We start from the raw sequence: 55,990 nt of genomic DNA on the forward strand, positions 1-55,990 counted from the left end.
TGACCAACGGCAACAGCAGCGCCCGCCCGCAGATCCGCTCCTGTACCTCGGGTTGACATCGCCGAGGTTGAGTCGTGGGGGGGGGGGGGGGGGGGGGGCGCCCCCCCCCCGCGCGCTCAGTATCGCGGGATCTCGTGCATGGGATCTCCTGGAGGGCGGCGGTCAGCGGACCGGCAGGGTGGCCAGTGCCAGGTTGGGGTCGACACCTGTGGTGTACGCGGCGCTGAGCACGTAGACGGTCCGGCCGCGCACGGCCACCGAGGTCGGGTTCTGCAACCCGTCGGCGGCGGTCATCAGCGTTCGGGAACGGCCGGCCTCGTCGATGCTCACCACCGTGTTCGGGCCGTTCAGTGTGGCGATGACCTGTCGGTCACCGGCGCCGACGAACGCGAAGTCGTCGATGCCGACCAGGCCGGTCGCCGCCACCCGCACCGGCCCGGGTCGGCCGTGCCGAAGCGGAATGCGCAGCAGCGTGCCGTGGTCGAGGTTTGTCGCCCAGACCGCGTCGGCGCGTACCTTGATGCCGTTGGCGCCGAGAAACCCGGCCGCGGCGAGCTCGGGTGCCGAGGACCAGACCTCGGCGCGGCCGCCGTCCAGGGGAACTGTCGAGATCGTGCCGAGCACGGAGTCCGTGACGTAGAACCTCTTCGCCTCCGCGTCGAACGCCAGGCCGTTGGGCAGCCCGTCGGCCGGCAGGGCCGCGACGCGGTGCGGCGCCCGGCCGGGGCGTAGCCGGTACAGACCCGTGGTGGCGGCATCGCCGCTCGCGTAGAGGAAGTAGAGGGTGCCGTCAGTCAGGCGGACGATGCCCGTGGTCAGCGCGAACGCGAGCACCGGCGTGTCGACGCCCTCATCGGCGGGGGCCGGCAGGGTCGCCAGGATCCGCGTCCCGCCGGACGGGGTGACCGCGGCGACCTGTCGGGCCGCCGCGAAGGTGACGTAGGCGGTGCCGTCCGGGCCGACCGCGACGTTCTCCGGCAGCTGCCCCTTCGCCAGGTCGAAGTGGACCGCGATCCGCGAGGGCACCGGCGCGGCCGACGCTCGGGGCTGCCCGACGGTACGGGCCGGTGCGGTCGCGGCCGGTGCGGCGCTCGACGGTACGACAGTCAGGACGCCGATCGCCGCTGCTGCGACAGCGACTACGAGGGTCATCGTTCTCTTGCGCATGTCTGTCCTTACTCACGTGTCGTCGATGGGCTGGAAGAGGGCGCGACGGGTCCGGCGCTCCTCGCGGAGCACCTCATGTCGAGCCGATGGGGACGGTGCTACTCGTGCCTGGCGAGGGGTTGGGGAGCACCGGCACGGGTGGTGATCGCGCCGTGCACGAGCAATGTCATCGCGGCGTGCGATGCCGAGCCGGGTTCGGTGGTGGCGACGACGACGGTCTGGCCGTCCTCGGTACGCAGGGTCTGCTGTGTCACGTCCATCGCGCCGACCAGCGGATGACGCATCCGGTAGACCGTGCCACCGCCGGCCTTCACCCGGTGGTCGGCCCACATGGTGGCGAACTCCGGACTCCGCACCGTCAGCTCACCGACCAGCGCGGCCATCAGCGGGTCGTCCGGGTGTCGCCCGGAGGCCATCCGCAGTGTCGCCACCACCGCGCGGGCCTTGGTGGGCCAGTCCGCGTACAGGTCGCGGGTGTGCGCGTCCAGAAACACCAGCCGTGCCATGTTCGGGTACTGGTTCGGCCGGTCCGGGATCTCCGGAGTCAGGTGGCCGGCGAACAGGGCATGACCGGCGGTGTTCCAGGCCAGCACGTCCGCGCGGCGGCCGAGCACCAGCACGGGTACGTCACCAAGCGCCTCGATGAGTTGGCGTACCGCCGGGCTCACCCGCTCCGGGGACGGGCGGCGGACGGCGGGCCGACGGCGGGTCCCGGCCGCCAACTCGCCCAGATGGCGACGCTCCGCGTCGTTGAGCCGCAGCGCCCGGGCAAGCGCGTCGAGCACCTCGGGTGAGGCGTTCACGGCCTGCCCCTGCTCCAACCGCGAGTAGTACGAAACGCTCACCCCGGCCAGCAGGGCCAACTCCTCCCGGCGCAGCCCTCGAACCCGGCGCCGCTCACCGTACGTCGCCACGCCGGTGTCCTCCGGCCGCAGCTGGGAGCGCCGGGCCTGGAGGAAATCGCCGAGCTGTCCTCTCGCGTTCATGACTCGAAGTATTGCGAGCCCGGCCCGCCGCAACCACTCCCTGCCAGGGGTAGGCACCGCCCGGCGTCAGCGGGCGGCGGCGCTGCCCGTGACGGCGCCGACGCGAAGGCCGTGGTCGATGAAGTTGATCAGCCAGGTGAAGCTCTCGTCGACCGACGCGTCGATCTGGAACCCACCGGCCGCCTCCAGGGTCGCGAAGCCGTGCAGGACGCTGCGCAGCGTTCGCATGGCGTGGATCTCCTGGCCGGGTTCCAGCCCGTACCCGCTCAGCATGGCTGCCCAGGAGGCGAGCACCCGGTCGCTGGCCGGGATGAACGGGTCGTCGGGGCCGGTCGGGCGGGCGGCGTTGGCGGCCGCGTACCGGCCGGGGTGCTCCCGCACGTAGGTCCGCATCGCCTGGGCGCCGGCGGCGAGGGCATCGCTGCCGGACCGGCCCTGGATGGCGTCCCGGATGGCATCGCCGGCCTCGGTCATCGCCAGGGTCGCGATCCGGTGCGCCAGGTCGGCCTGACCGGTGACGTGCTTGTAGAGCGAGGGGGTCTTGATCCCGAGCCGGTCGGCGAGCAGGCCCATGCTGAGGTTGTCGAAGCCGACCTCGTCGACCAGCGCGGCTGCGGCTTCGGTGACCGACGTCGGGGTGAGCCGGGCCTTAGGCATTTGTCAGCGTCCGGGCGAGGAACGGCAGGGCCAGGGCGACAACCTCGTCGGGCGTCTGGACGTGCGGGTAGTGGCCCGCGCCCTCGATGACAGCCAGTTCGCCGAGCCCTCGCGGCAGGTCGGCGATGATGCGTTCGCCCTCGGCCCGCGGGTCGGCCCAGTCGGGGTCGGCGCTGCCCTGGATCACCAGGACCGGGCGGGTGACGTTGGGCAGTTGCCGACCGGCGTCGCCCGGGCTGGTCTTGGCCATCGCCTGCAGGACCTTCATCCGGCCGGGCTCACTCATCTTGGCCTCGATGCGCGCCAGTTCGCTGTGCCAGTCGGCGGGCTTGGTGGGGACCGCCACGTCGAGGTACTTGCGCCAGTTCGCCAGGCTGCCCCGCACGAGCACCTGCGCCAGTTGGAGGTAGCCGGCCCGGAAGCGCTTCACCCGCAGCAACCCGCCAAGGTCGAAGGACTGTGTTCGGGTGAACGGCGCCAGCTCGATGACGCCGGTGATCAGCTCGGGCGCGGTGGCGGCCGCGATCGTCGCGGCACCGCCGCTGATCGACTGGCCGATGATCACGGCCGGACCGCCGAGGTGGCGTACGACGGCGACGAGGTCGCCCGCGATGTCGGTGCGGCTGTAGCCGTCCCATCCGAGGCTGGAGTCGCCGCAGCCGCGGATGTCGACGTTGGCGACCCGGTATCCGGCCGCGACCAGGGCCGGAGCGACGAAGCGGTAGGAGTGCCGGCTGTCGCCCATGCCGTGCGCCAGGACGACAAGCGGCCCCTGCCCGGTGACCTCGTAGGCGATGGTGTTGCCGGCGATGCCCAGGTTTTCGATCATGACGTCCTCCACTGAAGCTAACGTGATTAGCTAAAGGCTAACGTGATTAGCTGGAATGGGCAAGCGCCGGTCCCCTCGGCAAGGCCCGGCGACCGTATGGTTCCGCGATGGAAACGGACACGGTGCGACAGGCTTACACGTCCGTCGCGAAGCTCTACATCGAGTTGTTCGGCACGAGCCAGCAGGTGGACACCGACGACCTCGCCCTCATCAGACGACACCTGGGCAGCCGGTCCGGCCGGGTGCTCGATCTGGGGTGCGGGCCTGGCCACCTCACCGGCTACCTTCACGAACTGGGCGTCGACGCCATGGGGGTCGACCTGGTCCCCGAGTTCATCGCGCACGCGCGGGCGTCCCACCCGGGCGTCGAGTTCCGCCTCGGTTCGATGGAACACCTCGACGTCGCCGAGGAATCCATCGACGGCATCCTGGCCTGGTACTCGTTGATCCATCTTCCGCCGCCGGAACTCGACGGCACGCTCGAGGAGTTTCGGCGGGTGCTGGTCCCGGCCGGGCGGCTGGTCCTGGGCGTCTTCGATGCCGAGGAGGTCGGCGCGTTCGACCACAAGGTCCTGACCGCCTACCGCTGGCCGGCCGACGAGATCTCCGAACGTCTCGTGAGGGCCGGTTTCCGGGAGGTCGAACGCCTGCGGCGGCCCGGCACCGACGAGCATCGACCGCTCGCCGCCATCGCGGCGATCGCGGCGTGAGAACGCCGAGGGCCGGCCTCCCGCGATGGGAGGCCGGCCCTCGGCCAGCTGAAGACCCGCGTCGACGCGGGCTTCCGGTACGGCGGGCAGCGCGCTCAGGCGCTGAGCTTCCCGGCGATCTTGACGACCCGCTCGGCCATGTGGTCGAGAGCGGCGAACTGGGCGTCGCCCAGCGGGGCGTCGTTGCCTCCACCGGTGACGTGCGAGACGCCGTACGGGTTGCCGTCGGCGAACTTCAGCGGGTCGGTGTAGCCCGGGGCGACGACCAGACCGCCGAAGTGGTGGACGGTGTTGTAGAGCGCGAGAAGTGTCGACTCCTGGCCGCCGTGGGCGGTCATGGACGCGGTGAAGCCGGCGTACACCTTGTCGGCGAGCAGCCCCTGCGCCCACTGCGGGCCGAGCGTGTCGATGAACTGCTTGAGCTGGCTGGCGACGTTGCCGTACCGGGTGGGCGTGCCGAACAGCACCGCGTCCGCCCAGACGACGTCGTCGGCGGTCGCCTTCGGCTCGTTCTTGGTGGCGTCGAAGTGCTGGCTCCAGGCGGCGTTGGAGGCGATGGCCTCTGCCGGGGCGAGCTCCGGAACCTGACGCAGCCGCACCTCGGCGCCGGCCTTCTCGCCAGCCTCGGCGAGGCGCTTGGCCATGGCGTGCAGGGTCCCGGTGGACGAGTAGTAGATGACGGAGAGCTTGGTCATCGGAGGCATCCTTCCCAAAGTAGTTGCCGCTGATAAATTTGCGGCCGCAACAATCTCGACAGTAGCAGCCACCTCGCGACACCCCCAACACCCTGACCATGCCCACCTGCGTGACGGAGCACACCAGGCGACGGGCGCGGGGCTGCGGCCGTCCAGCCGATGAGGCGGGGTGGTTCCGGCCCCTACGATGAGGCGATGGACGCCGCGGGGGCGCCGCCAGCGATGCGGTACCAACTACTCGGACCGGTCGAGGTGTGGTCGGCCTGCGGGGAACGACTGGCCCTCGGCACGCCGATGCAGATGCGCCTCCTGGCCGTCCTGATGGCCCAGCCCGGCACCGGGTGGTCCATCGACCAACTCGTCGACGAGCTGTGGCAGGGGCGCCCACCGAAGACCGCAGCCGGCAACGTGAAGACCTATGTCTGGGCGCTACGCCGGGCGATGCGCTCCCCCGGCCTCCCCGACCCCGCCATCCTCGCCGGGCCCACCGGCTACCACCTCGCCCTCGACGGGCAGACGATGGACAGCGTCACCTTCGACGACCTGACCCAGCGGGGGTATTCCGCGCTGCGGCAGGGCCATTGGTCAACCGCCCAGCAGTCGTTCGAGGCCGCGTTGGCACTCTGGCGTGGAGAGCCGTTCGCTGGGCTCCCCGGCTGGGGCGTGTTGCTCTCCGTCCGAGCGCGGCTCCAGGAACAGCGCTCCAGCCTGGTGGAAGAGGTCGCCGACCTCCAGCTGCGCGCCGGACGGCATCACGAGCTGATCGAAGCGCTGAGGAACCAGGTCGACGCCGATCCGCTGCGCGAGCGCCCATGGGGGCAACTGATGGTGGCCCTGGCGCGGACCGGCCGGCGCGCCGACGCGCTGGCGACGTACCGGCAGCTCCGCCATCTTCTCGCCGAGGAGGTGGGAGTCGAGCCCGGCCCTGATCTCCAACACCTGCACACCCGCATCCTGCGGGCGGAACGGGAGCTGTTGACAGCCGACCCCCGGCCGGCGGAAAAATGCCCGCCGCAGGTCGTCCCCCGGCAGCTGCCGGCCCCACCGACGTTGTTCACCGGCCGGGCCGGGGAGCTGGCCCGGCTCACCACGCTGCTGCTCGGTGACCCCGACTCGGCCGGCACCGTCGTCATCACCGGCACCGGCGGCGTCGGAAAGAGTTGGCTGGCGTCGCGCTGGGCGCACGACAACCTGCACCACTTTCCCGACGGGCAGCTCCACGTCGACCTGGGTGGATTCGGCACCGCGACGCAGGAGGCGTCGCCCTCGTCCGTCGTCGTACGCTCGCTCCTGCCCGCCCTGGGTGTGAAACCCCTGGAGATCCCCGCCGAGCCGGCGGCCCAGTTCGCCCTGTACCGCAGCCTGACCGCGGATCGACGGCTGCTCGTGCTGCTCGACAACGCCCGCGACGCGGAGCAGGTGCGGCCGCTGCTCCCGGGGTCGACCCGCTGCGGTGTGCTCGTGACGAGTCGCCACACCCTGCCCGGCCTGGTCGCCGCCGACGGCGCCCAGCCCCTCGCGCTGGACCTGCCCACCGACGACGAAGCGCGGCAGTTGCTCGTGCGCCGACTGGGTGCGCAGCGGGCCGCCGCCCAACCGGCAGCGGTGGACGAGCTGATCAGACGTACCGCGCGGTTGCCCCTGGCCCTGTCCATCGTGGCCGCGCGAGCCGCCGCCCGACCCACGTTTCCGCTCCAGGTGATCGCCGACGACCTGGCGGTGAGTCGGGGCGGGCTGGCCGCCCTGGCCACCGACGACGCCGCCACCGACGTGCGGACCGTGCTCTCCTGGTCGTACCGGCTGCTCGGTGCGGACGCGGCCCGGCTGTTCCGGCAACTCAGCCTGCACCCCGCCGCGGACGTCAGCGCGGCGGCTGCGGCCAGCCTCGCCGGGGCACCGCCGCACCTGATCCGGCCGGCCCTCGACGAGTTGACCCGGGCGAACCTGCTGGCCGAGTCGTCCCCCAACCGCTTCCGCTGTCACGATCTGCTGCGCGCCTACGGGGAGGAACTGACCTACGCGCTCGACCGTCCGGCCGACCGTGACGCCGCCCGCGGGCGCGTGCTCGACCACTATCTGCGTCTCGCCCGTGCCGCGGCGAGGCTTGTCGACTCCGGCTGGCAGCCGCTCGATCCGCCGCCCCTGCCCGCCGACACGTCACCGTCGGCGTTCGCCGACCACCGGGCCGCGCTGGCCTGGTTCACCATCGAACAGCCGGTGCTGCTGGCCGCCGTGGACGAAGCGGTCGCACACCGCTTCGACGCCCACGCCGGGCACCTCGCCCAGGCCCTCACTCCCCTGCTCAGCCGGCTCTCGCAGTGGCACGACCTGGCCGCCGTACAGGCCATCGCGGTCACGGTCGCGCACCGCCGCGGTGATCCCCGGGCCGAGGCGCTGGCCCACCGGGACCTCGCGCTGGCCCACATCCAGCACCGCCGGTTCGGTGCCGCCCACCATCACCTTCGGCGCGCGATGACCCGGTACGACCAGGCCGGCGACCGCCCGGGGCAGGCCAGCGCCCATCTGCACCTCGCCTGGCTGTCCGACATCGAGGGCGACGTCGAGGCGGCACTGCCACACGCCAGCGAGGCGCTCGCGCTGGCCACCAGTACCGGCGACCGGCTCGGCGAGGCGGCGGCCCTCAACGCGCTCGGCTGGAGCCACGCCCGCCTGGACGAGTACGCCGGCGCCATCGCCTACTGCGAGCAGGCGCTCGCGCTCTACGAGAAGGCCGAGGACCGGATCGGCGCGGCCCACACCTGGGACAGCCTCGGATTCGCCTATCACCACCTCGGGAAACACCCGACCGCGGCGGACTGCTACCGGCGCGCGCTCACGCTCTATTCCGACGTCCAGGACCAGTGCGGGAAAGCGGACACACTCGTCCACCTCGGCGACACCCATCAGGCGGTGGGCGACCACGACACCTCGGTCGACCTGTGGCGGCAGGCGCTGGCCATCCTCGACCGGATCGGTCATCCACAGGCCGTGGTGCTGTCCGAGCGGCTGGCCGCGTACCGATGAGATCCCTGCGCCGGCCGCCCCCGGCCCGGCGTGGATCCGACGTGGACCGGGCGTCGGCAGGCTGGACGAATGTTGACCACGAAGAGAACCACCTTCTGGCATCCCCGCGAGCGTGGCCGTCGACGCCCACGGCTCCTCGGCGGCCTCTCGGCCGCCGTCGCGGTCCTCGTCGCTCTGTCGCTCAACGCCCCACCGTCGCTCGCGGGCACCACGCCGGCCGAGGCGGGCGGCACCGGGCCGGTCACCGCACTCACCGCTGGCGGTTGGAACGGTCGGATCGACTGGCGGGCGTGCCCGGAACGCCCCGACGATCCGGGCACCCGGTGCGGAACCCTGCGCCTGCCGGTCGACTGGGCCCGTCCGGGTGGGGAAACCTTCCAACTGGCCCTGGCCCGACGCACCGCCACCGACCCGGCCGCCCGCATCGGTGTCCTGGTCTTCAACCCCGGCGGTCCCGGCCTGTCCGGGGTGGACGTGGCGCTGACGGCCGACAGCCAGCTCGGGCCGGACGTGCTGCGCCGCTTCGACATCGTCGGCTTCGATCCCCGGGGCACGGTCCGTAGCGCACCGGTGCGCTGCTCATCGGCGCTGCTGGGCCAGCACCCCTCCCTGGCACCCGCCAACGCGGCAGAGTTCGAGCGACTCCGCACCTACAACCGCCAGTTGCGGGACGACTGCCGCGCTCAGAGTGGCCCGCTGTTCGACCACCTCGACAGTGTGAGCGTCGCGCGTGACACGGACGCCATCCGGGCCGCGCTCGGTGAGCGGCAGCTGAGCTTCTATCAGTGGTCCTACGGCACACTTATCGGGCAGTCCTACGCCGAGCTGTTCCCCGACCGCGTCCGCGCACTGGTCATGGACAGCGTGATGGACCACAGCCAGGGGGTCAGGGAATACTTCCGCGGCGGCGCGGCCAGTAACGAGGCGCTGTTCCGCGAGTTCGTGACCTGGTGCGAACGAAGCCCCGGCTGCGCGCTGCACGGACGCGACGTGCCGGCGCTCTACGACCGACTGATGCGCCGTGCCGACGCCGGCACGCTCGTCGACGCGGCCACCGGCACCAGGCTGACCTGGTTCGAGCTTGGGTTCGCGACAGTCGTCAACTTCTTCGACGCGACCTGGGCCGACCTCGCGAACATGCTGCTCGCGCTGGAGCGGGGTGAGCCGGCCGCACTCGCGTCGCCGATGGTGCCGGTCAGCGACGAGGACCTGACCGAGTACGCGCTACCGGCGTTCTGCCAGGACTGGTCGCTGCCGGTAGACGGGTTCGCCGAGTGGAACCAGTATCTCGAACTGTCCCGCGCCGCGGCACCGCACCTGCGGGCCTCCCCGTTGGCCGTCCGCTTCGCCGCGATCTGCCTCGGCTGGACGGCGAACAACCCACAACATCGGCTGCGGGTCCAAACGAACGCGCCGCTGCTGGTGCTCAACGGGCGGTACGACCCTGCCACCCCGTACGAGGGGGCCCAGCGGGTGGTGCGCCAGCTCGGCAGCCGGGGCCACCTCGTCACCTACGAGGGGTCGGGCCACGCCAGCTACCCACGGTCCGAGTGCACCCGTCGTCAGGTGGAGCGGTACCTCATCACCAGAACCACACCACCGGTCGGCGCGAGCTGCCCGGCCGCCCCGGTCTGACGGGTCGACTTCGTCACGATGACGCCCCAGCTCACCAAGGTAGTGACCGGCCGACGACGTGTCGGTCCGGTCTCCTACCCCGGTGGCTGGGGCGTCGCCGCCGCGACAACGTCGGGTCAGGAGCCGTCGGCCGGCTGCTGTCCGGCCAGAACGGCCACTCTTCGAATGACCGACACCGTCCGTCGTCGCTGGGAAAACCCGCAGGCCGCGGGTGGCGCACCCATCGAGGCGATCGCCGGTCCCGGTTCCGGACACCCCTTGACATCGAAAGCTGTGGCCAGCCACACTCCCGATGCTAATTCGATTTAGCGGCCATCGAAGCCCTCAACTCCCCGCACCGGACCAGACCCGCGACGAGCTACCACCACTAAGGAGTCTTCGCGCATGAGGGAAACGACCGGAAGACGCAGGCTCCGGCTTGCGATCTCGATCCTCGCGTTCACGGCGCTCGGTGCGGGGGTCGTCGTCCCCGCGCCGGCTGTCGCCGCCGGCAGGCCCCCGATCGTGCAGGGCGCGACCGTCAAGGCGGACCGCCACTCACCGACCGGATACACAGTCACGTTCACCTACCGCAATCCGCACGCCACCCAGGTCCGCCTTGCCGGGGACCTGACCCTGCTCGACGTCGGCACCGGCACCACGCGCTATCAGCCGGAAGAGTGGCAGCCGGGGCGCTACCACGCCGGCGGCACCGAGTTCCTGCGGGACATGACCAGGGACCCGAAGGGAAACTGGTCGGTCTCACTCCCACTCCACGCCGGGGGTCTCAGCTACTGGTACCGCGTCTGGGACCCGACCCAGGGCTGGGAGAACAAGCGCATCTGGGATCCCGCCTCGACGAACCCTCGGCCGCCGGGCGAGTCGTCGTTCCGGGTCAGGAACAACGACGTGCTCGACGCCGTGTCCGTGCCGTACGCCAAGAAGCAGAACGACCCGGTGCTGAAGGCGCGTGCGGACTACGAGGTGCCGGTGGCCGACCGCGCGAAGCGGGGAACCGTCAGGTACGTCCCGTACACCACGATCCTGGGCGACAGCGGCCACTACCTCGGCGTCTACCTGCCGGCCAACTACGACGCCAACCGCGCGGAGCCGTACAAGGTCGCCTATCTGGCCCACGGCATCTTCGGCGACGAGACCGACTTCATGATCCCCGCGAACGTCCCGAACATCCTGGACAACATGACGGCCAAGGGCGAGATCGAGCCCACGGTGGTCGTCACCATGGGCAACCACTTCACGGGCACCAGCCTCGGCTTCGCCTCCTACAACCAGACCAACGCGGCCAACAACCTGGTCCAGACGATCCTTCCTCTCATCGAGCGCAGTTACAACGTCTCGACCGAGCGCTCCGGGCGCGCCTACGCCGGCTTCTCGTACGGCGGCATGACCGGCGGTGTCGTCATCAAGAACTACCCGACCACGTTCGCGTACTACGGGCACTTCTCCGGCAACCCGTCCCTCACCACCCAGGACTACGACACCATCGCGCACGCGGTCGGCGACGAGCAGCTCTCCGTCTTCCTCGGCAACGGCGTCTTCGAGGGCAACCTCAACGCCCAGAACGCTATCGCGGACAACTTCCGGGCCCGGGGGTACGCGGCCGCGACGACCCAGGTCCCCGGCGCGCACGACGGGATGACTGCGGGTCAGCTCTTCACGATCTTCGCCCGGGACCACCTGTGGTCGGGGGTCGACTCCGTGTCGGTGACGCCCGCGACGGTGAACCTGACGAAGGGCTGGAACTGGACCAGGCAGTTCAGCGCGGAGGTGACGACCAATGAGGGTGTGAGCCCGGCGGTGACGTGGTCGGTCCAGGGCGAGACCTCTGCGGGCACCACCATCTCCGCCGACGGTCTGCTCTCGGTCGACGCCGCGGAGACCGCGCCGTCGCTCACCGTCGTGGCGACGTCAGTGGTCGATTCGACCAAGTCACGCTCAGCCCTGGTCACCCTGACGCCCCCGGGCACGGCACGGGTCGAGGTGAAGGCGAAGGCGACTCCTGCCTCGGTCGTCCGCGGTGGCACGTTCACGCTGGCCGTCGACGTGCGGGCGCAGTCTGCGCACCGGGAGGCGCCGCAGGTGACCGGCGAGGTCGCCGTCACCTTCGGGGGCGCCACCCAGGTGGTTCCGCTCCGCGGCGGCGCTGCCGTCGTCAAGCTGCCGACCGACGGGCTGTCCGCAGGGGTTCACCCGGTGCGCGTCGCCTACTCCGGTGACCCGGTCCACGCCCCCACCTCAGCGGCCCACCAGCAACTGCGGATCCGGTAGCCGGCCGGCAGGTGGGCCGGCGACCTGTCGTCGTCGGCCCACCGTCGTCCGCCGCCCGCCCGGACCGTCAGCTCACGCCCCGAACCGCCTCGATGATCGTTTCGGCGACCTCGCCCGGCTGGGCCACCACAGTCGTGTGCGAGCCGCCGGCCACCTCGCGCTGGCCCCTCGGGTTGGCGCGCTCGGCCATGAACCGGTGGGCGGCGACCGGGATGTTCTTGTCCGCGTCGCCGAAGACGAACCAGCTGGGCAGCGATCGCCAGGCGGGGTCGCCGGTGAGCTTGTCGGCCAGTCCCTGTTCGGTGATCGGCCGCTGGGTCCGGGCCATCAGCGCGGCCACGTCGTCCGAGGAGTCCGCGCAGAACTGGGCGTGGTACTGGTCCTGGCCGATCGCCACCTCGTTCCCACCTGTCGACACCGGGTACTGCACAAGCGTGTCGGCGAGGGTGCTGCCGGGGAACTTCGCGGACAACGTCAGCGCCGACTCATCGGTGTCCGGGGCGAAGGCGTTGACGTACACGAGGGCCCGTACCGAGGTGTCGCCGGCCGCGGCCTGGGTGATCACCATGCCGCCGTACGAGTGGCCGACGAGGACGACCGGCCCGCCGATCCCGCGGACGACATCCCGCACGTACGCGGCGTCGCCTGCGACGCTCCGCAGCGGGTTCGCGACGGCCACCAGGTCGTACGCGCCGCTCAGCCGCTCGAGCACACCGTTCCAGCTCGCCGACTCGGCGAACGCGCCGTGCACGAGCACGATGGTGGGCTGTGGATCAGGCATGACAGGTGCCCCCTCACTCCGTGAAGCTGTTCACCGCCGGTCGCACCGGTACGCCTGGATACCCGTTACGAGAGTGCGAAACGTCCCGCCCGACGAGCAGGAGGCTGCGATGGCTACGACGACGCTGGCTGAGGTGATGGCCGAACTGGCCGAGCTGGAGGACCCGAAGGCACGGGAGGTGAACGCCAGACACGGTGACGATCATGGTGTGCATCTCGGCGCGCTTCGGGCGCTCGCGAAGCGGCTGAAGACGCAGCAGGATCTCGCGCGCCAGCTCTGGGCGACGGGCGATGCCTCGGCGCGGCTGCTGGCGATCCTGATCTGCCGTCCGAGGGTGTTCGAGCGGGACGAGTTGGACGTCATGATGCGCGAGGCGCGCACCCCCAAGGTGCACGACTGGTTCGTGAGCTACGTGGTGAAGAAGAGCCCGGACTCCGAAGAGCTGCGGCTGGCCTGGTTCGCCGACCCGGATCCGGTGGTCGCGAGTGCCGGCTGGGCGCTGACCACCGAACGCGTGACGAAGAAGCCTGAGAGTCTCGACCTCCCGGGGCTGCTCAAGGTGATCGAGACCGACATGAAGGACGCGCCGGATCGCTTGCAGTGGGCGATGAACCACTGCCTGGCGCAGATCGGCATCGAGCACGCCGAGCACCGCGAACGGGCGATCGACATCGGCGAACGCCTCGAGGTGCTCAAGGACTACCCCACCTCCCCCGGCTGCACGTCTCCGTTCGCGCCCACCTGGATCAGCGAAATGGTGCGCCGAGCGGGATAGGCAGCGGGGTTCTCGGTCCGTCCCGTTCGGCGGGGTCGACGCCGTCTGCCGCGCGCCCCTATAGTGAGTTCCATTATGGGACTTAGTACGTTCTGGCGGTGGTGGGTCGCCGGCACGACCAGCCAACTCGGCTCGGCGGTCGGCGCGCTGGCCCTACCGATGACCGCGCTGACCGTGCTCCACGCGTCGGCCTTCGAGATGGGTCTGATCACGGCGGCGAGCTATCTGGCGTACCTTCTGATCAGCCTGCCGGCGGGGGTGATCGTGCAGCGTCTGCCGCTGCGCGGCATGCAGGTCACCCTGGATCTGGTCCGGGCCCTCGTCATCGCGTCGGTCCCGCTGGCCTGGTGGTTCGACATGCTGACGGTGGCCCAGCTGATCGCGGTCGCCCTGGTGGTGAGCTTCGCCACCGTGCTGTTCGACGTGGCGAACCAGACCTTCCTGCCGGAGATCGTGCCGGCCGCGCAGTTGCAGGCGCGCAACAGCCTCACCTCCGGCACGCATGCCGCCACCGCGCTGGGCGGGCCCTCCCTGGGTGGTTTCGCGGTGCAGTTGCTGGGTGCGGTGCCGACGCTGTTCGTGGACGCCGTCAGCTACCTGCTCTCCGCCACGCTGCTGCGCACCCTGCCGGCCCGGCGGGTGCAGCGAACGGCCGAACGACCACCGATGGTCACGATGATCCGTGAGGGCTGGCACTTCGTGCTCCGGCACCCGATCATCGGACCGGCCATGTGGGACGCCACCGCGACGAACTTCGTCAACGGCGGCATGCTCGCCCTGTTCCAGTTCTACCTGGTGCGCGAGCTGCACGCACCGCCGCTCATGGTCGGGCTGTTGATCGCCGCCGACGGCCTCGGCGCGCTCATCGGCGCGGCGTTGACGACCCGCTTCACCGATCGGTTCGGCACCGCGCGCGGCCTGATCATCGCGGCCTTCGTCGGTGTGGCCGGTGCGCTCATCATCCCGCTGGGCACCGGCACCGCCGCGTTCCTGCTCTTCGCCGTCGGGAACCTCATCTTCGCGAGCTCCACTGTGGTGCTCAGCGTGACCACCCGCACGTACCGGATGCTCGCCAGCCCACCGGAGCTGCTGTCCCGGGTGATCGCCACGGTCAAGTTCGTCTCCTGGGGCGCCATCCCGGTCGGCGGCCTGCTCGCCGGGATCCTGGCCGGGCCACTCGGTGCCCGCACCACCCTGCTGATCTTCGGGGCGCTCACCGTGCTGTCCCCGATCATCTACCTGTCGACGCCGATCCGCCGGATGCGTGACCTGCCGCTCGACGCCCCGCCGACGCCCGCCGCGGCACGCGTGTAAACCGGCCAGGTGAACCTTCGGTCGGTCCACATCGCTCAATGGAGATATCGACAGAAGGTGTAGCCCGCGGTTTCCGGGGGCAACAAGTCGCACATGGAGGAAACCGCAGGATGCGAGGGGCATCTGCTTGGCCAGCGGCACCGAACCGCTGAGCCGGCCCGGGTATGCCTGGCGACACCGCTGCCGGCGGCCTCCGTCTGATGCGGCTGAGGCACAGCCTTCCCCCGGTGGCGTTCGGCGCGGTGGCGCTCGGCGCGGCCCTGGGTGCCAACCCCGCCCACGCCGACACGCCGTCGCCGCCGCGTCTCCCGCTGGTGGAGGTCGCCACCTCGCCGGAGGCCATCAAAGTCTCGGTGGCCGACGTGGTCGAGGTGCAGCTGACCGTCCCCCTGCCCCTGCCGACCGCGGTCGTCTCCCTGCCCGTGCCCCTGCCGTCGGCCGTTCCGCTGCCGACACCGTCGACCGAGCCCCCCACCGCCCGGCCAAGTCGGCCGGCCGGAACCCCGTCGTCGCCGCCGCAGGCCACACGGGCACCATCCGCCTCGGCATCCCCGGAGGCACGGGTCGCCTCGCAGCCATCGCCAGCACCGTCGACGCGCGTGTCGGCGACGGTGACCCGAAGCGACGCCCACGTCAGGTCCAATGGCCGGGCGTCGGAGCAGGCGCGGGCGACGAGGACCGCCGTCACCGGACAGCGACCCAACCCGCCGGCCCGTCCCGCGCCGGGGCCACCGGCGTTCGTGCTGGCGCTGGCGTCCGCACCGACAGGCGTCGGCGTCGGCGGCGCTGATCCACAGGCGTCGACAGCCGAAGCTTCGCCGCCTCCCTCGCCGCTGCGGCCAGGGCTCACCGTCACCGCCGTCGACAGGCGCGCGACGAGCCGTCCCGTCGAGCGAGGTCCTCCCCCGCCCCGACAACTCCTGATCACTCACTCGCGTCCACGACGTTGATCAGGAGAGATTCATGGAAATCGCGGTTGTCTGGATCCCCGCCCACATCGAGCCGTCGGAGCCCGCCGTCGCGAGGTGCCTCAGTCACCTTCGCGAACACTCCTACCGATTCGCAGGAATCATGCGGGCCCCTTGGGAGACCGTCGAGCAGACGATGATCGACGGGGAGGTGGATGTCGTCGTCATCGCCGACTTCGCCCACCTCCCGCCGGATCGGTCCCCCCGGATCGAGCTGGCCAGTTCCCCCGACGGCGACGCGGACGAGGACCGCATGGTTCCGGACACACAGCTCGACTGACACCACGAAGCGCCCCGTCCGCACCGGAGGGGGCGCTTCGTCGAGCTGGTCGCACTCGGGCAGCCGGCAGATCACCCGGCCGAAGGCTGCCGTGGTGGATCAGGCCGCGACGGCCGCCCGGACGTCGTCGTCGGCGGCGCGCAACCGGGCTGCGGCCTCTTCGGCGGTGCAGTTCGCCAACAGCAGCACGATGGCCGTCTTGGCGTGCCCGTGCGCCGCCGCGAGCGCCCGCGCAGCCGTGTCGAGGTCGGTGTCGGCCGCGTTGGCGACGATCCGACGGGCCCGGTCGACGAGCTTCTCGTTTGTGGCGTTCATGTCCACCATCAGGTTGCCGTAGACCTTGCCGAGCCGGGCCATCGCGGCGGTGGAGAGCATGTTGCAGACCAGCTTCTCGGCGGTGCCGGCCTTGAGCCGGGTGGAGCCGGTGAGCACCTCGGGGCCGGTGGGCACCTCGATGGCGACGTCGGCGTGCCGGCTGGTCACCGCGTCGGTGTTGCAGGCCACCGAGACGGTCGCCGCGCCGATCGCGCGGGCGTGATCCAACCCACCGACCACGTACGGGGTACGGCCGCTGGCGGCGAGCCCGACCACCGTGTCGTGGGCGGTCAGGCCGACCGCGTCCAGGTCGGCGACGGCGCGGGTCGGGTCGTCCTCCGCGCCCTCGACGGCGACGCCGAAGGCTCGTGCCCCGCCGGCGAGCAGACCGACGACCCGCTCGGGCGTCGTACCGAAGGTGGGTGGGATCTCGACGGCGTCGAGCATGCCGATCCGGCCGCTGGTGCCCGCGCCGAGGTAGATCAGCCGTCCGCCCTGGCGGAGCGACGCCACGATGACGTCGACGGCGGCGGCGATGTCCGGCACGGCCCGGCGGACGGCGGCGGCGACGGTCTGGTCCTCGTCGTTCATCGCGAGAAGCAACTCGGTGGGAGACATCCGGTCGAGGTCGCCGGTCTTGTCGTTGCGGGTCTCGGTGCCGAGGGTGCTGAGGTCCACGGGGTGCTCGTTCCTCTCGCTGGTGTGCAGTCGCCGGCCGGCGGGGAGGGGTCCTCCGGTCGCCCGGCGGCTCGCCGTCGAGCGGGTCCTCGCGACCCGCCGCCGCGGCCAGGCCGAGGGCGCAGCTGCGAACAGTCCCCGTATCAGCAGGCTGAAACCACAGCGTAACCAGCCCGGAGGGGCGGTGGCAAAAAGTTTCGAGTTAGGGTGGGTCAACGTCACTTATTGACAACCGCTGGTTGGGAGTGAGCCGTGCGTCAACTCGACCTCGTCGTGATCGTGCTGTACCTCGTGGTGATCGCCTACGTCGGACTACGCCTGTCCGGCAAACAGAAGTCCGCCAAGGACTACTTCGTGGGCGAGGGTCGACTGCCCTGGTGGACCGTCTCGTTCTCCGTGGTCGCCACCGAGACCAGCGTCCTGACCGTGATCAGTGTTCCCGGCGGCGCCTACAGCGGTCAGGGCTTCGGCAACGTCGAGCTGGCCCTGGGCTACGTCATCGGTCGGGTCGTCGTGGCCGCGTTGCTCATCCCGCTCTACAAGCGGGGCGGGTTCGTCAGCGCCTACCAGTACCTCGGTGAGCGGTTTGGCCTGAAACTTCAGGGCCTGGCGTCGGTCACGTTCGTCTTCACCCGCCTGCTCGCCGAGGGCGTACGGCTGTTCGCCTCGGCCATCCCCATCAAGCTTCTCCTCGACGAGTTCGGGCTTCAGGTCGGCTACCAGGCGATCATCATCGTCCTGACGCTCATCACGGTGGTCTACACCTACCTCGGTGGCATCAAGGCGGTCATCTGGACCGACGCCATCCAGATGGGGCTGTACCTGGGCGGGGCGATCCTGGCCATCGCGGTGCTCAGCCACGCCGTCGGCTTCGACGGCTACTCGCAGGCGCTGGACGCCGGCAAGTTCCAGCTCTTCGACACCAACTTCACGCTCACGCACGTGCTCACCAGCCCATTCGCCCTGCCGACCGCCATCATCGGCGGCGCGATCTTCGCGATGGCCAGCCACGGCTCGGACCAGCTGATCGTCCAGCGCATCCTGTCCACCCGCACCCTGCGCGAGGGACAGAAGGCGATGATCTCCTCGGGCATCTTCGTGGTGATCCAGTTCGCGGCGTTCTCCCTGGTCGGCGCGCTGCTGTGGTCGTACAACAAGGGTCAGACCTTCAAGGAACTCGGCCTGGCCAGTAGCGACAACCTCTACCCGAGCTTCATCCTGCACGCCCTGCCGGTGGGCATCTCGGGTCTGCTGGTGGCCGGCATCCTCGGCGCCGCGATGGGTTCGCTGTCCTCGGCGTTGAACTCGATGTCGAACTCCACAGTCGCCGACTTCATCCACAGCTTCTTCCGCAAGGTCCCGTCCGACGACGCGATGCTCCGGCTCGCCCGGGTGATGACCCTGGTCTGGGCGGTGTTGATGGCGATTTTCGCCTGCGCGTTCAGCTCCAGCACCGGAAACGTCTACCTGACCGGTTTGACAATCGCCGGCTACACCTACGGCGCGCTGCTCGGGGCCTTCCTGCTCGGCCGTCTCGTCAAGCGGGCCAACCAGGTCGACGCGGTGATCGCCTTCCTGGTCACCGTGGCGGTGATGACCTACATCGTCCGCTACGTCAAGATCGACGTGACGACGGCGGGGACCACCACCGCCACCGCCATCGCCGCGCAGTGGCTGGTCCCGATCGGCGTCCTGATCACGCTGGCCGTCGGCGCGGTGTCCAGCCGGTTCCACCCGGCCCCGGAGACGCCGTACGACCATGGACGTCGTAGCGACGAGGTCGACGACGCGGCGGCGCCCGCCGGCCGGGCCTGAAGGAGGACCTGATGCGCGTGATCGGCCTGATGTCCGGAACCTCCTACGACGGCATCGAAGCCGCCGCCGCCGAGTTCGACAGGAGCGGCGACACCCTGCGGATGCGACCGCTGGGGCGGCTCAGCCACCCGTACTCCGACGAGCTGCGCGCGCAGATCGCCGCCGCCCTGCCGCCCGCGCCGACCACCACCGAGGCGATCTGCGTGCTGGACACCGGCATCGGCCAGGCCTTCGCCGAGGCTGGCGTGCGGGCCCTCGCCCAGCTGTGCGACGGCGACGCCGACCTGGTCGTCTCGCACGGGCAGACCATGCACCACTGGGTCGAGGCTGGCACGGTGCGGGGCACTCTCCAGCTGGGTCAGCCCGCCTGGATCGCGGAGGCCACCGGCCTTCCGGTCGTGTCCGACCTGCGCAGCCGCGACGTCGCCGCCGGCGGCCAGGGCGCTCCCCTGGTCGCCCTCTTCGACGCACTGCTGCTGGCTGGCCTGCCCGGCGTCCCGGCCGCCCTGAACCTGGGCGGCATCGCCAACATCACAGTCGTCGCGCCCGAGGCGGACCCGCTCGCGTTCGACACCGGGCCGGCCAACGCGCTCCTCGACGCCGCCGCGCGCCACTTCAGCGGTGGCGCCGAGGAGTACGACCGGGACGGGCGCGGAGCGGCCGCCGGACAGGTGGACCCGGACCTGCTGCGGCGGCTGCTCGACGAGCCGTACTACCGGCTGCCCGGCCCGAAGAGCACCGGGAAGGAGCTGTTCCATCTGCCCTACCTGCTCGCCGCCCTCGCCGACGCACCCACGCCGGACCCGCAGGACGTGTTGGCCACGCTCACCCGGCTGACGGCGGTCACGGTGGCCGGGGCCTGCCGCGACCACGGTGTCACCCGGCTCGTCGTCTCCGGCGGCGGGGCACACAATCCGACGCTGATGCGCATGATCGCCGACGAGCTGCCCGGCGTCCACCTGTCGTCCAGCGACGACCTGGGTATCGCGTCGGACGCGAAGGAGGCGCTGGCCTTCGCGCTGCTGGGCTACCTGACCGTGCACGGGCTGCCGGGCACCCTGCGCTCGGGAACCGGCGCGCGGCACGCCTCCGTGCTCGGCAGCATCACCCCCGGTCGACAGCCGCTGCGGCTGCCCGCCCCGGTCAGCACCGCTCCTGCCCGGTTGCTGGTCGTCGCGTCCCCAGTGGCCGACTGATCACCCCTCCCAGGAGGATCCGCCCATGAGCACAGTCGTACCCACACCGACCGCGGCCGGCGCTCGCGCCCGCGAAGTCGCCGAGCTGCTGCGCTCACGCCTCGGTGATCCGAGCCGGGCCAGCGCCGAGCTACCCCGGAGACTGGCGGCGGCGCACGACGCCTCGCCGTACCTGTTCGAGCCACAGGCCGTGGTTCGCGCCGCCTCGGCGGCCGAGGTGGGGGCGCTGATGGCCGGCGCCCGGGAGGCCGGTGTGCCCCTGACGCTGCGCGGCGGCGGCACCAGCCTCGCCGGGCAGGCCGGCGGCGCGGGAGTGCTCGTCGACGTCCGCACCGACTGGCGGCACGCCGAGGTCCTCGACGACGGCCGCCGCATCCGGCTCCAACCGGGCCTGACGATCCGGCAGGCCAACGCTCGGCTGGCCCGCTACCGACGCCGGCTCGGCCCGGACCCGGCCAGCGAGGCCGCCTGCACGGTCGGTGGCATGGTGGCCAACAACTCCAGCGGGATGACCTGCGGCACCACCGACAACGCGTACCGCACCATGGAGTCGCTGCGCTTCGTACTCCCGTCCGGCACCGTCGTCGACTCCGGCGCCCGCGACGCCGACGACCGGCTGCGGGCCGACGAGCCCGAGCTGCACGCCGGGCTGCTGCGACTGCGCGACCGGGTGCGCTCGGCGCCGGGGTCGCGCGCCACCATCGAGCGGCTGTTCGCGATGAAGAACACCATGGGGTACGGGCTGAACTCGCTGCTCGACCACAGCACCCCGGTCGAGATGCTCGCCCACCTGATGATCGGCAGCGAGGGCACGCTCGGCTTCGTGGCCGAGGCCGTCTTCCGTACCGTCGAGATCCACGACCACGCCGCCACCGGCCTGCTGATCCTGCCCGGCCTCACCGACGCCACCGACGCGTTGCCGGCCCTGCTCGCCGCCGGCGCCCGCACCGCCGAACTGCTCGACGCGGCCGCGCTGCGGGTCAGCCAGCGTGACCCGGGTGCGAGCCCGGCCCTGCGCGGGCTCACCGTCATCGGCCACGCGGCGCTGCTCGTGGAGTTCGCCGAGGACAGCGCGGAGCGGCTGGCCGCCACCCTGGCCGACGCCCGGCCCGTGCTCGACCGGCTGCCGGCCGTCACCGGCACCGAGCTGACCCGCGACCCACGCGAACGGGCCAACCTCTGGCACCTGCGCAAGGGCCTCTACACCGCCGTCGCCGGGGCCCGCCCGCCCGGCACCACGGCCCTGCTGGAGGACGTGGCGGTGCCGATGCCACGCCTGACCGGCACCTGCGACGGGCTGATCCGCCTGTTCGACAGGCACGGTTACCCGGACGCGGTGATCTTCGGACACGCCCGGGACGGCAACCTGCACTTCATGCTGACCCAGTCCTTCGACACCCCGGCCGAGATCGACCGCTACGCCCGGTTCACCGACGACATGGTCGACCTCGTGCTGGCCGAGGGGGGCACACTCAAGGCGGAGCACGGCACCGGCCGGGCCATGGCGCCCTTCGTCCGCCGGCAGTACGGCGACGAGTTGTACGACGTGATGCGCGAGCTCAAGCGGTTGTGCGACCCCAGCGGCCTGCTCAACCCCGGCGTGCTGCTCAACGACGACCCGACCGTGCACCTGCGGCAGCTCAAGGCCGTCCCGACGGTCGACCCCGAGTTGGACGCCTGCGTCGAGTGTGGCTACTGCGAGCCGGTCTGCCCCACCGCCGACGTCACCACCACCCCCCGCCAGCGCATCGTCCTGCAACGGCAGATCGCCCTCGCCACCGCCGCCGGCGACGAGGACCGCCGACGGGAGCTGACCGCCGACTACGCGTACGCCGCAGTGGACAGTTGCGCCGCGGACAGCCTCTGCGTCACCGCCTGCCCGGTAGGCATCGACACCGGGGCGGCGATGAAGCGGCTCCGCGCCGAGCGGCACAGCCCTCGCGCCCAGCGCACCGCCCGCACCGCCGCGCGGCACTGGCAGGCCGCCGTGGCGGGCGTGCGGGTGGGACTGACCGCCGCGCACGCCGTACCGACGCCGGTGACCCGCGCCGCCACCGGGATGATCCGTGGGCTCGGCGCCACCGAACTCGTGCCGCAGTGGAGCGACGACATGCCACGCGCCGGCGCGCCCCGCCCCACACCCCGCAGCGCTGCGGACGCCCAGGCGGTGTTCTTCGCGGCCTGCGTCGGCAGCCTCTTCGCCCCCGAGGACGGCCCGTCCGGCGGTTCGGCCGCGGCGTTCCTGCGCCTCTGCGAACTGGCGGGTGTGCCGCTCGTCGTTCCGACAGGCACGGCGGGCCTGTGCTGCGGAACCCCGTGGCAGTCCAAGGGCTACCCCGCCGGTCACCGCGAGATGGCCGAGCGGACCCTGGCCGCGCTCTGGGCCGCCAGCGACGAGGGTCGCCTGCCCGTCGTGTGCGACGCGTCGTCCTGCACGCACGGGCTGACGCAGCTCACCGCCGCGCTGGCCGAGGAGGACCAGGCACGCTACGGCGCGCTGCGTTTCGTCGACAGCGTGACGTTCACCGCCGAGCACCTCCTGCCGGCGCTGCCGCAGCCCCGGCGACTGGGCTCGCTGGCCCTGCACCCCACCTGCTCCACCGTGCACCTGGGCGGCATCGACGACCTCCGCACGGTGGCCCAGGCGGTCGCCGACACGGTCACCGTGCCGGACAGCTGGGGGTGCTGCGCCTTCGCCGGTGACCGGGGGCTGCTGCATCCCGAGGTCACGGCCGGCGCGACCGCGGCGCAGGCCGCCGAGATCAACCAGCGCGACCACGACGCGTACGCCTCCTGCAACCGCACCTGCGAGATGGGCATGAGCCGGGCCACCGGCCAGCCGTACCGGCATGTGCTCGAGGTGCTCGTCGAGGCGATCGAGCCGCCGGCATAGCCGGTGCCGTACCCATGGTCACCCACTCGTTCGGGAGGACGTTCTTGACGTACGTCTTGAAGTAGACCCGGTCGACACGCCCGAGACCGACCCGGTAGACGAGGATGCTGCTCGGTAGCTTGCTGTTGGTGCCGTCGGTGGTACAACCCGTCGGCCCGCTCACCAACTCGTGCGAGGCGTTGTTGTTCTTCAGCATGGCGTTGAGGTTTGCCATCGCCCCGGCCGCGAAGACCTGGCTCGCACCGGCGAAGTTGCTGTTGAAGTAGACCCGCACGCTCCTGCTGGTGCGGTTCCAGACCGACGCGGCGTTGTTCTTCACGCACAGGCCCTTGCGGTTGTAGTATTGACGTCCTCTCCGCCCTGAGAGGCGAAGATTCCGGTCTGCTATACCCCTGAAGGGGCTAGCTTCCGGTGGGTTACCGCTTCGCTGCGCGGTGCCGGCACGGATGCTGGTCTTATCTGCGCTCGACGGTCGTTGAGGTCCGCCCGTCCGGCGGCCCTGATGTTCCTGGCGGCGTTCACGTCCCGGTCGTGGTGACTGCCGCACGGGCAGACCCACGTACGAACGTTCAGCGTCATCTTGTCGGTGATCCGGCCGCAGTCCGAGCACATCCGGGTGGACGGGAAGAACCGGTCCACCCGAGCGAAGGTGCGCCCGTACCGGGCAGCCTTGTATTCCAGCATGGTCGTGAACTGTGTCCACCCGGCGTCGTGCACCGACTTCGCCAGCCGCGTGCGGCCAAGCCCGCTCACGCACAGGTCCTCGACGTACACCGCTTGGTTGTCGCGGATGATCGCCGTGGACAGCTTGTGCTGCCAGTCCCGCCGGGTGTCGGCCACCCGCGCATGGGCGCGGGCAACCTTCACCACGGCCTTCTTACGGCGGTTGCTGCCCTTGGTCTTGCGGGACAGGTCCTGCTGCAACCGCTTCAGCTTGCGTGCCGCGCGACGCAGGAACTTCGGCGCGGTCACCTTCGTACCGTCGGACATGACCGCGAAGTGCGTCAGGCCCAGGTCGATACCCACCTCGGACGCGGCCGACGGCAGCGGCTCGTCGGTGCTCTGCACGACAAACGACGCGAAGTACCGACCCGCCGCGTCCCGGATAACCGTCACCGACGTCGGCATAGCGGGCAGCGTCCGCGACCAGCGCACCTGCACGTCGCCGATCTTCGGCAGCCTGAGCCGTCCGTTGTCCAGCACCTTGAACCGGGCGTTGGCCGTGAACCGGATGGCCTGCCGGTTGTCCTTGCGCGACCGGAACCGAGGCGCAGCCACCGCGCGGCCCTTACGCTTGCCGGAAATTGAGGTGAAGAAGTTGCGGTACGCGGTGTTCAGGTCCGCGAGGGCCTGCTGCAACACCACCGACGACACCTCACCCAGCCACGCACGCTCCGGAGTGAGTTTCGCCGCCGTGACCTGCCGGGACAATTCGGCGTCCGTCACATACGCCAGGCCAGCCTCCCGCGCCTGCTGACGTACGCGCAGCCCATCGTTGAACACCACCCGCGCACACCCGAACGCCCGCGCCAACGCATCCTGCTGGCCAGACGTCGGATAGACGCGGAAGTTGAACCGAAGCAGCACCACCACAGTCTGCCATTGGCTCATGGCCGATCCGGGCGGCACGCTCCTGCCTTGGCGAGCCTCCGCGCGGGCTTTCACCACCGACTGAAGGGCGGCGCACTAGCCTGCATTTCGGTAGCGCGCGCCGGCCCGCCGGGATGGCGGGCCCGGCGTCAGGGGCAGGGTGTCCGCGCGCAGACGTCGACGACCGTGCCGGTGAGCAGGAACACCGCCTTCTGTTTCTGGGCCCCGGCCTGGGCACGGGGGAACGCGTGCGGATCCTCGCCGAACTCCGGCCCGGCCGGTGCGAGGTTGGTCGGCGGCGGCGCGTGGGCAGCGCCGCTGTTCCAGATCACGATCGCCGAGCCGGTGTAGGGGTAGCGGCGGACCGGCGTGATGCCCCAGTACGGCCGCACGTCCAGTGACCAGCTGTCGGCGAGCGCGGGGGTGTGCAGGCGCGCGCCGACGGTGCGCGCCTGCACCTCGGCCGCGGCGGGCGAGACCTGCTGGTCGCCGAAGGCCACGTGCATCAGCACCTGGTGCGCCGGGGTGCGCGGTAGTGGTCGGTCGGTCATGTGCTGGGCGTACCCGTTGGCCTCGGACCGGTCCCACAACATCTGCAGCAGCGCGAGGACGAGCTGTTGGTCGACCTTGTCCGGGTAGGAGCCGTCGAGGACGGTCTGGAACGGTGCGAAGTCCACGCTGCGTTGCAGCAGCGTGGAGTAGTTCATCGCCGGTACGCCGAGCACCGACCGGGTCCAGTCCTGGGCGATGGCGGTGAGCGCGCCTCCGTTGATGCCGCCCTGGCTGTTGCCGTCGTAGTGCAGCCCGCCACGGCGATTGATCAGCGGTCGGGCGGTGGTGTCCCGGAACGCCGGGTTGGCCGCGAAGCCGTCCGGGTGAATCATCGCGCGGCCCAGGAAGAGGAAGTTCAGGAAGCTCTGCTGCAACCGGTCCGCCACGGCGGGGAAGACACTGAGGTCGGTGAAGGAGCCGGCCACGAAGGGAACGTCGGCGGCGGCCATGCCGATCCAACTGGTCGCGCAGAAGGTGAAGTTGTGGGTGTTCGACATCGTCTTGACGTTGCCAGCGTTGATCTCGGTCGGTCGGCCGAGTAGCCCGTGGCCGTAGAGCGAGAGGTGCGCCGGCCTGGCGGCCGAGGCACTGCGTGGGATGTTGCAGACGAAGTCCGCGGCCACTGTCGCGCCGGACGGCGTGGGCAGGGCGTTCGGCGCGGGCGGCGTCCCGGCGCCGCCGGCCGACCCGTAGTGGAGCCGGGAGCCGGGGCCGCCGTCGCCGGTCAGATAGGACGGCACGCCGATGGTGCCGGTCACCTGCCGGGCGATCAGCGGATCCTGCTCCGGTGAATAGTCGGTCACCTGGGTGACGGTGATCGGCGGCGCGGCGCGACCGAGGTCGGCGAACGCGTTGTCCCGGATCGCCAACATCCGCCCGGTCAGCCCGTGCCGGCTGGCCACTGTGAAGTCCCAGGCCAGGTAGAGGCTGTGCCGCTTGACGCCGGTCCGATTCAGCTCGGCGGCGATCCGCCTCAGCTGCGACCCCCGAGCGTCCCGCTGCCTGAGGCCGGCACCGGTCAGATACGCCGTGAACGCCTTCGGCGCCGGGATCAGCGCCGCGTTGCCGTCGCGCAGGCCGCGCAGCCCGACGACGTAGCGGGTGCCCTCGGCCAGCGCCACCGCCGGACGGATGATCAGCAGCTGTCGGTCGGGCTGGCCGGCGGCGTGCGCGTCCAGCTCGGCCCAGTACGGCGTGCGCTCACCGGTCCGGGCGTTGAGCAGCACGATCGGCGCGTCCGGCGCCAGCGAGCGGCCGATGTCGGTGACCGGCGCGATCCCGGTCGCCGCGGCGTCGAGCCCGGGTACGCGCACCAGGATCGGCGAGCCCGGACTGAACCCGTCCTGCCGGTTCCACTCCGTCGGGTCGATCGGGGTCCCCTGCACGTTGGCGGGCATCGCGGCGGCGGCGAAGTGCACCCGCTTGCCGGTGGGGCTGCTCCGATCCGGCACGGTGAAGTAGTCGTTCGGGAACGGCAGCAGGCAGGCGGTCGGGTCGATCGGGTCGCAGGACGGGTGCCCGGTTGGCGCGGGAGTCGCTGACGGTGCGGCAGGCGCCGCCGTGCCGAGCACGACGGCGCCCGCTGTCACCAGCACGGACACGGCGAGACGGAGCCCTCTGGAGGTGGTCACACGCATCTCCTTCGACGCGGGACGGCGGATCGATGGGTGGTGTTCTTCCTACGCTTGTGAGAGAAGCTCAGCAAGCGTCGATGTGACCACCAGCGCCCGACCGTGGGCGGCGTTGCAGCAGCACGCCGCCCACGATCCCCGCGACGATCGGGAAGGCGGCGACCACCAGCAGTTGAACGCTCACCGGCAGGTCGGCGGCGAGGCCCAGAAGTCCGACGCCGATCGCCGCGGCCGCCACCTTCAGCCCGGCGGCGATGGTGAAGACCTGCGTACGGATCGCCTCGGCGGCCAGCTGACTCCGGGCCAGGAACAGCGCCGCCGCGAACGGCCCGGTGAAGAGCCCGGACAGCGCGAACAGCGCCGCGGCCAGCGGCAGGGAGTGCACAGAGGCGGCCAGCGCGAGGGGTACGCCGACCGCGACCATGGCCCAGACCGACACCTGGGGCGCGCGGGACGTCGACATTGGACGCCACGCCCAGAGCAGTGAGCCCACGAGCGCGCCACCGGCGGTAACGCTGAGGAGCAGTCCGGCGCGGGTGGGTTCGTGCGCAGCCACAGCGAGGGTGGTGGCGACGACAGCCATACCGCCGAGGCCCAGTTGTCCGAAGCTGGTGGCGAGGGTGATCGTTCGCAGGGCCGGGTCCCGCACGATCGCGCGGGCACCCTGGAACAGGCCGGCCGCCCGGGTCTGCTCCGCTGGCGCGTCGGGGGCGAACAGGCGGAGGGATGCGACGCCGAGGGCGCCGAGCCCGGCGGCGACCGCGAGCGCGAGGATGGCGGTGCTCGGACTGGCAGCCGCCGCCACCAGCCCCACCATCGCCGGCCCGAGCATGCCGGCAACGTTGTAGGACAACGCGTCCAGCGCGAAGGCGCGAGCCTCACGCTCCGGGCCGGCCAGTGCGGCCAGTCGGCTGGTCAGTCCGCCGGTCACCGCGGGCCCGCAGCACCCCGCCGTCGCGAGGACGAGGTAGGTCTGCCACCGCGGCGCATGACCGAGCAGGGCGACCGGGGCCGCGAGGGCGCCGGCGAAGACGGCGATCGTGCCGGCGAGCACGGCGGCTGGCCGTCGTGACCGGTCGACCAACGCGCCGACCAGGGGCGCGGCGACGACGTGTGGGAGCAGCAGGGTCGCGACAAACATCCCGCCGACGGTGGCGCTGCCCGTCCGGTCCAGGGCGAAGATCACCAGCGCGACGCGTGCGCCTTCGTCGGCGGTACGCGCCAGCAGTGCCGCGGCCAGGTAGTGGGTCAGCCGAGCGCGGTCCCGGCGGATGCCGGGATCCACTTCCGTCACCTGTTCGACCGGTGATGCCATCGCTTCACTCTTGCACCGCGTCACGTCACCGGTCAATATGGTGACGTGAGGTTCGAGTTCATCGCCGATCGGCCGGTACTGGACTTCCTTCCCACGCTCGCCGAGCGCGGCCACGCTGACGTCGAACAGCTGACCGCCCCGAGGGATGTGGCGGACTGGGCCGTCCAGGCCGGCATCGTCGCGCGAGCGCCCGATGTGGACGACGCCGGTCTGCGACGCGCCAAGGCGCTCCGAGAGACGATGTTCCGCCTGGTCCAAGCCCTGATCGACGGCACCGAGGCGGGCACGGCAGACCGGGAGCTGGTCAATGAGGCCGCGGCGGGGCCGCTACCCGCGGTGCGCCTCGAGGTCGACGGGGTGCACCGCGACGGCGACCTGGACGCCGTCCTGGCGGTCCTCGCCCGCGACTGCCTGGAGTTGCACGCCAGCGCCGACCGTCTGGCCCTCCGCTGGTGCGCCGACGAGCACTGCACCCGAGCATTCGTGGACCGGTCGCGCGGCGCACGACGGCGGTGGTGCGGTATGCGCGGCTGTGGTGACCGCGCCAAGGCCGCCGCGTACCGCCGGCGACGGCGAACCCCGGCCTCGTGATGGCAACAGACTCACGGCCGGTGGCCGGCAGCCCGGTCGTGCTCAGGCTGCCGGCCACCGGCCGTACCAACGACGACTTACGGAAACATCAGTCGGTGATCACCGGCCAGGCGTAGGCCAGCAGGGCGCAGGCGGCGCCCAGAAGCGCGAGCGAGACACCCCTCGTGGGCAGCGGCAGGGCAGCGAGCACGATCAGGATGACGGCGACGACGTAGAGAAATGCCTGGACCGACATGTTGCTCTCCTCGATCAGGGGTAGAGGGCGGCTGCCTTCAACCGGCGAGATGCCCCCGGGCATGATCGCGGAAACGTCCTGCCGATCACGGTTCGGCCCACACTGGTCCGTGCGGCTCGCCAGGCGTGGTGCCTACGTCCGGAGAAGAACCGCTTCCGCGCCCACCGGTCGAAACCCCGCCGCCTGGAAGGCGCGCACGCTGCGCGCGTTGCCGGCGGCCTGCTGGGACCAGACCGGCTGGCCGTCGGGCACCAGATGTCGGGCGGCCGTCGCCAGCGCCCGCCCCAGGCCCCGGTGGCGACGCTCGTCGTCGACCTCGATCGCCGCCTCCCAACGGCCGGCCACCCCGCGCCCGAGAACGACCACCCCGCCCTCGGCGGCCCAGACGCGGACGTCGTCACGGCGTCGACGTGCCCTGACCTCGCGCGGATGATCGGCGTCGGCAAGCTCATCCAGCTGCACTGGCGGCGGCCCGGCAAGGCTGCTCGCCACGGTCAGCAGGTCGATCGTGTCCATGGAACGCCGGGTGCGGTCGAGCAGCGCACCCAGGAAACGCGGATTCATCGTGGCCGCCAGGGGATCGCAGTCGATGGTGGCCAGCGCACGACGTACCCATTGGGGGTCTTCGTCGGTGAACACCACCGAGTGCCCGGTGAAGGCGATGACTCCGGCGTCTCGGCGGCTGGGCTGCGGCAGGATGGTGGTCCCGCCGTCCGGTGGCGGGAAGTGCCCGTGCGCCGCCGCGTCCAGGATGTCGGTCAACGTGCGGTCCATGGTCGCCTCTCCTCAATCCCCGGCCGCACGGCTGCCGAAAGGGACGCGCCCTCTTGCCACCGCGCGGACCAAACAGTGTTCGGCCATCCTTCCGTCTGGGGTGCGGCGCTGGGCGCCGCGGCCACCCGGCCGCCGTACAGAAGCACCAAACGGTCGCAGTACTGGGCGGCCAGATTGAGATCGTGCAGCGTCACCACGACGGTGCTGGCCAGCAGACCAGCAGGCCGACACGGCCAAGGGTGTGACCCAGCTTCCGGGTCACACCCTTGACGCACTCATCACCATGGCGGGGCACCGCCGACGGTTCCCCGTCCGCAACCCCGCGGGGTCAGCAGCCGATCCGGCTGGACCCCAGCGCGACGTCGTCGTACCAGAGGGTGTCGGCGCCGCCGCCGTAGCTCTCCCAGCCGAGCTTCAGGTCGGTGAGCTGCGGCCGCCAGGTGCGGTTGTACCACTGGCCGTCGATGTCGTGCGTCGGTGCGCCGTCCGCGGTCAGCCCGGCGATGGCGGTGCCGTCCACCCAGGTACGCAGCTGACCGGCCGTACCGTTCACCATGAACTCCACGCAGGTCCACCGGTTGGTGGGTAGCGGCAGACTCTGCGCCACCCCGGCCGGGCTCTGCTCGGGCAGGGTCGCGTCGTCCGAGGCGCGGTTCCACTGCAGGGCGCCATTCTGGCCACCCAACCGCAGGTCCTTGTTGCCGTCGGCGGCGTCGGCCATCGCCATCATCGTGGTGTGCTCGGTGGGCTGGGCGGTGGTGTGCCGGACCCAGACCCTGCCGTACCGGACGGCGCCCACGCTGCCGAGGTTCTTCGTGGACCTGATGAAGACGTGGTTGCAGTACCCGGCGGCGCCGTTGATCCGGACCGACCGGCTGCCACTGTGCGCGGTGGCCGTGTCGATGGTGGCGGTACCAGCGCCGGAACAGTCCGGGCTCACCACGGTCCAGTCACCGGACGGCGTCGAACCGCCCTGACTCTCGAAGCCGTCGCAGAGCGCCGCGCCTGCGCACCCGGTCGGCGGCTCGGTAGTAGGCGGCGGGTCGGTCGGCGGAGGCGTCGTCGGCGGCGGGTCGGTCGGCGGCGGGGTCGTCGGCGGCGGGGTGGCGCCGTTGCACGGAACGCCGTTCAGGCTGAACCCGGTCGGCGCGCCAGCGCCGGAGCCGTAGGTGCCCTGCAACCCGAACTCGGTGGAGCCGCCGGCCGGGATGCTGCCGTTGTACGACGCGTTGCGGGCGGTCACCGTCGATCCGGACTGGCTGACCGTGGCGCTCCAGCCGCTGGTGACACGCTCGTCCCCGGCGTACGTCCAGGTGACGGTCCAACTGGAGACGGCGGCGTCCCCCGGGGAGACCTTGACGGCGGCGGTGAATCCACCGGGCCACTGGTTCGGCGTGTAGTCGACCCGGCAGCCCTGGGCGGCTGCGGCCGGGCCGGTGAGCAGGGCCGCTCCGGTTGTGGTCGCGGCGGTGGCCAGCGCGGCGACGACCAGCAGGGTCGCGGCGGGGCGGGCACGGAAGATCGTCATGAAGGGTCCTTCTGCCATCGAGCTGAGCGGAGGCGGCGCGGCGGCGGCGCGTCCTGGACGGAGGCGGCGCGGCAACGTGCCCTGGATGCGGCGCGGCGGTGCGCCACAGCGACCGGTCGCGCGTACGACCGAAATGCCCGGCTCGGGGTGGACCTGTCAGTCGCCGACGGCCCGGTCCCCCGGACCCCGGCGGCGCCCACCCTCAATCTATTGACGAATGCCGATTGAATCAAGCGTCGGTGTTCGACCGGGGCCACAGGAGTGGCGGCCTCTCCCACACACGAGGTCCGGTGTGCCAGGCGCGAGGGAGCAACTCCCCTCTCAGAGGGGATCATTCCTGCTCCCACCTCGCGAACTCTGGAGGCATCGCAGGGCCGCGGTACCGCGGCCGGATTGGGAGGACGACCATGCGTAGAACACTCGGGTGGGCCATGGCGGCAGCGACCATGGCAGTTGCAGCGGCGACGCCGGCCGGGGCGGCGGACCATCGACCGGCGCGGGTGACCGGATCAGCGGAGTTCGTGCTGCCGTTCGGGCAGGACGGCGACGTGCAGTCGTTCGCCTTCGACGCCCAGGCGGCGCCGTACAGCCGCCCGCTTCCGATTCCGCGCGGTGAGAACGGCACGCCCGCGGACGCGACGGGGACAGTGCGGGTCGCGCACTGGCTGGCCGCAGCCGACATCACCGTACGGTGGGAAGCGTCGGTGGACTGCATGATCACGAGCCCGGGTCATGCCACCCTGACCGGCATCGTCACTCGCGCCGACCAGATGGCCAAAGAGCTCGTCGGTAAGCGGGTCGGGTTCAGCGTGCAGGACGGCGGGCGCCACGGCGACCGGGTCGGCTTCACCTGGTCAGCCAGCATGGACCAGGACGCGGCAGGCCAATGGGGCCCTGCCCGAATCGGTACGTGCCTCGCGCCGGCCGCGTTCGCCACGGTGACTCGCGGCGACTTCACGGTGCGGCACGCCGAACTGACGGCGCCGCCGGAGGACGACCGACCCTGACCACGCCGCGCCAGGGAAAGATTGTTCCGGGCACGTGTCGATCCGTGGGCCGCCCGTTCGACATGGGGATGCTAGGGCCGGGAGACGGCCCCGTCGGACGAGGAGAACGCGATGTCGAAGTACGTGTTGATCATGCGGGGCACCGATGAGACGAACGCGGCCATGATGGCCAACCTCGACGAGATGATGGCTTCGACCCGCCAGTTCATCGAGGACATGATGAAGGCCGACGTTCTCGTCGCGGCCGAAGGGCTGGACGATCCACGCCAGGGCGTCGTGGTCGACTTCGCCGGCGAGGCGCCGGTGGTCACGGACGGGCCATACGGCGAGACCAGGGAGTTGTTCGGGGGCTACTTCCTGCTCGACGTCACCACCAAAGAGGAGGCGGTCGAGTGGGCCAAGCGGGTCCCGGCGGTCCGCGGGTCCAAGATCGAGGTCCGGCGGGTGGCCGAGGCCGACGAGGTCCCGCAGGGTGGCCAGAGCAACGGCCAGACCTGATGGGTACGCCCGACGTCGAGGCCGTCTGGCGAATCGAGTCGGCGCGGATCGTCGCCGCGCTGACCCGGTTCACCGGCGATTTCGGGCTGGCCGAGGACGCCGCCCAGGAGGCGGTGGCCGAGGCGCTGGTGTCCTGGCGGCGTGCGTCACCGGCCAATCCGGCCGGCTGGCTGATGGCCACGGCCCGGCGGCGCGCGATCGACGCGATCCGCCGCCGGGCCGCCCTCCAGGAGCGATATGCCCTGTTGGCGGCCGATCCCGCGCTCGACCAGGAGATCGACCCCGACCGGATCGACGACGACGTGCTGGCGCTGATGTTCGTCAGCTGCCACCCGGTGCTCTCCCCCGAGGCGCGGGTGGCGCTGACCCTGCGCGTGGTCGGCGGCCTGTCCAGCGAGGAGGTAGCCCGCGCGTTCCTGGTGCCCGTGCCGACCGTGCAGGCCCGCATCACCCGGGGCAAGAAGACGATCGCGGCGGCCGGGGTGCCGTTCGAGCTGCCGCCGCCCGGCGAGCGCCGGAAGCGGCTGGGCGGTGTGCTCAGCGTCCTCTACGTGATCTTCACGGAGGGGTCGACGGCCACGTCGGGCGACCGGCTGCTGCGCCCCGACGTCGCGTACGAGGCGATCCGGCTGGCCCGCACGCTGGCCGCGCTACAGCCGGACGAGCCGGAGGTGCACGGCCTGCTCGCCCTGTGCGAGCTGACCGCCGCGCGCTTCCCGGCCCGGACCGACCCGGACGGCACGCCGATCCTTCTCATCGATCAGGACCGTCGACTGTGGGACTTCTCGGCCATCCGCCGTGGGCTGGCCGCGCTGGCCAGGGCATCGCGGCACGGCCTCGGCCCGTACGGCCTGCAGGCCGCGATCGCGGCCACCCACGCGTCGGCCCCCTCGGTCGAGGAAACCAACTGGGCCCGGATCGTCACGCTCTACGCTGCGCTCGGCCGTGTCGCGCCCTCCCCGGTGGTCGAACTCAACCGGGCCGTCGCCGTCGCCATGGCCTCGGGTCCGGCGCCAGCCCTGGCCATCGTGGACGAGTTGATCGCCTCGAACCGGCTCCCCGGCTCGCACCTCGTCCCGACCGTACGCGGTGAGCTGTTGACCCGCCTCGGCCGGCTTCCGGAGGCGCGCGTCGAACTGGGGCTGGCCGCCCGGCTCTGCGCCAATCAGCGCGAACGCTCGGTGCTGCTGCGCAAGGCGGCCGCGCTGAGCTGACTGCCCCAGCACCACCGGCCGTACCCGCGCGCCGCCCGCCTGCCCGCGGCCGCAGGCTCAGATCTGCGTTCTCGCCTGCTCGATGTGCCGAACGATGGCGTGCGCGCCGTGCGTTCGTGCGATGGCGTGCGCCTCGTCGAGGGTGGCGAGCGCGTCCGCGCGTCGGTCCTGGGCGGCGGCGATGTAGGCCAGCCCGATCATGTTGGAGGCCACGCCCGGCAGGGCTCCGACCTCCCGGCGCAGCCGGGTCGACTCCTCCAGCCGCTCGTGTGCCTCGTCCAGCCGGCCAGCGGCGTGCGCCGCGATGCCCAGGTGCCGTAGCGCCTCGGACCGGGTCGGCTTGTCGCCGGTCTGCGCCGCCAGCCGGCAGGACCGCTCCAAGTACGGAAGCGCGGCTTCGTCGTCACGTCGGATGAACTGGTGCAGACAACCGATCCAGAACAGCGCCTCGGCCTCGCCACGCGGGTCCCCCAGTGCCCGGTACAGCTCGAGCGCACGCTCGAACAGCGGCAGCTCGGCGGGATCCTCGGTAGGCGACGAGCCGGCGTCGGCGGGCGCGCTCTGAAACCGGGCGTGCAGGATCATCCCCCGCGCCAACGCCGCATCGGCCTCGACCGCGTGCAGACCCTGCTCGGCATCGATCAGCCCACTGGCGTCGCCGCCGAACACTGCCCGTGCATAGATCTCTCGGGCCCGTACGATCCGATCGTCGGTGCTCATCGTCGCCCCCGCTGGCATCGCCGCTACCGTCCCAGGCCCGGCAGTTTAGTCGGGAGACCGCCTGGCCGGCCCGCCCGAACACCAGATCAGGAAGCCGAATGATCCGGACCGACTGACCACCTCACCGACCACGTCCAGATTCGCCCCGGCGATGGAAGCCGCCCGGCCGTGCAACCCCGGGGCGGGCGGGCCGCGTCGTACGGCCGTGACAGTCAGCGCAGAAAACAGACCCGTGCTGGTCCCCGGAGAGGACAGACCCCGGTGAGGCGGGCCGACGAGACCGACTTCCACGACTTCGTCGCGGGCCGGATGGATCGCTGGCGGCGCAGCGCGTTCCTGCTCTGCCAGGACTGGCACACCGCCGACGACGTCGTGTCGGTGACCGTGGCGAAGCTCCCCCCTCCCACGGCCGGGGACACCGGGTTCCGCCTGGTCTTCGACACCGACGAGAGCGCCGAGGCCAGCGCGAAGCGCCTCGGCGCGGAGTTCGATGCCGCGCTGCGTGCGGTGGCGCCCGGGTCGACGTGGTTCTGGATCCCCGACCACCTCGGGGAGGCCCGCCAGCCGGACGGGCGGCTGCCGGTGTTCACCCACAACGGCCGCGACGACCTGGTCGGCGGCGGATCCGGCGTGTCCTATCGGGGACGAAGGGGTCCGCTGGGGGTGTCGATCTCCCCCGACGTCTTCGAGCCGGCGCCGACCGCCCAGCCCGACGGCCCCGCCGGATTCCACTGGCCGTGCGAGCTGCCGGAGGGTGCGGGAGACGACCGCTACCACCGCGTGTGCGCGGAGGGGACGGCCCCCGGCGGCCTCCGGACGAAGACCGAGACGTTGACCGGGAAGCGGACCGCGAGCGTGCAGCACATCGTCTCGATCCAGTTGCCCGGCAACCGGGCGCTCAGCGCGAGCGTCAGCAACATGGTGGGGGTCGACGAGCAGGCCGTCGCCGCGCAGCCGGAGCCACCGCTCTCCGCCGAGCAGCTCAGGGCCGTCGCCGTACGGGTTGCCGAGCGGATCAGGGCCTGACGTCGGAACTACCTGCGGGTGTACGGCACCCAGCGGGCCACCCAGTGGGGCTACTCGCTGCGGGAGCTGGAGGTGCACGGCAGCTGAGCGCGAGCCGGCTAGCGCAGTTCCACGATCCTGGCGCGGGTGTTGGCTGGGGCTTCGGGGTGCCCGCGCTCGACGTCGGCCCGGACGTCGGCGACGGTCCTGCCGGCCAACTCCCGCCGCCAGGCCAGGTCGGCGCCCCGCATGGCCTGGGCGAACGCGCAGGACTGTCGATAGTCGACGCCCGCGTGCTCCCCCGGCCCCCTGCTGAGGATCTGGTCGCACTGGAACAGCTCCTCCGGGCCCTCGATCGCGGCGACGATGTCCAGCAGGGAGATCTCCGCCGGGGTGCGGGCGAGCTGAAAGCCCCCGCGCGGCCCCGAGGTCGACGTCAGGATCCCGGCCCGGACCAGGGTCTGGAGCTGCTTGTTCAGGTACGCCGGCGGCAGCTCGTAGAACGCGGCGAGGGTGCTGGTCGGCACCGGGGCGTCCAGCCAGCTCAGGTTGAGGCACGTGTGGAGGGCCCATTCGACGCCCTGACTCATCCGCATGATCCCGGACTCTACCTGTCCAGAATTTGAGACGTCGGTCATGATCGCTAGCGTGGACCGATTCTGGATATCTAGTATCTAGATATCGATGAAACGATCAAGGAGCCGACAATGACTTTGGTACGCGCGGCCCAGGCCGAGGTTCTCGACAGCGACCCGGCCAGCGTGATCACGCTGCTCCTCGACCCCGAGCACACCGGTGGTGCCCTGACCAGCAACCGCACCCTGCTCAAGCACGGCACCGACGGTGCGCCGCCGCACCTGCACACCCACTCCGGTGAGCTGTTCTTCGTGCTCGACGGCGCCCTCGAGATGCTCGTCGGCGACGAACTGCACACCCTGCACCAGGGAGACGTCCTCTTCGTCCCGCCGAACACTCCGCACGCCTTCGCCCCCGCCGATGGCCGGGACGCCGACTTCCTGGTCGTGATCACCCCCGGCAAGCCCCGGTTCGACTACTACCGACTGCTCGACAAGGTGCACCAGGGCGAAGCCACCTGGCAGGACGTCGGCGAGACCCAGGACCGCTACGACAACCATTACGTGGAAAGCCCGTTGTGGGCCGGCCGACGCGGCTGACGGGCTAGACCTCTTCATGCAGAGGTTGCCTCGTCGGCGCGGGTGGTCCGCACCGACGAGGCAACGATTGCCCGAGTGGCGCTACCTCTTGGCGATCCTGATCGTCGCGGTGCGGTAGTTGTTGCGCTTGTCGTTCTTCGTCGGGTCGTAGTTCCTCTCGATGTTGCCGGCGCTGTCGACCGAGAACCAGCGGAACGTCGTCGTCTCGGTCACGTGGAACACCTGCCCCGGCTCGCGGAACTCGGTCGCCGCGTAGCGGGGCGACTCGAGGGTGGGCCGGCTGCCGTCGGTCGTGTAGTAGACGGTCGCCGGCTCGCTGGTCTCGAAGCGCACGTCGACGGGCCCGGAGTAGCGCCCCGCGCCGGGAACCAGCTGGGACGTCGGGTTCTTGTTGTCCCTGCCCCAGTCCGCCGCGACCCGGAACATCTCCATGATCCCGTTGGCGTACTCCATCGTCTCCGCGTGGCCACTGACCAGCTCGGGGTTCCCGTCCCACTCCGGTTGGAACGAACCGCCCTGCCAGTCGCCGGTGGCCGGGTTGTAGACGGAGCCGCCGACCTCCCAGCCGAACGCGTAGATCCCGTAGGTGTGGTAGAGGTCCTCGCGCACGTTGCCCGCCGAGGAGTAGAGGACGTCCGACGAGCCGCCGACGTTCTCCGGTGTGACGACGGTTTCTCGGTGCGCCTTGACCTGGGACAGGATCCGGGCGGCGGACTGCCAGTAGAACGCCTCGTCACCCAGCGGCGGACGCGGCGTGGTGATCCGGCCGTCCGCGATGTAGGCGCCGGGCTGCCAGAAGAGCTGACCACCGTTGGAGTGCACCGACATCATGAACTTGATGTTCTTGTACTTCTCGACCAGCCAGACGATGTTCTTCGACTCGGGCTCGGACAACTCCTCCGGCCCCTGGTAGGTGTCGCTGACGCAACTGGTCGACGCGCCCGCGTAGCCGTCGTGCCCCGACCCGACCCGGTAGTTCCGGTTCAGGTCGACGCCCCAGGAGTTGCGTCGACCCGGATCGGCGTTCGCGTCCGGGCAGTGGTTGGTCATGTTCCGGCGCTGGGAGGCGAAGTTGTAGAAGCTGTAGTTCGCCCCGTCGGGGTTGTTCGACAGGATGAAGAAGACATCGGTGTTCTCGACGATCTTCTTCGTCTCCCGGTCGGACCTGTAGTTGTGCACCAGACGTTCGGCGGACTCCAGGCTGGTCGTCGCGGGCACCCACTCCCGGGCGTGGTCCTGCGCCTGGATGAGGACACCGGGCTTCTTCCCGTCACGGTGCTTCCCGATCCGCAGGACCGGGATCGTCACCGGGCCGCGCGGCACCTCCCCGGCCGGCGCCCCGGCCCGCTTCTGGTCGAGGAAGTCGGTAAGCGCGACAGGCCCGGCCGTCGGCGCGACGACCCCGGTGCCCTCGTTGGTGCGGTATGGGTGCGCCCGCTCGATGAGCCCCGCGGAGCGGGTCCGCAACGCCTCGGCCACCTCTGCGGCCGTGCTCGCCGGCGCAGCGGAGGCGTCAGTGGCGAGCAGGACACGGACCGCCTTGCCGGTGACCTCCACCGCCAGCGGGAGGTCCGGGTCCGACCGGCCCACGAAGTCCACAGTGATGTCGTTGCCGCCCTGGTGGCCCCACGCCGCCGAGGTGACGACGACCGCCGCCTGCCCCGTACCGCCGATCTGGGCCTGCGCCCTGCGCTGGTACCCGTTCGTCTGGTTCGGCAGGTAGACGATCTCGGCGATGTCCGGGTACTGGCGGGCGATCTCCTTGGCGCGGCTGTAGAGCTGCTGCGGGTGCCGGTAGCCGTCCACGAAGTCCGACTTGTAGGACGGGTTGGCCGTCAGCGGCGGCGGGGCGTCCTCCAACCAGTTGGAGACGACGCCGGTCGCGACGCCGCCTGTGGAACTCGTCAGCCTGATCTTGTTGGGGCGTACGTCGAGCTTGAACAGGTTCCGGTGGAACATGTACTGCCCGGAGTCGACGAACCGGCTCATCGTCCGGGCGAAGCCGAACGGCGTGCCCCTGCCCGCGTCGTTCTCCACCTGCATCCCGACGATCGGGTCGGCCTGTTGCCCCTCGGTGGTCCGCGCCTCGACGTAGAGGAAGCCCTGGCCCTTGGTGGTGAACCAGTCGGCGCGGACGACGCGCACCGTCGCCTCGTGGTTCGCCGGCTGGACTGCCCGCGCGCCGGCCGCGCCGATGCCAAGGCCGCCGTCGGCCTCGTCGCTCCAGCCGAAGCCCGCGTCGTCGCCGAGCACCTCGACGCCCATCGCCGTGAGTTCGGTGACCTGCTCGGCGGTCACCACCACCTCGCCCTCGATGCCGTTCGGCACGCGCCGGAGGCCGTGTTCGAGGTCGAAGCCGGCCGCGGCCACCCTGTCCAGCATGTCGGCGCCGGTCAGCCTGAGGTGTACGAGGCGTACCGATTCACGATCATCAGGCTGGGGTCGGCTGGCGGCGACTGACCGCCCCGTGGGATCGGCGCCCGCGGGGCCGGTCGTCAAGAGGATGCTGCCCACCAGTGTGGACAGCGCAACCAGCGCGATGCGTCGTTGTGATCGCCGCATTCCCCCTCCTTCTGCCGACGACGGGTGATTGCCGGCGGACCGGTCCGGTGAGCGTATGTGCGTTTGCGGCTCCAGTGGTTCACGTCGATCGAATTTGAGCATTCCTTGAGCCTGGGCCGTCGGTCCCCCGGCAGAGGGAGCGCTTCCCCTTCTGCCGGGGAGGAGAGCTGATCCGCAGCCAGCGATCGTTGGTCCATGGCTGTCTTTGAAGTGCAAAGTCGCACCAGACCGTGGGCGCTGGCATGCGGCGGGTTCGTCGCCGCCGCGTTGGCTCAGCGGTTGTACTGGATCGCAGGCGGCCGATGGGGATACACCGCCTGCGATCGCACCGATCTGGTCGATCCGGCGGGCGGGTGCGGTGCGGACCAGGTCGAGGCGTTGCCGTTCTGGTCGGGGTGGGGAGCGGTGGGAGTCGGTGTCGCCCTCGCGTTGGTGCTCGTGTGCACGGTCCGGTTCCCTGCCCGTTGGGCGACGGCCGGTAGCTGGGCTGCGGCCGCGCTGCTCCTGGTGGTGGCGTTCCCGCTGCACCTGGTCTTCGAGGTCCCGGCGGCGTTGGCGGGACGGCCCTCGGACTGGCGTGACCTCGGGGCCCGGCTGGTGCTGGTGGCCGGTGGCATCCTGTTCGCCGGGCTCGCGAACGCGTCCGGGCCCCGGCGCGGACCGGCGGCCGTCGGCTACCGGCCGGTGCCGCCGTGGGCGCGCCGCTGGGCGTACGTCGCCGTCGCGCTGCCCGTGGTCGGCTGGGCCGTGCCCCACGGGCTGTGGGTGCTCGGCTTCCCGGTCGGCATCTCCGAGCCGGAACTGAACGACATCGAGCGGGACCTCTCGACGGCGACGGGGGTGGCGATCACGCTGGTCCCGCCGCTCGCCGGCCTGCTCGTTCTCGGGCTGGTACAGCGGTGGGGGCAGCAGTTCCCGCGCTGGGTGCCGGGGCTACACGGTCGACGGGTGCCCCGACGGCTGGCGGTGGTCCCGGCCGGCGTGGTGGCGCTGACGCTCGTCACCTACGGCGTGTTGAGCGTCGCGGTGCTCGTCGGCCGACTGCTCACCGGTGACACGCGCTGGTCCGACGTGTGGGACGGGTGGGCCGTCACCGCCACGCTGCTGGTGTTCCTCGGCTGGGGAGTGTCGTTGGCCGTCACCACCACCGGCTACGCCCTCGCCACCTCGGCCGACACCGCAATGACCGACCTCCCAGGGTCGGAGCACCCATGAGCCCCACCGACTCTGCCCACGTCTCGATCACCGCCCCGCCACGGCGGGCGGTCTGGGCCGCCTACGCCGTACCGCTCTGCGTCCTGCCGTCGGCGCTGTGGCGACTGTCGTTGGTGTTCACCGACGATGCCGTCACGCGCTGGTACATGATCTTCCTGTCCGCCCTGTCGATGGGACTGGCCCTGATGACACTCGGGCTGGTGCACCGGTGGGGACAACTATTTCCGCACTGGGTGCCCCGCCTCGGGGGCCGTCACATCCCGGCGCGTCCGGTCGTGCGCGTCGCGCTGATCGGCGGCTGGTCGCTCGTCGCCATCTGCGTGTATTTCCTTGTGAACCATAGGTTCCACTTTGTGCAGAGCATCTCGGTAGGAATCGGCGACGACGAGCCGGTGCACCCAGCTCCCGGTTGGGAGGTGCTCCGCTACTACGCCCCAATGCTCGCGTGGGGGCCCCTCGTCATAGCCGTGGCCGCCGACTACCGCCGGCGCGCAGCCATGAATCGAAGAATGGAGAAGCCGTGAAAATCCGCAGGTTAGTTGTCGCCATGCTCGTCGGGGTCGTGACGGTAGTCGGTGCCCCGGTGCCGGCGCAGGTTGACGACCAGGACCCACCCGAGGTGCCCGCCACGCCGGGTACCTGGATCGCCGGCGTCGGCGGCTTCGTCTACAACGAGCCCGGCTTGATCGATCATCAGATCCGGTTCGGTGTGCTGGGCTGGGTCGACCGCCACGGGACAGGCCACGGCGTGCTCCGCTTCCGGCACGCACTGGCCGACGGGAGCGTGGCGAGCGAGGGAGAGGCCGAGGTGCCGTGCGTCAGCGTGGTGGGCGACACCGCACTGGTAACCGCTGTCGTCCCGGAAGGCGGCAGCCCGATGGTCAACGGCGGCGAGGGCCGGGCGAACCCAGGCGGGTACGTGTTCCCGACGTGGCATGGTCATTGTGGTAGCCCCCTCAGAACCTGATCCCGGCACCGCCCCGCGGCCACCGGCCGACCGCCTCGCAGCGGCATTTCCGCGCAGCCGACGCCCCAAAAGCGCAAGACTCCACGAGATTGCCTAGTGCACGCTTAGCGGCATGGAGCCCGCCTACCCCTGTGTGTGCTGTGGATATCGCACCCTCTCCGATCCACCGGGATCCCATGAGATCTGTCCGGTGTGCGGGTGGGAGGACGACGTCCACCAACTCCGTTGGCCGTATCGGGCGGGCGGTGCGAACGAACGCTCATTGTTCGATGCCCAGAGGAGCGTCACTCCGTTCGCGTCCAGCCCTGATGCCGGTACGCAAACCCGCGCCGACGTAGCCGGTTTCGAGCGGGAGCACTTCTGGCGGCGCATCGATGATCGCCGCGACCGGTTTGAGCCACGCGGCGGGAGCCTGGCCCCGTGGCCCGCCGATCGGACGGTCCTGTACTGGTGGCGGCACCGCACCGCGCGAGCGTGGTGGGAGGACGTCACACCCAGTGCCCTCACCTGCGGCGACAACGGCGACAGTCGGGTCACCGAATTCGTCACTGCCGTGCGTGCTGTCGCCGACGCGACGCCACCTGCCGATCCTGACAACCTCTCCGGCATGGAGGTCGACTTCGACCACTACCTCTGGCGCTGCCGATCGATCCGGCAGGTGACCGTGTCGAGCAGCGCGGATCCTGCCCGTCAACTGACCGCCTACTGCCTCGCCGAACAAGCCGCATCGCCGCACCAGGTCGCAGCGGAACTCGAAGATGTGTGGCTGCGGGACCTTCGCTACCAGGACTGGGACGCCCACCTGCTGAAGGTCACGCCGACCTCGGTAGATCTGCACGTGGCGACCGTGAACAGTCAAGGCGGCTACTACATCACCGCTTCGATCTTCACACGATGGTCCGGCGATCCCGATGCGCCGGCAGACGCAGCACCCGTGGTCAGAAGGTGGCGATCGGGTTGATCGGGCTGCCGGACGTGCCGGCGAAGCGGACCGGCGCGACTGCCAGGTGAAAGTCCCACTGGCCGAGCTCGGTGGCCGTCGTCGCGCACGCCTCCAGGTCGCAGTTGTCGAGCATCCACAGACCCATCGCGACGAGGCTCACGGCGTGGACCGGCATCAACACGTCGTCGTACCCCGACGGCTGAACGTCCTGGGGAGAGTCGGCCCCGATCAGCGCCACTCCCCGTTCCTGCAGCCACGGCAGGCAGGACGCGTGCCAGCCGGCCTGCGTGAAACCGCTGGCCGCACCGTTCTCGTGCCGGAAGCGGCCGTAGCCGGTCCGCAGGAGTACCGCGTCACCGGGTCGCACCTGCACACCCTGGCGACGCTCGGCCTCCTCGAGGTCGTCGGGGAACACGCCCTGCCCCGGCTCCAACCACGGCACCTCGCGGGCCCCGGCAACGTCGAGCAGGACACCACGCGTGACGATCCCGTTCGCCGCCGCCGTGACGGTCGCCCACGCTGAGCCCGTCGCGGCGTCGACCAACGAGTGGGAGCGCCCGTTGTACATCTTGCCGTCCCAGAAGATGTGGCACGGCGAGTCGAGGTGGGTGATGGTGTTGCCGTGGAACGAGATGCCGAGCCGCTCGGACGAGAAGCCCCAGCGCCGGTCGGCGTGGAAGGCCGGAGGCATGTTCTCGGCGCCCGGCATGTCGGCGGTGCACGGGCAGGCCGTCGTGGTCCGCTCCATGTCTCCCGGTGCGGCAACCTCCCAGGCGCAGGACACGCTCCTGCCATGACGCACGGCCCGCGCCGCAGCCAGCCGCACGTCGTCGGTGATGTGGTTCAGGGTTCCGAGTTCGTCGTCGTCGCCCCAGCGCCCCCAGTTCGACAACGTGTCGAAGTACCCGAGCACGTCGTCCTGGGTCGGCATCGCTCGCCCTGCCGTCATGTCAGCATCGACTCCTCTGGTCACACGGTTTCGAAGCACCGCAGGTCAGGGTATCCCGCCGCTTGATCGACGGACGACCGCAGCAGCGCCGAGCGGTACCGTCAGAGACCTTGTCCGATCTCGACCAGATATCCGTCTGGGTCGCGCAGGTAGCAGCGGATCTCCGTACCGTGGTCCTTCGGCTCGGTGAGGAAGTCCGCGCCCCGGGACTTCCACTCCTCGCAGAGTTTCCGAATGTCCCGGACCCGGACGTTCATCGCGCAGCTCAGGGTGTTGGAGTCGGCCGGTGCCTTGGCCTGCACGGTCGGCTTGTCGTCCGTCGGACCGCCCTCGACGTTGATGATGAGGTAGCTGTTGAAGAACTTCATGATCAACGGGCTGCTCGTCCTCCTGTCGTCAGCCGAGTGGCGCGGAAAGTCGGGCGCGTCGGTATCCCCCGCAGATGGTGGCGACGACGCCACTGCGGCGGGATGTCCCGACTCCCCCTTCAGGCGCCCGAACCCGCAGGGACGTACGGGCGGGCCGGCAACCCGACAGGGGGACGAGATTTCGCTCTGGCGAGGGAGGCTGTGCGCTCCTGGCGGTGCGATGGTCAGGTCCTGACCGGAGCCGCCAGCGGACGAGGACATCGCGGGACGTCGGCGGCGGCGACGGTGACCGAGCGGGACGGTTGGGGTGACGATGACGAAGCATGCTGTCCGGGTGGCCCGGATGTTCGACGGCGAGCGGCTCGTGGACGGCGGGGTGCTGGTCCTGCTCGACGACGGACGCATCGCCGACGTACACCGGGGTGGGGCCGAGGCGCCGGAGGGCTGGCCGGTGCGCGAGGAGCCGAACGGCACTGTGCTGCCCGGCTTGATCGATGCGCACGTGCACCTGTGCGCCGACGCCGGGCCCGATGCGCTCGGCCGGCTCGCCGAGCGTTCCGAGTCGGACCTCGACGCGGTCGTCGAGGCGTCACTGCGCTTGCACCTGGCGGCCGGCGTCACGACGGTCCGGGACCTGGGCGACCGGCGCGGCGCGGTGCTCCGGTGGCGGGATCGGGGGGTACGCAACGACCTACCAACGGTGCTGGGGGTGGGTGCACCGCTCACCAGCGTCGGCGGGCACTGCTGGTCGTTGGGGGGCGAGGTGAGCGGCGTCGACGGGGTCCGCGAGGCCGTACGCCTGCGGGCGGCGGCCGGCGCCGATCTGGTGAAGATCATGGCGAGCGGCGGGGCGTTCACCCCCGGCACCGACACCACGAGGCCGCAGTTCACCGACGAGGAACTGACCGCCGCCCTGACCGAGGCTCATGATCTGGGTCTGCCGGTGACCGCGCACGCGCACGCGCTCAGCGCGGTCGAGCAGGCGCTGCGCGTCGGCGTGGACGGCATCGAGCACTGCACCTGCGTGACGGCGGCGGGCGCCCGCGTCCCTGGCGAGCTGGCGGACCGCCTGGCGGCGTCCGGGGTGGCGGTCTGCGCCACGCTCGGCACCGACCCGGCCGTGGTCACGCCACCGGAGGTGGTGGAGATGGCGGCGCGGGCCGGGCTCAGCGAGGCCGCGCTGCGGGATGGCGCCGCCACCCTGCAGCGGGCCGGGGTCCGCCTGGTGGCCGGTTCGGACGCGGGCCTCGGCCCCGCGAAGCCGCACGGGATCCTGCCTGAGACGCTCGTCGAGTACGTGGCCTGCGGCATCCCCGCCACCGCCGCCCTCGCCTCGGCCACCTCGGTCGGCGCCGAGGTGTGTGGCCTGGGGCGACGCAAGGGCCGTGTGCGCGCCGGGTTCGAGGCCGATCTGCTGATCGTGGACGGCGACCCGACGACCGACGTCACGGCGTTGCGCCGCCCGCTCGCCGTGTATCGCGCCGGCGACCTGGTGAGTTAGGGGTGTCGTAGGGTCAGGGTGAGCGGAGCTGCTCGCGGACCCAGGCCCGGTCGGGGTTCACGACCGCCTGATCGCCGAGCACGACGGTGGGCACTGTCTCGTTGCCGCCGGCCACCGCCCGGACGGCGGCAGCAGCGGCCGGGTCGTGCCAGATGTCCACCCAGTGCGCCCGTCCGGCGAGCCGGCCGAGGGCGAAGCGGAGCTGGAGGCAGTAGCGACAGCCGGGACGCCAGTACACGATCGGCCGGCCGTCCACCGCGCTGGCCCGCTGCGCCTCGGCGGCGCCCACCGAGCGGGGAAAGGCCCACGGCGACAGCAGCAGGGCCAACACCAGGAAGACCAACAACTCGACGCCGCCGACGACGGGCAGACCGGCGGCCAGTTGCGACCCCGCCACCAGCACGCCGCACGTCACCATCAGGATCGCCAGCATCCACCGTCGCAGCACGTCGAGCACACTACTCCCGGGTACGCCGGCGGCCGCTGCGCCGGCCAGGTGGGCGGGTGACACGCCTTGACATGTATCGATGTTAACGCCAACATAAATCCGCCACCTGGATGCAACGCCACCGTCACATTCCCAGCCCCTCGTGCGTCTTTCCCGGTCCTGCCCGTGTGGCGTCGACCGGATCGGCTTCGGCATCGCGGCGGTGTCCCTGTGCTGATCAATGGCCGTTCCAAATCTCGCGGAGGACAGATGCCGCTGCCACTCGCTCCCACCGATCCGATCACCCACCGAGGGCCTGCCGGCCGCGGTGGCCCTCGGCGTCTGCGGTCGGTGCTGGCCGCGGTGTTGGTGGTGCTCGCCGTGTCGGCCGGCCTGCCCGTGACCGGGCCGGCGCACGCCGCACCGCCCGTCGCCTACACGAACCCGTTGGTGAACCAGCGGGCCGACCCGCACATCTTCCGGCACACCGACGGCTACTACTACCTGACCGCGACGGTGCCGCAGTACGACCGGATCGTGCTGCGACGAGCCACCACCCTGCAGGGGTTGGCAACGGCGGCGGAGACGACGATCTGGAGCCGGCACACCAGCGGAGAGATGGGCGCCCACATCTGGGCACCGGAGATCCATTTCATCAACAACAAGTGGTACGTCTACTTCGCCGCCGGCCGGACCGATGACGTGTGGCGGATCCGGATGTACGTGCTGGAGAACGCCAACGCCAACCCGCTGACCGGTTCGTGGACCGAACGCGGCCGGATCACGACACCCTGGGACACCTTCAGCCTGGACGCCTCGACCTTCGTCGCGAACGGGGTGCGCTACCTGACCTGGGCGCAACAGGAACCGAGCACGTCCAACAACTCCAACGTCTACCTCGCCCGAATGGGTGCCAACCCGTGGCAGATCACCGGGACGGTCACCCGCCTCGTCGTGCCGACGTACGACTGGGAGACCCGCGGCTACCGGGTCGCCGAGGGGCCGGCGGTGATCCAACGCAACGGTCGAATCTTCCTGACCTACTCGGCCAGCGCCACGGACGCCAACTACTGCCTCGGGATGCTGAGCGCCTCGGCCACCGCGAACCTGCTCGACGCCACCTCCTGGAGCAAGAGCCCCAGCCCGGTGTTCGCCAGCAACGCGGCCACCAGCCAGTACGGCCCCGGCCACAACTCGTTCACCGTCTCCGAGGACGGGCAGAGCGACATCCTCGTCTACCACGACCGGAACTACCGCGACATCAGTGGTGATCCGCTCAACGACCCGAACCGACGCACCCGGCTGCAGAAGGTGTACTGGAACGCCGACGGCACCCCGAACTTCGGCATCCCGGTGGCCGACGGGGCCACCCCGGTTCGGTTGCGGTCCCACGACCAGGCCAGCAGCTACATCCGGCACTACGACTACCGGGCGCGGATCGAGCCGAACGTGACAAACCTGGCCGACTCGCAGTTCCGCATCGTCACCGGCCTCGCCGGCGGTGGATCGGTGTCGCTGGAGTCGACAAACTTCCCCGGGTACTACCTGCGCCACCGGGGCTACGCCCTGTACGTCGAGAAGAACGACGGTTCGGCGCTCTTCGGCGGCGATGCGAGCTTCCGTCGACAAGCCGGTCTCGCCGACAGCGCCGGGATCTCCCTGGAGTCGCAGAACTTCCCGGGCCGCCACGTACGCCACCGCGACGGACTGCTCTACATCGAGGCGGTCAGTTCGAGCGCCGACCGCGCCTCGGCCACCTTCCACATGGAGTAGGAGGAGCGATGCGCTTCACCAGCACGAGAAGACCGTCCGGCGGCGGGTCGATTCGTCGCGGTCGGCGTACCGGCCTGGCGCTCGCCATGATCACCACGCTGGTCGGCGCGGCCGCTGCCGTACTGGTAGGCGCACCGCCGGCAACGGCGGCGAGCATCGACACCAACGCCTACTACGTCCTGGTCAACCGCAACAGCGGCAAGGTCCTCGACGTCCGGGACACCTCGACGGCGGACGGCGCGGTGATCCAGCAGTGGTCCCGTAACGACGGCGCGTGGCAACAGTTCCAGTTCGTCTCCTCCGGCAGTGGCTACTACCGCCTGAAGGCTCGGCACAGCGGCAAGGTCGTCGACCTCTGGGAGTGGAACACCGCCGACGGCGCCGAGTACCGCCAGTATGCCGATCAGAACGGCACCAACCAGCAGTTCCGGGTTCTCGACTCCGACGGCGGCTATGTCCGGCTGATCAACCGCCACTCCGCCAAGGCGCTTGAGGTCTGGGAGCGGTCCACCGCCGACGGTGGCCGGATCAGTCAGTACGCCGACCTCAACGGGGCGAACCAGCAGTGGCAGCTGGTCGCGGTAGTCAGCGGTGGCAGCGGGTGTGGCAGCGGGTCGAGCAACGCCGAGGCCGTACTGAGCGGCAGCACCTGGACGTCCCGCAATGGCTCGTCGACTGTCTACTCGGGTTCGGACATGCTGTCGGCGATGCAGGCGGCGGTCAACTCGCTGTCGGCGGGTCGGACGTCGAAGCAGCGGGTGGTGGTTCGCGGCTCCGGCTCGATGAGCGCGGGCTCGCGGTTGTCGCTGCCGTCGTACACGACCCTGGCCGTGTGCGGCACGATCAACGTGACCGGGTCGGGCTCGGGCGACCAGGCGCCGGTGTACTCGCGGGGAACCACTGACGTCGAGGTGCAGAACCTCACGCTTACCGGTGCGCCGTTGTACGGGATCTTCATGCGCAACGTGAACAACCTGACCCTCGGGCAGATCGACATACGACTCTCCGCGGGTCTGGGCGTACGCATCGACAACCACGGTGGGGATCGAGCGGTCAAGGTGCGCAACATCCGCATCGACAACGTGTACGTGTCGGGGACCGGTACACACGGGGTGGAGACGTACGGCGTGGACGGTCTGACGATCGGCACAGTCACGGCGCGCAACACCCGGGACTCCGGTCTGCTGCTCAACGACACGATCAACGCCACGGTCGGCACGGTCGACGCGCAGGGTGCCGGGGCCGGGACCGGGTACGCGGCGTTCCGGATGGCCAACCGCAACGGCCGGGTGGGCAACTCGTACCCGACGAACATCCGGGTCGGCACCGTGCTGGCGTCCGGCGGTGGTCGGGGGATCTTCTGCGTGTCCGAGTCCGGCGGCGCGGTCATCGACCGGGTGACGATCTCGAACACGGGGAACAACGCGATCCTGGTGGAGAACTGCTACAACGTCGTGATCGCCGGGGTGTCCGGCACGGTGACCGGCGGTGGTGAGGTGCGGATCGCGGCGCGGAGCGAGTTCCCGATCTCGTCCGGCATCCGGTTCCAGAATCTGACCGTCAGCGGCACCAACATCACCCAGAGCCCCTGCGGTGGAGCGAACAACACGATCAGCAACGTCACGCGGATCAATTCGACGCTGACCTGGTGTTGACCCGGTGAGGAGCGGCCGCCCGGGCTCGGGCGGCCGCTCTCGGGCCGGATCGTGGCTGGTGGCGCCGCCCGGGCCGGTCGCGGGGTTTCACCGGCCGGCGCTTGCGGGTAGCGGATGGCCCATGAACCGCAATCTCGTCAAGGCCCTGCAGGTCGCGTGGGAGCTGCCGGAGTTCCGCACCGGGGTGCGACACGTCGTCGATCTCGAGGAGATCGCGGGGCTGCTGGCGACGCTGTCCGTCCCGGACCATGACCACGAGGTGGAGCGCAGCCTGCTGAGCCTGCTGCGGTCCGCCCTGGACACGGTCGAGATTCGGGAGGCGGTGTTGCTGCTGCTGGAGCAGGACGAGGTACGCAGACCGCTGGTCGCGGCGGCGGTGGAGCCGCTCGCGGACCGGCCGGGTCAGGCCGCCGCCATCACGTCGGCGGCCGAGGACCCCGCGGTGCGGCGTGAGGTGCGGGCGGTGCTGGCCAGCGCCAAGGTGCGCGAGCTGATCTGGCAGGCGGTCGAGAACCAGATGAGCGACAACCGGTTCGGCCTGATCCGCCGCGCGGTGGTGCTGTTCGTGTGGCACCCGCGCGTCCGACGCCTCGCGTGGGCGGTGCGCCGGCACGGCGTGTTGCGCGAGCTACGGCGCTAGCAGTGATCCAGCCCAGTCGATGTCGGACGCGTAACAATTCTGTTAGCGTTAACAGTTGTGACGATCAATCGGAGCCGGAGCGGTCGTCGAACCACGGTGAACCCCGTGAGAAGCGCAGCAGACCGGTGCCGACCGGGCCAACGGGACCGAGCAGGCGCGCACCACCACCACCCAGGAGGACACGACAATGACGCACGATCAGAATGAGCCGGTGACCGGCGAACGGAAACGGCTGACCCGGCGAACCATCCTGACGACGATGGGGGCCGTACCTGTCGCAGCGGTCGCGACGGTCGTCGGGGCCACGGAAGCCGTCGCCGCACCGGCGAGCATCAACCCGTCCGCGACGCGGCAGACCATCCGGGGCTTCGGCGCCATGGCCCACGCGGCCTGGATCGGCGACCTGACCGCCGCCCAGCGGGACACGGCGTTCGGCACCGGCGAGGGCCGGTTGGGGTTCTCCCTGCTGAGGATCCCCGTCAACGAGAACCAGGCCGACTGGAGCCGTGACCTGGCGACGGCGCAGCGCGCCGTCGCGCTCGGCGTCACCGTCTTCGCGTCGCCCTGGAACCCGCCGGCCAGCATGATCGAGACCTTCACCCGCGGCAGCCAGACCAACGCGAAGCGGCTGCGCTACAGCTCGTACGGCGCCTACGCCACCCACCTGAACGACTTCACCACGTACATGCGCAACAACGGGGTGAACCTGCACGCCATATCGGTGCAGAACGAGCCGGACTACGCGGCCGAGTGGACGTGGTGGACGAACACCGAGATGCTCCGTTTCCTGCGGGAGAACGCCGGCTCGATCAGCACCAGGGTCATCGCGCCGGAGTCCTTCCAGTACGTGAAGTCCGTGTCGGACCCGATCCTCAACGACTCCACGGCGCTCGCCAACGTGGACATCATCGGGGCGCACCTCTACGGCACGTCGTACTCGAACTTCGCCTACCCCCTCTTCAAGCAGAAGGGCGCGGGCAAGGAACTCTGGATGACCGAGGTCTACTACCCGAACAGCAACACCAATTCGGGTGACGCCTGGCCCGAGGCGCTGGACGTGGGCGAACACATCCACCGCGCCATGGTGGACGCCGAGTTCCAGGCGTACGTCTGGTGGTACCTCCGGCGCAGCTACGGCCCCATGCGCGAGGACGGCCAGATCAGCAAGCGTGGCGCCATGATGGCGCACTTCGCCAGGTTCGTTCGCCCCGGATACGTACGCATCGACGCGACGGCGAACCCCGCGTCGAACGTCTACGTCTCGGCGTACCGGGGTGGCGACACAGTCGTCATCGTCGCCGTCAACAAGAACACCTCGGCGGTGAGCCAGCAGTTCACCCTGTCCAACGCCACCGCGTCCGGCAGCGTCTCGAACTGGCTGACCGACGGGAGCAGGACCGTGGCGCCCCAGAGCGCGCTGAGCATGTCGAACGGCTCGCTCACCGTCACCCTCCCCGCTCGAAGCGTGATGACGTTCGTGACCAACGTGAGCGGCACCAGCAGCCCCGAGGGCACCTACAAGCTGGTCAACGTCGACACCGGCCTGGTTCTCGGCGTCCAGAACATGTCCACCGCCGACGGTGGTCTGGCCGTGGTCTGGAGTGACAGCGGCACCGCCGACCACAACTGGGTCCGGGTCACCGACGGCAACGCGTTCCGGTTCCGCAACGTCAACAGCGGCAAGGTCCTCGGCGTCGAGAACATGTCGACAGCCGACAACGCCCGCGTCCTGCAGTGGAGCGACAACGGCACCGCCGACCACCGCTGGACCCTGGTGGCCAACAGCGACGGCTCCTACCGGATCCGCAACGTCAACAGCGGCAAGGTGCTCGCCATCCTCAACGGATCCAGCACCTTGGGCACCCAGGCCGTCCAGTACGCCGACAACGGGAGCACCAGGAACAACTGGCGCCTGACCAAGGTCAGCTGAGCGTCAGCGGCTCCGGGTCGACCTCACCTGGTCGGCCCGGAGCCGAACTCCCGTGTCGCTCGGCGGCGGAATCACCGACTTCGGCGGGCCATCCACTGCCAGATGTGGGTGCCGTCGAGGCTCGGGTCGTTGCGGGCGACGTAGATCCAGGACCAGTGGCCGGGGAACTGGTAGCCGTTCCAGACGACGTGGTCGTACAGGCTGAGCAGCGAACCCCGGATGAGCTCGTGGGCGTGGATGGTGTTGGTCTCGGGTGGCACGGTGTCGTCGTCGCGCGAGGTGACCAGCCAGGTCGGGGTCCGGATCTTCGCCAGCTCCGCGTCGGTGATCAGCGGCGGGCCCTCCCCACTGAGCGGCTCGACGACGCCGCAGATCGGCACCGACGCGGCGAACAGGTCGGGGTAGGTCGAGGTCATCTCCAGGGACATGTAGCCACCGTTGCTGCAACCGACCACGTAGATCCGGTCGGGGTCGACACGCTCGCGGCGTACGAGGTCTCGAACGATCTCGCGGATCAGCGGGGCGAACCGGGGGCCATCCTCCATCCAGTAGGAGGTGCTCTGCGGCGCGACGACGTACGCGCCGGAGAAGATCCGCTGAGCCTGCGGAGTGGCGAAGCCGAGCGCTCCGCGGTTGGCGCGCAGCGTGGTCTCGTTGTCGTAGTAGTCGTCGGGCAGTGAGGCGCCCTCGCCCCCGCCGTGCAGCCAGACGATCAGCGGCCGCCGGCCGTGCCGGGACGAGTGGTCGGGAGAGTACAGCCGGTACTTCATACCCGAGCCCGAGACGTGGTGGCTGAAGGCGTCCACCTCGGGGTTCGACAGCCCTGCCTGCACGAAGCGGCCGATGGTGACCGGTGAGCCGTGACGCCGGACGATGGGGGTGTTCTGCGTGATGGTGTAGACGAGGTCCAGTTGGACGTTGCGGCCCCTGCTCAGGATGTAGCCGAGGGTGCCACCGCCGGGTTGACCTTCGGCGTGGCTCAGCTCCAGCACGATGTTTCCGCGCCGGTCGAGCCGGGCCGCGGTCACCGTGCGGTCCAGGTCGTACTCGCTGAAGATCTGATCGCCGGGAGCGATCGGGATCGGGCTGGTGGCCGTGGCGTGCACGGTGAACGTGCCGGGGGTCAGCCCGGCCGGGTCGATCGGCCCGAGCCGGCTGGTGTCGAGGGTGACCGAGGTGACCTGCTCACCGCCGTCGAGCGTTCTCGCGTCGAGGGTGAAGCTCACGCTGGTGGGATGGTGGCCACCGGCGTGGGCGGCGACGCCGGGCAAAGCCAGGCCGATGGCGGCGCCGGCCCCACCGGTCAGGACGGTGCGGCGAGTGACAGACGTGGACATGCGGGCCCCCGGATACCTTGCGATGTAGAAGCTCATCGATGTCATCTCAACGTAACGCCGTGGAGATCCGCTGGCAACCGGTGCCGCCACGAGTGATCAGGCCGTACGGCCCTCGGCCATCCGGAAGCCGCCGCCCTCCGCGCCGACTCCAGCTCCCGCAGTCGGGATCATCGACAAGCAACCGGCCACCCGGGTCGTACTTTGGGACGATCTGGAGTCGCACCACGGTTCGTACGATGGGTCCCATGCACCCTCGCCTGCACGCGGTGTTGGCCGAGCCGCGTGTCTCACCTGCCCCGTCGCGGGTGTGGCGTGACTGGGCGGTGATCGCAGCCCTCGCGCCGGCGACCCTGGTGGAGGGGGTCCTCCGACCCGAACTGCCGTGGCGGGTGGGTTGCGTCGTCGTCGTACTCGCGCTGCTGCCCACGCTCCTGTGGCGGCGTACGGCGCCGCTGGCGATGGTGGTGATCGCGTTCGGCTGCACGACGGCCGCCCCGTTCCTGCTGCCCGGCGACCCCTGCCAGCTGTTCACGGCGAGCTTCCTGGTCCTCCTGGTCTACGCACTGTTCCGCTGGGGCTCCGGCCGGGATGCCGTGCTCGGTTCATTCTTCGTGGTGGCCAAGGTGACCGCCGCCGGCGTGAGCGGCTCGATCGACGGCGGTGAACTGATCGCCGGTTTCGCGGTGATGTTCGCCGCCGCCACGTTGGGTGTCGCGATCCGATTCCGCGCCGCCGCCCGGCTGCGCGAGCTCGATCAGGTGAAGCTGTTGGAGCGTGAACGGCTCGCCCGCGACCTGCACGACACGGTGGCCCACCACGTGTCGGCGATGGCGATCCGCGCCCAGGCCGGCATCGCCGCGTCGGCGAGTCAGCCGGATGCCGCCGTCGAGGCGCTGCACACCATCGAGGCCGAGGCGTCTCGCGCGCTTGCCGAGATGCGCGCGATGGTCCGCGTCCTGCGCCGCAACGAGCCCGCCGACCTGGGCCCCAACCCGCAGATCACCGACATCGGGCGGCTCGCTGGCCAGTTCCGCACCGGGCCGACCGTCGACGTGGATCTGCACGGCGACCTCGGCGGCCTTCCGCCCACAGTCGGTTCCGCGCTCTACCGCCTGGCTCAGGAGTCGGTCACCAATGCCCGTCGGCACGCGCGCCACGCCACCCGCATCCAGGTCAGCGTCGCGGCCGACGACACGTCCGTACGCCTGCGGGTCAGGGACGACGGTGAGGCCGGCGGTGCCCGTCCGACCGGCTCGCCCGGTTTCGGCCTGTTGGGCATGATGGAGCGCGCGGACCTGCTCGGCGGTACCTGCGAGGCCGGCCCCGATCCCGACCGTGGGTGGACCGTCACGGCCGTGCTCCCCCGCGAGGGGGCCGGCGAGTGACAGTTCGCGTGCTCGTGGCGGACGATCAGGAGATCGTCCGTACCGGCCTCACCATCATCCTGAACACTCAGCCAGGCATCGAGGTCGTCGGTGGGGCTGGCGACGGCCGCCAGGCGGTCGAGCTCGCCCGACGGCTCCGCCCCGACGTGTGTCTGCTCGACATTCGGATGCCGGGCATGGACGGCATCGAGGCCACCCGGGCGCTCGCCGGGCCAACGGTCCCGGAGCCGCTCGCGGTGGTCGTCATCACGACCTTCGACCTCGACGAGTACGTGTACGCAGCGCTGCGGGCCGGCGCCCGCGGTTTCCTGCTCAAGGAGGCCGGCCCTGACCTGCTCAGTCAGGCGGTGCACGCGGCCGCCAACGGGGACGCGCTTATCGCGCCGAGCGTTACCACGCGGCTGCTGAAGGCGTTCGCCGACGCGGATCCGGCCGCGCCGCGCAGGCAGCCCGTCGAGGCGCTCACCGACCGGGAGGAGCAGGTGCTGGTCGCCGTCGCGCGGGGACGCACCAACCAGGAGATCGCCGACGAGCTCTACATCACGTTGAGCACTGTCAAGTCGCACGTCACCAGCCTGATGATGAAGCTGGGGGTGCGTAACCGGGTCGAGGTGGCGATGTGGGCGTACGAGACGAACCGCCGCCGTCCGCATTGGTGACCGCCGGAAGTACGACGACAGCCCGCGACCATGGGCCGACCCGATCGCGGCCCATGTGCCGATGAGCGGGGGCGGGTGCGGCGTCCACCATCGGTGGCATGACGATGCGCGAGTGGCGGCTACCCGCCGTGTTGATCCTGCTGGGACTGATACCGATGCTCGCCGGCGCGGGACGCCTCGCCGAGCTGGGCGCCGGACCGGAGGTCACCCCTGCCAACGCGCGCTTCGTCGCCGATCCGCTGCCGGTGGTGCTGCACATCGTCGGCGCGGTGCTCTACACGATCCTCGGCGCGTTCCAGTTCGTGCCCCGTCTGCGCCGCCACTCCTGGCACCGCCGGGCCGGCCGGGTGCTCGTCCCCTGTGGGCTGACGGTCGCGTTCACCGGCCTGTGGATGGCCGTCGCGTACGACCTGCCGGCCCACGACAACGACGTGCTCGCCGGCATGCGATTGGCCTTCGGCTCGGCCATGGCCGGATCGATCCTGCTGGGCCTCACCGCCGTGCTCCGCCGGGACATCGCCCAGCACCGCAGGTGGATGGTGCGCGGCTACGCGATCGGGCTCGGTGCCGGTACCCAGGCGTTCACCCACGCGCCGTACCTCATTGCGACCGGCGAACAGCCCGGCGGGAACCTCCGGGCCGGGCTGGTGGTCGCCGGCTGGTTGATCAACCTCGCCGTGGCCGAGTGGTACCTGCGGCGTCCGGCTCCGGTCGGCACGGCGGCCCTGCGCGGAGCGGAGCCCGAGCGGCAGAAGGGCTGAAGGGTCGTTGCCCCTCTCCCAGGTGACGGTGTGGCTGCCGTGCCGCTGGCGCGGCAGCCACACCCGGGCGTCACCTGTTCTGCTTCTCCTGGCACGG

The 55,990-nt window shown here is 70.8% G+C and carries 50 protein-coding genes (1 of these 50 cut by a window edge); 29 read left to right on the plus strand and 21 right to left on the minus strand.

Translation table 11 applies throughout. The features are described from left to right. Positions 1-162 precede the first annotated feature (162 nt). The 4 genes from ACLQ3B_RS23725 to ACLQ3B_RS23740 all read right to left on the minus strand — a co-directional run bounded on the left by ACLQ3B_RS23725 (position 163) and on the right by ACLQ3B_RS23740 (position 3,639). Entirely contained in the window at positions 163-1,167 is a 1,005-nt protein-coding gene (locus tag ACLQ3B_RS23725; protein WP_425782897.1) for an SMP-30/gluconolactonase/LRE family protein, read from the minus strand. A gap of 98 nt (positions 1,168-1,265) precedes the next feature. Then, positions 1,266-2,153: a helix-turn-helix domain-containing protein gene (locus ACLQ3B_RS23730; RefSeq protein WP_425782898.1), complete on the minus strand. Its 888-nt coding sequence runs from the start codon at positions 2,151-2,153 to the stop codon at positions 1,266-1,268. A 66-nt stretch (positions 2,154-2,219) separates the two neighbouring features. After that, entirely contained in the window at positions 2,220-2,810 is a 591-nt protein-coding gene (locus ACLQ3B_RS23735) for a TetR/AcrR family transcriptional regulator (RefSeq protein WP_425782899.1), read from the minus strand. Beyond that, positions 2,803-3,639, minus strand: coding sequence for an alpha/beta fold hydrolase (locus ACLQ3B_RS23740; protein ID WP_425782900.1), 837 nt, complete (start codon positions 3,637-3,639; stop codon positions 2,803-2,805). The genes ACLQ3B_RS23735 and ACLQ3B_RS23740 overlap by 8 nt, the downstream gene beginning before the upstream one ends. Positions 3,640-3,746: 107 nt before the next feature. Between ACLQ3B_RS23740 and ACLQ3B_RS23745 the strand changes: the two genes are divergently transcribed. Next, the gene (locus ACLQ3B_RS23745) at positions 3,747-4,349 is read left to right on the plus strand and encodes a class I SAM-dependent methyltransferase (protein ID WP_425782901.1); all 603 of its coding nucleotides are present in this window, start codon (positions 3,747-3,749) and stop codon (positions 4,347-4,349) included. Positions 4,350-4,444: 95 nt separating this feature from the next. Here ACLQ3B_RS23745 and wrbA read toward each other — a convergent pair whose 3' ends face one another. After that, positions 4,445-5,053 (minus strand): NAD(P)H:quinone oxidoreductase, encoded by a 609-nt coding sequence (wrbA, locus tag ACLQ3B_RS23750; protein ID WP_425782902.1) that lies wholly within the window; start codon positions 5,051-5,053, stop codon positions 4,445-4,447. Between the two features lie 186 nt (positions 5,054-5,239). Between wrbA and ACLQ3B_RS23755 the strand changes: the two genes are divergently transcribed. The 3 genes from ACLQ3B_RS23755 (at position 5,240) to ACLQ3B_RS23765 (ending at position 11,971) form a co-directional block, all read left to right on the plus strand. Beyond that, positions 5,240-8,068, plus strand: a complete 2,829-nt coding sequence (locus tag ACLQ3B_RS23755) for an AfsR/SARP family transcriptional regulator (RefSeq protein WP_425782903.1) — start codon at positions 5,240-5,242, stop codon at positions 8,066-8,068. A 69-nt stretch (positions 8,069-8,137) separates the two neighbouring features. Continuing rightward, positions 8,138-9,703 carry an alpha/beta hydrolase gene (locus tag ACLQ3B_RS23760; RefSeq protein ID WP_425782904.1) on the plus strand — a complete coding sequence of 522 codons (1,566 nt, stop codon included), beginning with the start codon at positions 8,138-8,140 and terminating at the stop codon, positions 9,701-9,703. Positions 9,704-10,087: 384 nt separating this feature from the next. After that, a complete protein-coding gene (locus ACLQ3B_RS23765; RefSeq protein ID WP_425782905.1) occupies positions 10,088-11,971 on the plus strand; it encodes an alpha/beta hydrolase-fold protein in 1,884 nt (627 codons plus the stop codon). Positions 11,972-12,038: 67 nt separating this feature from the next. Here the strand turns inward: ACLQ3B_RS23765 and ACLQ3B_RS23770 are convergent, their stop codons facing one another. Further along, positions 12,039-12,752 (minus strand): alpha/beta fold hydrolase, encoded by a 714-nt coding sequence (locus ACLQ3B_RS23770; protein WP_425782906.1) that lies wholly within the window; start codon positions 12,750-12,752, stop codon positions 12,039-12,041. A gap of 109 nt (positions 12,753-12,861) precedes the next feature. Here ACLQ3B_RS23770 and ACLQ3B_RS23775 point away from each other — a divergent pair, with 109 nt between their 5' ends. From ACLQ3B_RS23775 to ACLQ3B_RS23785, 3 genes are all read left to right on the plus strand, one after another. Continuing rightward, positions 12,862-13,527 carry a DNA alkylation repair protein gene (locus ACLQ3B_RS23775; protein ID WP_425782907.1) on the plus strand — a complete coding sequence of 222 codons (666 nt, stop codon included), beginning with the start codon at positions 12,862-12,864 and terminating at the stop codon, positions 13,525-13,527. A 75-nt stretch (positions 13,528-13,602) separates the two neighbouring features. Then, entirely contained in the window at positions 13,603-14,841 is a 1,239-nt protein-coding gene (locus ACLQ3B_RS23780; RefSeq protein WP_425782908.1) for an MFS transporter, read from the plus strand. Positions 14,842-15,912: 1,071 nt separating this feature from the next. Continuing rightward, a complete protein-coding gene (locus tag ACLQ3B_RS23785) occupies positions 15,913-16,089 on the plus strand; it encodes a hypothetical protein (protein ID WP_425782909.1) in 177 nt (58 codons plus the stop codon). Between the two features lie 99 nt (positions 16,090-16,188). Here ACLQ3B_RS23785 and murQ read toward each other — a convergent pair whose 3' ends face one another. Next, positions 16,189-17,082: an N-acetylmuramic acid 6-phosphate etherase gene (gene murQ, locus ACLQ3B_RS23790; protein ID WP_425782910.1), complete on the minus strand. Its 894-nt coding sequence runs from the start codon at positions 17,080-17,082 to the stop codon at positions 16,189-16,191. 252 nt (positions 17,083-17,334) lie between these two features. On the opposite strand from murQ, the gene ACLQ3B_RS23795 reads away from it, so the two are divergent. From ACLQ3B_RS23795 to ACLQ3B_RS23810, 4 genes are all read left to right on the plus strand, one after another. Then, a complete protein-coding gene (locus tag ACLQ3B_RS23795) occupies positions 17,335-18,897 on the plus strand; it encodes a sodium:solute symporter (protein ID WP_425782911.1) in 1,563 nt (520 codons plus the stop codon). 11 nt (positions 18,898-18,908) lie between these two features. Further along, the gene (locus ACLQ3B_RS23800; protein ID WP_425782912.1) at positions 18,909-20,093 is read left to right on the plus strand and encodes an anhydro-N-acetylmuramic acid kinase; all 1,185 of its coding nucleotides are present in this window, start codon (positions 18,909-18,911) and stop codon (positions 20,091-20,093) included. Between the two features lie 25 nt (positions 20,094-20,118). Next, positions 20,119-22,986, plus strand: a complete 2,868-nt coding sequence (locus ACLQ3B_RS23805; RefSeq protein WP_425782913.1) for an FAD-binding and (Fe-S)-binding domain-containing protein — start codon at positions 20,119-20,121, stop codon at positions 22,984-22,986. Between the two features lie 128 nt (positions 22,987-23,114). After that, positions 23,115-23,252: a hypothetical protein gene (locus tag ACLQ3B_RS23810; protein ID WP_425783184.1), complete on the plus strand. Its 138-nt coding sequence runs from the start codon at positions 23,115-23,117 to the stop codon at positions 23,250-23,252. A 118-nt stretch (positions 23,253-23,370) separates the two neighbouring features. Here the strand turns inward: ACLQ3B_RS23810 and ACLQ3B_RS23815 are convergent, their stop codons facing one another. From ACLQ3B_RS23815 to ACLQ3B_RS23825, 3 genes are all read right to left on the minus strand, one after another. Further along, positions 23,371-24,597, minus strand: coding sequence for an RNA-guided endonuclease InsQ/TnpB family protein (locus tag ACLQ3B_RS23815; protein WP_425782914.1), 1,227 nt, complete (start codon positions 24,595-24,597; stop codon positions 23,371-23,373). 128 nt (positions 24,598-24,725) lie between these two features. Then, positions 24,726-26,759, minus strand: a complete 2,034-nt coding sequence (locus ACLQ3B_RS23820) for a hypothetical protein (protein WP_425782915.1) — start codon at positions 26,757-26,759, stop codon at positions 24,726-24,728. Between the two features lie 67 nt (positions 26,760-26,826). Continuing rightward, the gene (locus ACLQ3B_RS23825) at positions 26,827-28,074 is read right to left on the minus strand and encodes an MFS transporter (protein ID WP_425782916.1); all 1,248 of its coding nucleotides are present in this window, start codon (positions 28,072-28,074) and stop codon (positions 26,827-26,829) included. Positions 28,075-28,119: 45 nt separating this feature from the next. Here ACLQ3B_RS23825 and ACLQ3B_RS23830 point away from each other — a divergent pair, with 45 nt between their 5' ends. After that, positions 28,120-28,665, plus strand: coding sequence for a CGNR zinc finger domain-containing protein (locus tag ACLQ3B_RS23830; protein ID WP_425782917.1), 546 nt, complete (start codon positions 28,120-28,122; stop codon positions 28,663-28,665). A gap of 88 nt (positions 28,666-28,753) precedes the next feature. Here ACLQ3B_RS23830 and ACLQ3B_RS23835 read toward each other — a convergent pair whose 3' ends face one another. The 3 genes from ACLQ3B_RS23835 to ACLQ3B_RS23845 form a co-directional block, all read right to left on the minus strand. After that, entirely contained in the window at positions 28,754-28,900 is a 147-nt protein-coding gene (locus ACLQ3B_RS23835) for a hypothetical protein (protein ID WP_167337290.1), read from the minus strand. 132 nt (positions 28,901-29,032) lie between these two features. Beyond that, positions 29,033-29,674 carry a GNAT family N-acetyltransferase gene (locus ACLQ3B_RS23840; protein ID WP_425782918.1) on the minus strand — a complete coding sequence of 214 codons (642 nt, stop codon included), beginning with the start codon at positions 29,672-29,674 and terminating at the stop codon, positions 29,033-29,035. Between the two features lie 328 nt (positions 29,675-30,002). Further along, entirely contained in the window at positions 30,003-31,202 is a 1,200-nt protein-coding gene (locus ACLQ3B_RS23845; RefSeq protein ID WP_425782919.1) for a cellulose-binding domain-containing protein, read from the minus strand. A 446-nt stretch (positions 31,203-31,648) separates the two neighbouring features. Here ACLQ3B_RS23845 and ACLQ3B_RS23850 point away from each other — a divergent pair, with 446 nt between their 5' ends. The 3 genes from ACLQ3B_RS23850 to ACLQ3B_RS23860 all read left to right on the plus strand — a co-directional run bounded on the left by ACLQ3B_RS23850 (position 31,649) and on the right by ACLQ3B_RS23860 (position 33,921). Continuing rightward, positions 31,649-32,209, plus strand: a complete 561-nt coding sequence (locus ACLQ3B_RS23850) for a hypothetical protein (protein ID WP_425782920.1) — start codon at positions 31,649-31,651, stop codon at positions 32,207-32,209. Between the two features lie 111 nt (positions 32,210-32,320). Continuing rightward, positions 32,321-32,707, plus strand: coding sequence for a YciI family protein (locus tag ACLQ3B_RS23855; protein WP_425782921.1), 387 nt, complete (start codon positions 32,321-32,323; stop codon positions 32,705-32,707). Continuing rightward, the gene (locus ACLQ3B_RS23860; protein ID WP_425782922.1) at positions 32,707-33,921 is read left to right on the plus strand and encodes an RNA polymerase sigma factor; all 1,215 of its coding nucleotides are present in this window, start codon (positions 32,707-32,709) and stop codon (positions 33,919-33,921) included. Before ACLQ3B_RS23855 ends, ACLQ3B_RS23860 begins: the two co-directional genes overlap by 1 nt. A gap of 57 nt (positions 33,922-33,978) precedes the next feature. Here the strand turns inward: ACLQ3B_RS23860 and ACLQ3B_RS23865 are convergent, their stop codons facing one another. After that, complete coding sequence (locus ACLQ3B_RS23865) at positions 33,979-34,590, minus strand: tetratricopeptide repeat protein (protein WP_425782923.1); 612 nt, start codon at positions 34,588-34,590, stop codon at positions 33,979-33,981. Positions 34,591-34,902: 312 nt separating this feature from the next. Here ACLQ3B_RS23865 and ACLQ3B_RS23870 point away from each other — a divergent pair, with 312 nt between their 5' ends. After that, the gene (locus ACLQ3B_RS23870) at positions 34,903-35,667 is read left to right on the plus strand and encodes a hypothetical protein (RefSeq protein ID WP_425782924.1); all 765 of its coding nucleotides are present in this window, start codon (positions 34,903-34,905) and stop codon (positions 35,665-35,667) included. A 98-nt stretch (positions 35,668-35,765) separates the two neighbouring features. Here ACLQ3B_RS23870 and ACLQ3B_RS23875 read toward each other — a convergent pair whose 3' ends face one another. Then, positions 35,766-36,242 carry an RrF2 family transcriptional regulator gene (locus ACLQ3B_RS23875; RefSeq protein WP_425782925.1) on the minus strand — a complete coding sequence of 159 codons (477 nt, stop codon included), beginning with the start codon at positions 36,240-36,242 and terminating at the stop codon, positions 35,766-35,768. Between the two features lie 111 nt (positions 36,243-36,353). Between ACLQ3B_RS23875 and ACLQ3B_RS23880 the strand changes: the two genes are divergently transcribed. Continuing rightward, the gene (locus ACLQ3B_RS23880) at positions 36,354-36,821 is read left to right on the plus strand and encodes a cupin domain-containing protein (RefSeq protein ID WP_425782926.1); all 468 of its coding nucleotides are present in this window, start codon (positions 36,354-36,356) and stop codon (positions 36,819-36,821) included. A gap of 81 nt (positions 36,822-36,902) precedes the next feature. Here ACLQ3B_RS23880 and ACLQ3B_RS23885 read toward each other — a convergent pair whose 3' ends face one another. Then, positions 36,903-39,203, minus strand: coding sequence for a M14 family metallopeptidase (locus tag ACLQ3B_RS23885; protein ID WP_425782927.1), 2,301 nt, complete (start codon positions 39,201-39,203; stop codon positions 36,903-36,905). A 375-nt stretch (positions 39,204-39,578) separates the two neighbouring features. On the opposite strand from ACLQ3B_RS23885, the gene ACLQ3B_RS23890 reads away from it, so the two are divergent. The 4 genes from ACLQ3B_RS23890 to ACLQ3B_RS23905 all read left to right on the plus strand — a co-directional run bounded on the left by ACLQ3B_RS23890 (position 39,579) and on the right by ACLQ3B_RS23905 (position 42,526). Beyond that, the gene (locus tag ACLQ3B_RS23890; RefSeq protein ID WP_425782928.1) at positions 39,579-40,598 is read left to right on the plus strand and encodes a hypothetical protein; all 1,020 of its coding nucleotides are present in this window, start codon (positions 39,579-39,581) and stop codon (positions 40,596-40,598) included. Continuing rightward, entirely contained in the window at positions 40,595-41,122 is a 528-nt protein-coding gene (locus ACLQ3B_RS23895) for a hypothetical protein (protein ID WP_425782929.1), read from the plus strand. Before ACLQ3B_RS23890 ends, ACLQ3B_RS23895 begins: the two co-directional genes overlap by 4 nt. Next, positions 41,119-41,565, plus strand: coding sequence for a hypothetical protein (locus ACLQ3B_RS23900; RefSeq protein ID WP_425782930.1), 447 nt, complete (start codon positions 41,119-41,121; stop codon positions 41,563-41,565). The genes ACLQ3B_RS23895 and ACLQ3B_RS23900 overlap by 4 nt, the downstream gene beginning before the upstream one ends. Positions 41,566-41,677: 112 nt before the next feature. Then, positions 41,678-42,526, plus strand: a complete 849-nt coding sequence (locus tag ACLQ3B_RS23905; RefSeq protein ID WP_425782931.1) for a CPCC family cysteine-rich protein — start codon at positions 41,678-41,680, stop codon at positions 42,524-42,526. Here the strand turns inward: ACLQ3B_RS23905 and ACLQ3B_RS23910 are convergent. Then, a complete protein-coding gene (locus ACLQ3B_RS23910; RefSeq protein WP_425782932.1) occupies positions 42,504-43,457 on the minus strand; it encodes a cyclase family protein in 954 nt (317 codons plus the stop codon). The genes ACLQ3B_RS23905 and ACLQ3B_RS23910 overlap by 23 nt on opposite strands. A 101-nt stretch (positions 43,458-43,558) precedes the next feature. Beyond that, complete coding sequence (locus tag ACLQ3B_RS23915; protein ID WP_425782933.1) at positions 43,559-43,825, minus strand: VOC family protein; 267 nt, start codon at positions 43,823-43,825, stop codon at positions 43,559-43,561. A gap of 313 nt (positions 43,826-44,138) precedes the next feature. Here ACLQ3B_RS23915 and ACLQ3B_RS23920 point away from each other — a divergent pair, with 313 nt between their 5' ends. Beyond that, positions 44,139-45,326 carry an amidohydrolase family protein gene (locus tag ACLQ3B_RS23920; protein ID WP_425782934.1) on the plus strand — a complete coding sequence of 396 codons (1,188 nt, stop codon included), beginning with the start codon at positions 44,139-44,141 and terminating at the stop codon, positions 45,324-45,326. Between the two features lie 13 nt (positions 45,327-45,339). Here the strand turns inward: ACLQ3B_RS23920 and ACLQ3B_RS23925 are convergent, their stop codons facing one another. Further along, complete coding sequence (locus tag ACLQ3B_RS23925) at positions 45,340-45,837, minus strand: glutaredoxin domain-containing protein (protein WP_425782935.1); 498 nt, start codon at positions 45,835-45,837, stop codon at positions 45,340-45,342. Between the two features lie 186 nt (positions 45,838-46,023). On the opposite strand from ACLQ3B_RS23925, the gene ACLQ3B_RS23930 reads away from it, so the two are divergent. The 4 genes from ACLQ3B_RS23930 to ACLQ3B_RS23945 all read left to right on the plus strand — a co-directional run bounded on the left by ACLQ3B_RS23930 (position 46,024) and on the right by ACLQ3B_RS23945 (position 51,751). Further along, positions 46,024-47,526 carry a family 43 glycosylhydrolase gene (locus tag ACLQ3B_RS23930; RefSeq protein WP_425782936.1) on the plus strand — a complete coding sequence of 501 codons (1,503 nt, stop codon included), beginning with the start codon at positions 46,024-46,026 and terminating at the stop codon, positions 47,524-47,526. Positions 47,527-47,534: 8 nt separating this feature from the next. Further along, positions 47,535-49,181 (plus strand): RICIN domain-containing protein, encoded by a 1,647-nt coding sequence (locus tag ACLQ3B_RS23935; protein WP_425782937.1) that lies wholly within the window; start codon positions 47,535-47,537, stop codon positions 49,179-49,181. Positions 49,182-49,302: 121 nt separating this feature from the next. Beyond that, entirely contained in the window at positions 49,303-49,821 is a 519-nt protein-coding gene (locus ACLQ3B_RS23940; protein ID WP_425782938.1) for a hypothetical protein, read from the plus strand. Between the two features lie 187 nt (positions 49,822-50,008). Beyond that, positions 50,009-51,751, plus strand: coding sequence for an RICIN domain-containing protein (locus ACLQ3B_RS23945; RefSeq protein ID WP_425782939.1), 1,743 nt, complete (start codon positions 50,009-50,011; stop codon positions 51,749-51,751). Between the two features lie 71 nt (positions 51,752-51,822). On the opposite strand, the gene ACLQ3B_RS23950 is transcribed toward ACLQ3B_RS23945, so the two are convergent. Then, positions 51,823-53,088, minus strand: a complete 1,266-nt coding sequence (locus ACLQ3B_RS23950; RefSeq protein ID WP_425782940.1) for a prolyl oligopeptidase family serine peptidase — start codon at positions 53,086-53,088, stop codon at positions 51,823-51,825. A 245-nt stretch (positions 53,089-53,333) separates the two neighbouring features. Between ACLQ3B_RS23950 and ACLQ3B_RS23955 the strand changes: the two genes are divergently transcribed. The 3 genes from ACLQ3B_RS23955 to ACLQ3B_RS23965 all read left to right on the plus strand — a co-directional run bounded on the left by ACLQ3B_RS23955 (position 53,334) and on the right by ACLQ3B_RS23965 (position 55,893). Beyond that, positions 53,334-54,473, plus strand: coding sequence for a sensor histidine kinase (locus tag ACLQ3B_RS23955; RefSeq protein ID WP_425782941.1), 1,140 nt, complete (start codon positions 53,334-53,336; stop codon positions 54,471-54,473). Continuing rightward, positions 54,470-55,132, plus strand: coding sequence for a response regulator (locus ACLQ3B_RS23960; protein WP_425782942.1), 663 nt, complete (start codon positions 54,470-54,472; stop codon positions 55,130-55,132). The genes ACLQ3B_RS23955 and ACLQ3B_RS23960 overlap by 4 nt, the downstream gene beginning before the upstream one ends. A 98-nt stretch (positions 55,133-55,230) precedes the next feature. After that, positions 55,231-55,893 (plus strand): DUF2306 domain-containing protein, encoded by a 663-nt coding sequence (locus ACLQ3B_RS23965; protein WP_425782943.1) that lies wholly within the window; start codon positions 55,231-55,233, stop codon positions 55,891-55,893. A gap of 70 nt (positions 55,894-55,963) precedes the next feature. On the opposite strand, the gene ACLQ3B_RS23970 is transcribed toward ACLQ3B_RS23965, so the two are convergent. Further along, positions 55,964-55,990, minus strand: partial view of a TraR/DksA family transcriptional regulator gene (locus tag ACLQ3B_RS23970; protein ID WP_266301961.1) — the final stretch only. The gene runs 306 nt beyond the window's last position; 27 of the gene's 333 nt are visible here — the last part of the coding sequence; the start codon falls outside the window, past its right edge — the gene reads right to left on this strand; its stop codon occupies positions 55,964-55,966.

The organism is Micromonospora sp. DT53 (genome assembly GCF_049841535.1).
GTDB lineage: Bacteria > Actinomycetota > Actinomycetes > Mycobacteriales > Micromonosporaceae > Micromonospora.

Excerpts from the sequence above, each read along its gene's own strand:
- ACLQ3B_RS23775 (WP_425782907.1), top strand. The coding sequence starts at position 12,862 with ATGGCTACGACGACGCTGGCTGAGGTGATGGCCGAACTGGCCGAGCTG.
- ACLQ3B_RS23785 (WP_425782909.1), top strand. The coding sequence starts at position 15,913 with ATGCGGGCCCCTTGGGAGACCGTCGAGCAGACGATGATCGACGGGGAG.
- ACLQ3B_RS23800 (WP_425782912.1), top strand. The coding sequence starts at position 18,909 with ATGCGCGTGATCGGCCTGATGTCCGGAACCTCCTACGACGGCATCGAA.
- ACLQ3B_RS23915 (WP_425782933.1), bottom strand. The coding sequence starts at position 43,825 with ATGAAGTTCTTCAACAGCTACCTCATCATCAACGTCGAGGGCGGTCCG.
- ACLQ3B_RS23850 (WP_425782920.1), top strand. The coding sequence starts at position 31,649 with ATGGCAGTTGCAGCGGCGACGCCGGCCGGGGCGGCGGACCATCGACCG.
- ACLQ3B_RS23910 (WP_425782932.1), bottom strand. The coding sequence starts at position 43,457 with ATGACGGCAGGGCGAGCGATGCCGACCCAGGACGACGTGCTCGGGTAC.
- ACLQ3B_RS23930 (WP_425782936.1), top strand. The coding sequence starts at position 46,024 with ATGCCGCTGCCACTCGCTCCCACCGATCCGATCACCCACCGAGGGCCT.
- ACLQ3B_RS23965 (WP_425782943.1), top strand. The coding sequence starts at position 55,231 with ATGACGATGCGCGAGTGGCGGCTACCCGCCGTGTTGATCCTGCTGGGA.
- ACLQ3B_RS23805 (WP_425782913.1), top strand. The coding sequence starts at position 20,119 with ATGAGCACAGTCGTACCCACACCGACCGCGGCCGGCGCTCGCGCCCGC.
- ACLQ3B_RS23885 (WP_425782927.1), bottom strand. The coding sequence starts at position 39,203 with ATGCTGGACAGGGTGGCCGCGGCCGGCTTCGACCTCGAACACGGCCTC.
- ACLQ3B_RS23880 (WP_425782926.1), top strand. The coding sequence starts at position 36,354 with ATGACTTTGGTACGCGCGGCCCAGGCCGAGGTTCTCGACAGCGACCCG.
- ACLQ3B_RS23950 (WP_425782940.1), bottom strand. The coding sequence starts at position 53,088 with ATGTCCACGTCTGTCACTCGCCGCACCGTCCTGACCGGTGGGGCCGGC.
- ACLQ3B_RS23725 (WP_425782897.1), bottom strand. The coding sequence starts at position 1,167 with ATGCGCAAGAGAACGATGACCCTCGTAGTCGCTGTCGCAGCAGCGGCG.
- ACLQ3B_RS23835 (WP_167337290.1), bottom strand. The coding sequence starts at position 28,900 with ATGTCGGTCCAGGCATTTCTCTACGTCGTCGCCGTCATCCTGATCGTG.
- ACLQ3B_RS23765 (WP_425782905.1), top strand. The coding sequence starts at position 10,088 with ATGAGGGAAACGACCGGAAGACGCAGGCTCCGGCTTGCGATCTCGATC.
- ACLQ3B_RS23840 (WP_425782918.1), bottom strand. The coding sequence starts at position 29,674 with ATGGACCGCACGTTGACCGACATCCTGGACGCGGCGGCGCACGGGCAC.
- ACLQ3B_RS23875 (WP_425782925.1), bottom strand. The coding sequence starts at position 36,242 with ATGCGGATGAGTCAGGGCGTCGAATGGGCCCTCCACACGTGCCTCAAC.
- ACLQ3B_RS23845 (WP_425782919.1), bottom strand. The coding sequence starts at position 31,202 with ATGACGATCTTCCGTGCCCGCCCCGCCGCGACCCTGCTGGTCGTCGCC.
- ACLQ3B_RS23770 (WP_425782906.1), bottom strand. The coding sequence starts at position 12,752 with ATGCCTGATCCACAGCCCACCATCGTGCTCGTGCACGGCGCGTTCGCC.
- ACLQ3B_RS23755 (WP_425782903.1), top strand. The coding sequence starts at position 5,240 with ATGGACGCCGCGGGGGCGCCGCCAGCGATGCGGTACCAACTACTCGGA.
- ACLQ3B_RS23825 (WP_425782916.1), bottom strand. The coding sequence starts at position 28,074 with ATGGCATCACCGGTCGAACAGGTGACGGAAGTGGATCCCGGCATCCGC.
- ACLQ3B_RS23740 (WP_425782900.1), bottom strand. The coding sequence starts at position 3,639 with ATGATCGAAAACCTGGGCATCGCCGGCAACACCATCGCCTACGAGGTC.
- wrbA (WP_425782902.1), bottom strand. The coding sequence starts at position 5,053 with ATGCCTCCGATGACCAAGCTCTCCGTCATCTACTACTCGTCCACCGGG.
- ACLQ3B_RS23815 (WP_425782914.1), bottom strand. The coding sequence starts at position 24,597 with ATGAGCCAATGGCAGACTGTGGTGGTGCTGCTTCGGTTCAACTTCCGC.
- ACLQ3B_RS23895 (WP_425782929.1), top strand. The coding sequence starts at position 40,595 with ATGAGCCCCACCGACTCTGCCCACGTCTCGATCACCGCCCCGCCACGG.
- ACLQ3B_RS23735 (WP_425782899.1), bottom strand. The coding sequence starts at position 2,810 with ATGCCTAAGGCCCGGCTCACCCCGACGTCGGTCACCGAAGCCGCAGCC.
- ACLQ3B_RS23860 (WP_425782922.1), top strand. The coding sequence starts at position 32,707 with ATGGGTACGCCCGACGTCGAGGCCGTCTGGCGAATCGAGTCGGCGCGG.
- ACLQ3B_RS23920 (WP_425782934.1), top strand. The coding sequence starts at position 44,139 with ATGACGAAGCATGCTGTCCGGGTGGCCCGGATGTTCGACGGCGAGCGG.
- ACLQ3B_RS23745 (WP_425782901.1), top strand. The coding sequence starts at position 3,747 with ATGGAAACGGACACGGTGCGACAGGCTTACACGTCCGTCGCGAAGCTC.
- ACLQ3B_RS23855 (WP_425782921.1), top strand. The coding sequence starts at position 32,321 with ATGTCGAAGTACGTGTTGATCATGCGGGGCACCGATGAGACGAACGCG.
- ACLQ3B_RS23935 (WP_425782937.1), top strand. The coding sequence starts at position 47,535 with ATGCGCTTCACCAGCACGAGAAGACCGTCCGGCGGCGGGTCGATTCGT.
- ACLQ3B_RS23945 (WP_425782939.1), top strand. The coding sequence starts at position 50,009 with ATGACGCACGATCAGAATGAGCCGGTGACCGGCGAACGGAAACGGCTG.
- ACLQ3B_RS23905 (WP_425782931.1), top strand. The coding sequence starts at position 41,678 with ATGGAGCCCGCCTACCCCTGTGTGTGCTGTGGATATCGCACCCTCTCC.
- ACLQ3B_RS23940 (WP_425782938.1), top strand. The coding sequence starts at position 49,303 with ATGAACCGCAATCTCGTCAAGGCCCTGCAGGTCGCGTGGGAGCTGCCG.
- ACLQ3B_RS23780 (WP_425782908.1), top strand. The coding sequence starts at position 13,603 with ATGGGACTTAGTACGTTCTGGCGGTGGTGGGTCGCCGGCACGACCAGC.
- ACLQ3B_RS23955 (WP_425782941.1), top strand. The coding sequence starts at position 53,334 with ATGCACCCTCGCCTGCACGCGGTGTTGGCCGAGCCGCGTGTCTCACCT.
- ACLQ3B_RS23730 (WP_425782898.1), bottom strand. The coding sequence starts at position 2,153 with ATGAACGCGAGAGGACAGCTCGGCGATTTCCTCCAGGCCCGGCGCTCC.
- ACLQ3B_RS23760 (WP_425782904.1), top strand. The coding sequence starts at position 8,138 with ATGTTGACCACGAAGAGAACCACCTTCTGGCATCCCCGCGAGCGTGGC.
- ACLQ3B_RS23890 (WP_425782928.1), top strand. The coding sequence starts at position 39,579 with ATGGCTGTCTTTGAAGTGCAAAGTCGCACCAGACCGTGGGCGCTGGCA.